Source organism: Longimonas halophila (genome assembly GCF_002554705.1).
Lineage (GTDB): Bacteria > Bacteroidota > Rhodothermia > Rhodothermales > Salinibacteraceae > Longimonas > Longimonas halophila.
Genome location: NZ_PDEP01000001.1, coordinates 115,023 through 172,693, shown reverse-complemented (window position 1 = coordinate 172,693; position 57,671 = coordinate 115,023). Strand labels below are relative to the sequence as shown.

Genomic DNA, 57,671 nt, shown 5'->3' with positions numbered 1-57,671 from the left:
GCTTTCGAGTGGGTTGAGTGAGGGTACGGTGGAAACGGCCCTGGGCGATGAGATCCTGATTACCACAGATGACGACGGCAACTTCCTCGTCAACGGCAATTCCATCACCACGGCTGACCTTGAAGCCGACAATGGCGTGCTGCATGTGATTGATGGGCTGCTGCTGGAAAACCGCACGCTCTTGCAGCATCTCGGACTGACAAGCTCCACGCAGGCGCTCCTCGGTATTGCCAGTGAGGCGAGTTTGGGCGACGCGTTCTCGAATGCCGAGAACTGGACCGTGTTTGCTCCTATCAATGAGGCTCTTGTAGAGGTAGACCCCGCGAACTTCACCCAGGAGCAGTTGCAGCAGATTCTGCAGTACCACGTGATCGTTGACGAAAACGGTCCGATTGATGCTGCTACGCTGCAAACCTTGCTGGCCGACAACGGTGGCGAAGTTTCGGTACAGACGCTTCAAGGAGAAGATATCACCTTCACCGAAACCGACTCGGGCATCTCGATCAACGATGGGCAAGCCAACATCGTGCTTGAAGGCGGGGTTGATCGCTTTGCCGGTGGTCTCAACGAAGCGGGCGATGGCTTCGTCAACGTATTCCACCTGATCGATGGCCTGCTCATGCCGCCGAGCATGCAACCGACGGAGGCCACTCCGATTGCGGACGCCCGCGAACAAGGCGTAGGCACCGAAGTCACGATTGAAGGCACGGTTACGCGCGCATTCGGCGACTTTGCGCGCATCCAGGATGACAGTGGTGACCTGGGCGCCAGCGGCATGGTGATTCGCCAGACTGAAGGCGACTTCAACGCTGAAATCGCTGATGGAACGATCACCGAGGGCACTACTGTGCTCGTGACGGGCACGATCAGTGAATTCAATGGGCTGTTCCAGATTAATGAAGACGATCTGGCCTCGTACGAAATCACCGGCGAAGCATCGGTACCGGAGCCGATTACCATTACACTCACGGAGCTGGCCAACAACGGCTTAGATTACGAGAGTGTACTGGTTCGGATCAACGGACTGACGTTGAACACCGAAGATACGGAGTTCAGCAACGGTGCGTCGTACACGGCTGTAGACGGTGACGGAAATGAGGGTGTTTTCCGCGTTCAGCAAGAAGGGGAAACCCAGCTTATTGGAGAGCCGGTTCCTTCGGGTTCCTTCGATTACGAAGGCGTCATTGGCCAATTCCAGGGCGAACCGCAGATGATTCCGGTAGAGGTGTCGGATATCATTCAAGAGTAAGCGCCTGGTCTTAGCCACAACAGCTAAGCCGAAGTTCAATCTTTCGGCTTCACATCGAAACGGGCAGCCCCACGAAGGGGCTGCCCGTTTTTGTTTGTGCAACAACACTTCCACTGTTTTTCTTCCCGCTCGTCGTGAGGCTCTGCTCAGGAAGGTGGCTTTTTTGTGCGTCATGCAGGTTCCCTGGATACACAGCGCAACTCTCCCAAAAGCCGCACCTCCTTGTACGTCTCTTCTCACTGCGACCGGAGTAGGGACACGGCGCGCCGTGTCCCTACGTAACGGCGGGGAGCGACTTTTTGAACGCATCAGATCGAGTCGATGGTGGTCTGCTTTTGATGAAGACAACACGTCACCGCTGGGTTCGAAGAGATTCCCGCAACGGATGACCTGTCGGCCCCGTCGTACAACAGGCATGACCTACGGCCCTCGCTACGCTCCTCAGAATGACGAAAATCCGGGCGTGTGAAGGGCCATGTGAGTTTTGTCATGTGCCATGGGGCGGAGCCCCTAAAAAAGTGCGTCGCACGGCAGAGCCATGCGACGAGCGTAAAGCAGATAACCCTTAGCCCGGGATCAGGAGCGAAGCGCATATCCCGGCGATCTTTGACGACCGCTAAACAGATACGCGCTGCGTGTCCCTACTCACACCGCAAAGAAGGCCAACCCCGTGTATGCCGCCGCAGCCAGGAGTCCGGCCATGAGGGCGAGCGGGAACTGACTGTAGACGTGGTCCATCAGGTCGGTGCCGGTGGCGAGAGAGGAGAGGATCGTGGTATCCGAAATGGGGGAGCACTGATCGCCGAACACGCTGCCGCCCACTACCGCACCAAAGCAGAGCGTGATAAAGAACGGTTCCGGCGAAACCGCCCACGCCAGCGGCATAGCCACCGGGAAGACCACCGCGTATGTGCCCCACGAGGTGCCGGTTGAGAACGCAATGAGCAGGCAGAGGCCCATCAGCAGAGCGGGCAAGGTGACGGGCAGCAGCACGTCGCCCAGCGCCGCAACGACGTAATCGGCCGTCCCTACCGCATCGGCGACTTCTTTAAGCGTGACCGCCAGCGCCAGAATGATGGCGCCGATGGTGACGCCGCGGCAGCCATCCACGAAGCCGTCGATGGCGTCTTGCAGGTCCATGCCTTTGGCGAGGGCAATGCCCATCCCCGCCAGCACGGCCAGCACGAACGCCTCGGCAATGAGCAGCGTAGGATCGTCGGTGCGACCCAGGTAGAAGTACGTCACCATGTATGGAATGATGGCCACACCCAGCAAGAGCCCAATGGGGCCAAAGAAGTCCACCAGGCCCGGCTGGTAGCGCTCGGGCACCTTCATGTTGGTGAGGTCGTCGGCGGCAAGCGGGTTGGCGTCATCGCGGTCGAGCTTGCCGGTAGAACGGGCCCGGTCCATGGCCGCGCGCATCTGCTTGCCGGGCACAAACGGAAGCTTCTCCCATGCAAACAGCAGCGTGATGCCGACCGCGAAGATCGCGTAGAAGTTGTACGGCAGCGCCGAAAAGAAAAAAGCAATACCCTCTTGCGAGGTCTCAAAAAGCGGAATGGTACCGGCTACAAGTCCGCCCACGTAGATGGGCCACACGTTAAACGGAATGAGCGTTGCCGCGGGCGAGGCGGTCGAATCCACCATGTACGACAACTCCTCATGCGACACGTTGTGCTCGTCGGAAATGGGGCGGACGGTGGCGCCGGTGAGCACGGTGCTTACGGTACCGCCCTGGTGGAAGACGAGGCCCATGATCCATGCGAAGAACTTCGCCGAACGCGGGCCGCGCACGATGAATCCGCTGGCCCAACGTGCGAACCGCAGCGCCCCGCCGGTGCGCGTCCACAGCCCAATGAGTCCGCCCAGTGCCCACAGGTAGACCAGCAGAATGAGCGCGAAGTCCTCCGTGCCAATCGCCGGGATGAGAAACGCTTGCACCACGTTCAACTCGCCAGCAACCACGCCCCCTACGGCAATCCCCAGAAACAGGGCGCTGACGACCTCACGTGTGTAGAACGCCATCACGATGGCCACAAGCGGCGGCAAAAGCGACCAGAGACCGTAGTGACCGTCCGTTTCCGGAATGTGACCGCTCACTCCAACGGCCCCTCCGACAAGCAGTACCGCAATCCCGACAAAAAGCCATCGCACACGAGAAGACGCCGGGTCGTCGGTAGCGTCGTTGGGCGAAGCAAACAGAAGCATAGCATCAAATCGTAAAAACAGGGAGCACGATTGCCCCATAGTAACAGATGCAGAGCGGCATGTCCAACCCCGAGCGGTGTTTTCCATACAGATAGGGCAAAAGTGTAACGCGCCTGCTATAGCGTGCTGAAAGCGGACAGAGATAACAGGGCCGTTGAATGAATCGTGAACGAGGTTGAGCAGGGGACGTGATGGGATACTGGACATTGAAAACGCCGGATGCGCTCCGGCGCGTGCGTTTACTCCCCCTAACACTTCCCGACAGTTATGCTTCGCTCAAAACTTATACTTTGGACCGTCCTGGCGGGCCTCTTTTTAGGTCTGGCGGCCTGCGACGATGACAACCCGGTCAGTGATGATCCGGACCCCGATCCGGATCCCGATCCTACGCAAACGATCGGTGATATCGTGGGCGATGACGACAACTTCTCTACGCTGCTTGCGGCGCTTGAGGAGGCCGGACTCGCCAGCGCACTTGCGGATGAAGAAGACACCTTCACGGTGTTCGCCCCGAACAACGATGCGTTTGGGCCCATCAACACCGAGGTACTGCTTGGGCAGTCGGATGCGCTGGAAGCCGTGCTCGGCTATCACGTAATCCCGGACCAGGCGCTGACAGCGTCTGACCTTCAGGAGGGCGAGAACACCGTCGAAACCCTCTCAGGCGACGAGCTCACCGTTGAGGTGAACGACGATGGCGTCTTCATCGAAGGCTCCGAGGTGATTCAGACCGATGTGGAAGCGGCCAACGGGGTCATCCACGTACTTGACCGCGCGCTGCTGGGCAATCAGAATCTGGCGAACACCGCCTGGTTCGTAAGCGAAACCGAGGAGCTGTACAACGCCGTTGTGGGCGCTGAACTGGGCGATGCGTTTGCGAATGAAGAAGGCTGGACGGTCTTCGGACCGAACAACGCCACCTTCGAAAACGCCGACCTGAGCGGATTCTCCAGCGAAGAAATCCAGCAGATTCTCCAGTATCATGTCTACGCAGCAAGTGCGGTAGACTCGGGTGGGCTGCTCGGACTGCTTGAGGAGAACGACGGGACGGTTGCAATTGAGACGCTGCAAGGCGAAGACCTCACCATCACCCAAGACGGCGATCAGATCGTCTTCAACGGCGGCCAGGCCACGCTCGACATGGCGAACCTGGACTATGTGGCCAGCAACGGCATTCTGCACGTGATTGACGGCCTGCTGCTTCCGCCAAGCATTGCCGAAGCCAATGCCGACGCCATCTCGTACGACCTCGCCGCGCAGTCGAACAGTGGCGCGATTCCCGATGGCGTAAACGGCACCGCCACGTTCTGGCGCTATGGCGATACGCAGACGATCGTTACGCTGGAGCTGACCGACGGCGCTACCGGAGCCAGCGTCTCGCATCCGGCCCACATTCATAACGGAAGTGCCGAAGAAGGCGGCAGCATCGAGTACTACCTCACGCCGCTCGACGGATCGGGCGGCGGCGGAACGAGCGCGCGTGTTATCGACGTGCCGTTCGAAGAGCTCACCGACTTCAACGGCTACATCAACATTCACGAAAGTGTAGCCAACCTGGGCACCGTCGTGTCGCAAGGTAACATTGGCGCGAATGCATCGGGCACTGTGCAAGAAGGGCTCGAATTCATCGAGTCGCCGCGTTCCACCGACTACGACCTGGCAGCCAATGCCAATGACGGCGACGTAGCTCCCAACGGCGTACCCGCTACCGCTACGTTCCTTGAGCTAACCAGCGACCTCACGCTCGTTACGCTCGATATGAACATCGACGGTGCAACTGGTGCCAGCGTATCGCATCCGGCCCACATTCATAATGGGAATGCGGCGGAAGGCGGTGGCATCGAGTATTATCTCGGTCCCATTGACGGAAGCGACGCCGACTCACGCAGCAGCAAGATCGTGTCTGAACCGTACGACACGCTCACCGGCTTCGACGGCTACATCAATATCCACGAAAGCGTAGCCAACCTGGGCACGGTCGTGTCACAGGGCAACATCGGCGCCAACGCAGGCGATGACGGCTCCTCAACAGCTGATGTCACGGTCACAATCGACAACAACGGCGCTTCGTCGTGGAGCGTGACCAACGTAGACGGTGCCAGCGGCGTGGCCGGATCGGAAGAAAACCCGGACCTCACCCTCACCGTGGGCACGCGCTATCGCTTCGTGAACAACGGCGGCGGTGCGCATCCGCTGGGCTTCCAGAACGCCAGCGCCGAGTACCTGCTCAACCAGGATGGTGATGGCAGCCTCGAAGGCAACACCGCCATCAATTACGAAGAAGATGGCGACGGCATTACGTTCACCTACACGCAAGAGCTGGCCGACGCAGTTGCCACGTATCGTTGCACGGTACACGGCTCCATGGAGGGCGCGGTGCAGACCAGTAACTAACGGCTGCATCCGCCTGTGAAACAGGCTCTTGCAACTAAAAAAGCCTCCGGCACGCCATCATGGCCTGTCGGAGGCTTTTGTGTTGGGGGAAAGCACAGGCCGGCTGTCTCCACCCGCATCCTACACAGGCCTCCAAGGATCGTCCTTGCAGCGCTATCTGTGTTGCTGGAGGCACAGGCTCATGCATCCACCTAAAAATAATACCGGAGCCCGAGGCCGCCCCCAAAATCGCCGTCCGTATCAGGGGCCAGGTTCAAGCGAGGCGTTAGCTGGCCAAAGAACTCAATGTACTCGTTGGCCATCCAGTTGATGCCGATGCGTCCGCTAATGCCCAGCGCGGCCTCATCATCCTCCACACCAATGAACGCTCCCGGACCAAAAAACCACTCCAATCCCGACACATTGTTAGCACGGATCGGCTGGCTGAACTGCGCATGAGCATTCAAGAAAAAGAACTCGTTCAGGTCCCACGCGCCCAGAAAGTCGTACGAGGGGCCCCCTGCATTGTAGAACTTCAGCGTAACGCCGCTGGGCGAGCCGATCTGTCCGCCCAGTCCTACATTGCCCGAGGCACGCTGCGCATCAGCCGAACCGGCAGACAGGCTCACGGTGAGAAGAAGGGCAACGCTCAGCGTGTACAAGAGGCGACGTAGAGAGCAGCATGTCGAATACATAAGCACGAGTTTGATTGGGGAACGATACAGACGTTGGATCTCCTCTACATACAGATCGTCCTGCCAGACGTTGCGCGCGGCGGTCGTGAAATGGGTGTGCTTGGTGCGCTTTCGTAGCGTGTTGGTGCAGCAAAAGGGGCCGATTGTAAGGAACGCATCATTCCTGCAGCGGCAGAGGAACCGCCCAAAACACCGGGCGTGCCAAACTCGGATTGTCGCGTCTCGCTCATCGTTCTCGTCCTCTATATGGCTATCGCTGCTACCTCCTCGTCTCCCGACATCAGTACGCTCGGCGGGCTTCGTGCGTCTGGATACGTACACCGCACCGTGAAAGAAGAGATGCGGGCGAACCTAATGAAGAAGCTCCAGACCGGCGACCCGCTCTTTCCCGGTGTGCTCGGCTACGACCGCACCGTACTTCCACAGTTGGAGAACGCGATTTTGAGCCAGCACGACATCATTCTGCTGGGGCTACGTGGGCAAGCGAAGAGCCGCATCGTGCGGATGCTGCCACGCTTCTTGAACGAGTGGATTCCGATCCTTAAAGACACACCGCTCAACGAGCACCCCTACAACCCGCTCACGAAGCAAGGGCGCGAACTGGTCGATGAGTACGGCGACGAAGCGCCCGTGGAGTGGCTGCCTCGCTCCGCCCGCTACGGCGAAAAGCTGGCTACCCCCGACACAACAATTGCCGACCTGATTGGCGACATCGACCCAATTAAGGCAGCCAACCTGCGCCTCACCTATGCCGATGAAGAGATCATCCACTTCGGCATCATTCCGCGCACGAACCGCGGCATCTTTGCAATCAACGAGCTGCCCGACTTGCAGCCGCGCATCCAGGTGGGGCTGCTCAACATTATGGAGGAGCAGGACATTCAGATTCGCGGGTTCAACGTGCGCTTTCCGCTCGATGTGATGCTCGTGTTCTCGGCCAATCCCGAAGACTACACCAGCCGGGGCAACCTGATTACACCGCTAAAAGACCGCATCGACAGCCAGATCATCACTCACTACCCGAAGACAACGGAAGTGGGCATGGCGATCACCGAGCAAGAAGCCTGGCAAGACCGCGCCGACGACGAGGGGACCCTCGTTGACGTACAGATTCCGTACATCTTCCGCGAGGTCATCGAACAGGTGGCGTTCGAGGCACGCGATAGCGAGTACATCGACCAGAAGTCGGGCGTATCGGTGCGCGTGACACGGGCAGCGCTGGAGTTGCTGATTTCGGCAGCCGAACGGCGCGCGCTCGTCAATGGCGAAGACGAAACCGTGGTGCGCGTGAGCGACCTGCTGCATCTGGCACCGGCCATTACCGGCAAAGTCGAGCTGGTCTACGAGGGCGAGCAAGAAGGCGCCGAGAACGTAGCCTACACGCTCATCGGGCGGGCGCTGCGCACCGTGTTCACGCAATACTTTCCCGATCCTGGCAAGAAAGACGGCGGCCGCGAAGCCTATGCCGATGTGCTGGCGTGGTTTACACAAGGCAACACCGTGAACCTGAACCAGGACCTCTCCGACGACACCTACCGCACGCGCCTTAGCGAAGTCGAGGGCCTGGCCGAACTTGTGATCTCCGAATCCACCCCCGACACCGACGCCCAGCGCTTTGTAATGATGGAGATGGTGCTGGAGGCCCTGCACCAGAACTCACTCCTGGGCAAAGAAATGCGCGACGATGGGCAGTCCTACAGCGACATCATGGGATCGATGCTCTCCTCGTTTGGCAACGGCTTTGACGAGGACGACTTCGACGACGATGATTTTGACATGGATGACTTTCAGTAGGCCCCTGTTGGGCAGCAGTATCAGAACGCACGGGCGGCACAGTGCCAGATGGGCCACGCTGTAACGACACGGTCGGTGTGGATACCCAACTCGTGCCGGTTGGCCCGGTTGATCGATGGCTCGTGTATGTATTCCGTTCGCTTCTATGACGACACTCGTCATCATTCCGGCATTTAACGAGGCCGAAGCCATCGGTCAGGTTGTGGGCGATTTGCCTTCTGATCGGGTGGACGAGGTGGTTGTCGTGAACAATGCCTCGACCGATGCAACCGAGCGCAACGCCCGCGCGGCTGGTGCTACCGTGGTGCGCGAGCCCGAGCCCGGCTACGGGGCGGCGTGCCTGCGCGGACTGGCGTATGCCGCCTCCGCCTCCCCCGACATTATCGTCTTTCTGGATGGCGACTACAGCGACCACCCCGACGAACTCCCCCGCCTGGTCGATCCCATTCGCCGTGGTGAGGCCGACTTCGTGGTCGGGTCTCGCATTCAAGGAGATGCCGAGCCGGGGGCGCTGCTCCCCCAGGCGCGCATCGGAAATCGGCTGGCCTGCACGCTCATGCGGTGGATCTGGGGCGCAGAGTACACCGACCTGGGGCCGTTCCGCGCCATTCGGTACGAGGCACTGCAGCGCCTCGATATGCAAGACCGCACGTTTGGCTGGACGATCGAGATGCAGATTAAGGCGATAGAGGCCGGGCTGCGTATTCAAGAGGCACCCGTGTCGTACCGCAAACGCGTAGGCGTATCCAAGATTACGGGCACCGTGTCGGGCACCGTTCGGGCCAGCGCCAAAATCTTAGGGACAATTGCCCGCTATGCTGTGCTGGGGACGCCCGTGCGCAGAAGCGCTTCCAGTATTCAAGCTGAATACGCCGAACCAGGCTGAACTTTCGGGCGCGTTTCTCCGTTTTGCATGTGGTCTTTGTTGCTTCACATTCCCCTGCTTCCATGAATTACGACATCTGGTTCAACGGATCATTCGTCCCGTACGAGGATGCGCAAATCCACGTGCTCTCGCATGTGGTTCACTACGGCTCCTCGGTGTTTGAAGGCATCCGCTGCTACGAAACTGAGAAGGGCTCCGCCATCTTCCGCCTTCCTGAGCATATGGAGCGGCTGGAGAACTCGGCTAAGATCCACCGTATGCAGATTCCGTACGACCTGGATGCGCTGAATGAAGCCGTCATCGATACGGTTGAGCGCAGCGGGCTGCCAGAGTGCTACATCCGCCCGGTCGTGTTTCGCGGCATGGGCCCGATGGGGGTGAACCCGCTCGAAAACGAGGTGGACACCGTTGTGGCCGTGTGGGAATGGGGCAAGTACCTGGGCGACGAAGCGCTGGAGCAGGGCGTGGATGTGGAAGTCGCCAGTTGGAATCGTATGGCGCCGAACACGCTCCCCGCGATGGCCAAAGCCGGAGGTAACTACCTGAACGCCTCGCTCGTCAAGATGGATGCAGTGAAGAACGGCATGACGGAAGGCATCATGCTCAGCACAAATGGCTACCTGGCTGAGGGAAGCGGCGAGAACCTCTTCATCGTAAAAGATGGCAAGCTCTACACCGCACCGGTAGGGCTCTCGATTCTGCCTGGTATCACGCGCGACGCGATCATTCAGCTGGCGCGCGAGCGCGGCTACTCGGTTGAGGAGAAGACCATCCCGCGTGAAGCGCTCTACGTTGCCGATGAGCTCTTCTTTACAGGCACGGCAGCAGAAATCACGCCTATCCGCAGCGTAGACCACTATACCGTGGGCAGCGGAACGCGCGGCCCCATCACGAAGGAGCTGCAAGACGCGTTCTTCGATATCGTAGAAGGCGGCAACGACCCGCACGACTGGCTCACGTTTGTCGATGTGCCTGAATCTGAAGAAGAGGCAGTCACTGCGTAGTGCAGGTGATGCGTCATTGAGCCGCACACGTGTCACACAACATATTGCGCCCGTCCTGGCTGCCTGCAGCGGGGACGGGCTTTTTTCTTGGGGATGCAACAGGAACTGCTCGTAGCGAAGATTCCTGTGCATCCCCTGTCTTGTGCCAATTGTCTGTGCCAAACGACGAGGCATGCCACGCCACTTCTTCATAGGCTTCTGTGTCGAAAAGCGCAGGGGTTGTGTACCCCGTAGCACATGCACTGTAACGGAAGCGGAAGTATGCTGCTTAGAACCTGTTTTGATTTCTTACTTTGGGCTGCGAGCGGCTTCAATGGGCTGCAAATTGCTCCCGATCTCGGCCCGTAGCCCCGGCTACGAACCTCCATCGGGGTCCAATTTTCGCCGCATTGCTGCTCGCTCTCGCCTGCAAACCAAAACCCAAACAGGTTCTTATAGCACGCTGCGCACGATGATGTTACGATTGCCGCGTTACGACGACGGGGCTATGTGCGTCCAACAAACCAACTCCCACGGCCCGGCATTGGCGGCGCGCCCTTCTCGGCGCGACCGATGCGGCCCACACGACGCTGTTTGCACCCTGGCCCCTTGCTCATGACACATCCCGATACGAACCCCTTAGAGCGCACGGATGCTACACAAGTCTCTGCAGGGCGCCGCCTGTACCTGGCATTTGAGTTTCTGATGCTCTTTGCGGGGCTTCCGCTCCTGCTGTACACGCAACGCGATGCGCTGGGTGGACGCGTGGTACCCTTGCTGGTTCTTTTAGCCATCGGATGCGTGGCTGTGCTCTGGTTCGACCCCAAGTTCGACCGGAAGCGCATGTGGAACGCCAACTCTGTAGCGTCGCAGCTACGTCCCATGCTGGCGATATTTGGGCTCGGCGTGGTTGGCATGATTGGCATCTTTGCGTGGCGCCATCCCGATCTGCTGTGGTCGTTTCCGCGCGAGCACACCCGCACGTGGGTCGTGATTATGGTTACGTATCCGCTTCTCTCTGTGTATCCACAAGAACTGATCTTCCGTGCATTTCTGTTTCACCGGTACGATCCCCTCTTTGGAGGCGTACGAGCGAAAATAGCGGCCAGCGGCACAGCCTTTGGAATGGCCCACATCATTTTTGCGAACTGGGCCGCCCCCCTCTGCACCGGGCTCATCGGCTTCTGGTTTGCCCGCACTTACGCCCGCTCTGAGTCGACGCTGGCCGTTGTGGTAGAGCACGTTCTGTGGGGCATGCTCGCGTTTACGGTGGGACTGGGCTGGTACTTCTACAGCCCGGCTATTTAGCGAACGTGGGGAGCCAGCTATGGCTGCTGGGCGGAGGTGTCGGCGGGAGCGTCGGGTGGGAGGTTGAGCGTGGTTGTGTCGGGCAAGACGCGGATGTTGCGAGCCTGGATCGCTGCATCGGCCACATGCAGATCAAACGCGATGGGCGTACCGGTATCGAGCGTATCGAGCGAGCCAGGGCGGTCTACGGGCACCGTCATGAGCATCGCATCCATCACATCGGGAATGGGCTCGTGATGCACAATCATGTCGCGCCCGCCGGTGGCTGGCGACTGAAAGGCTCCGCGCACCTCTTCATAGACGGTCGCATTGTCGGGCGGGGGCGGGCCCTCGGAGGATGAGGACGAGCAGCCATGCAGCGCAAATCCCACGCATCCCACAAAAAGCAGGATGCAGAGCTGATACGTAGGCGCAAAAGCGGAAGAGGATACAGGCATCAGGGCGTAGGTGGGTCAACGAGGGGAATAAAGCGGCACATTTCGGGGGAGAACACGGCCTCGCGCAGTTCGGGGCTCAGGAAGGTACCGAGCGAGAGGCCCCGCAGAATAAGCAGCAGGCCCACCAGCGCAATGCCGTATGGGGCCAACTTCAAGAGGCGGGCGCGCCAGGAGGCGGGCGCGCGGCGGCCCATCCACTGCACGGCCAGGAGCGCGGGAAAGGTAGCGAGTCCGAACGCGCCCATGAACATCATGCTGTTGATGAGCGAGCCGGCAGCCAGCGCAGTAGCAATGGCCGCATACGAAAAACCGCACGGCAAGAGTCCGTTGAGCACGCCCAGTGCAAACTGATTGCCCGGGCCGGGCTGCTTCATGAGCGACTGCAAGGGGCCGCGTAGCGTGCTGAGCAGGCGGGCAGGAGCCGCCTCGAATCGCTTTACCCACCGACGCACCGGACGAATGAGCACCGCGCTGAGCATGAAAAGGCCCAGGATAAGCGAAAGCATGCCCTGATAGCCTTGCAGCGCCACGGCCCATCCGAGCGAGCCGATAAGCCCGCCGAGCGTCATGTACGCGAGGGTGCGTCCGGTGTGGTAGATAAGGCGGCCCACCCAAAAGCGCCAGGGAGCATTCGGACCTGGCACAGCCAGCACGAGCGGTCCGCACATACCTACGCAGTGCAGGCTGCCCGTGGCGCCAAAGACAAGACCGGTGAGCATCCATTCGAGCACGGGGCCAGGGCGGCTAACTACTGGGAAAGCTATTGCGGAGGCGTAGGGCGCACATGGGCCGTTACAGTGTGCATGAGATCACCAAAGTGCAGCGTAACGCGCACCGAATCGCCAATAACGAGCGCGGGCTGCACGTCGTACACCATGACGTGTGGACCGCCGGGACGGAGCGTGGTTGTAGTGTCGGTAGGAACGGCCAGACCGTTGTTGAGAGGCCGCATACCGGTGGTGCCATCGCTATGCAGCACAGTGGTATGAAGCTCTGTTCGGCTGGATACAGGGGTTTCTACACGCATGAGGGTGTCGGCGGTGGCGCGGCGGTTGTGCAGCTCCAGGTAGAGCGCTGTAACCCCGCCTTCAGGAGCGGGGCGCACCCAGGCATTGGTGATGCGCAGCGTGTCGAGGGCAGCGCGTTCGACGTTGCGACCGTCATCGCTGGTGGATGATTCGCTTTCGCATCCCCCCAGCGCAGCGATGCCAAAGAGAAGCACAGCGGAAAAAGCGAATACACGCATAACGAGGGAGGGCAGATCAGGAACAGAGAACGGCGTGGTTAGGAGGCCGGGCGAATCGTGGCCAGATCCTCGGCCAGGATGTCAACAGGGGTCATGCTGCCGCCATAGTGAAAGAGCACGCGTTGCTGCGGATCGATAAGCGAGATCTGGTCGGTGTGGTCAATGAGGTAGTCGTCGTCTTCGTACGAGCCACGCGAGAGCTCTACCCGTACGTCAAGGCGCTCCATGAGTTGGCTAATGGTGTCGGGGTCGCCTGTGAGGAACTGCCAATTGGTATCGCCCAGGCCGTAGGCCTCGCGGTAGGCACGCAGGCGGTCGGGCGTATCGCGGCGCGGGTCGAACGTGATGGTGACGAACGCCACGTCATCAGGCGCATCTACCCGGTCGCGGAGCTGCCGCATGTTGGCGGTGACCATGGGGCAGATGTCGGGGCACTGCGTGTAGATGTAGCCCACAACGATCGCCTGCCCGGCAAAGTCGTCGGGGAAGGTGACTGTAGTGCTGTCCTGGTTGACCAGCTCGAACGAGGCATCAGAGAGGTCGTCGATGCGGTCAGCCTCGTCGCCAGTACAGCCCGTAAGGGCGAGCAGGCCCATAAGCGGGACTGCAAGTAGGATCGCCAAGAACGAAGGAAAAAAGCGAGCGGTCATGGCGGGGAAAGCCTCGTGGGGGAGCACGTCATTGTCATGACATGCACGACTATGCCGGGCGGTCGTTTCTGCGGACATGCGCAAATTGCATGGATTGAGACCTGGGTTTTTATGCTCCCAAACCGCGTTGTGCCATAGATGAACCTGCCGCTATCGTCATGGGGAGCGCAGTGGAGCATCTCAGGTCAGGCGGACGGAGCCCCTGCTTCGGGGACGCGTGATGCGGTGCTCCGGTGCGGGGCGCGATTTCAAGCGTAAACAGGGGGCGTTGCTATCCTTTCCTCGACAGCGATTGGGGGCAGGATGACCTGCGAATGAGGCCTTCAGCGATCACTAACCTGCTATCCGCTACCGGGTCCTGGGCTTTGCTTTTGGGAATCGACGCGTACGCTACGTCCGAGCCATAGCGAGCGTGCACAGGTAAATGCGCTCGGCTCCTGCGTCGAGAAGGGCGTGCGCCGCAGCGGCAGCAGTGGAGCCCGTGGTGAGCACGTCATCAACCACGACCCAGGTGCAGTCGGCAACGGCTTCCGGATCGGCGGCTTGAAACGCCTGGGCCACGTTGGCCCATCGGTCGCGGCGCGGCAATCCGGTCTGCGACGCGGTGGGACGCACACGAGCCAGCACGTCCGCTCGCGAGGGGATGCCGGTGGCTTCTGCCAGCCCGGTGGTCAGCGCCTCGCTCTGGTTATAGCCGCGCTCCAGCCACCGCGTGCGGTGGAGTGGCACTGGCACAAACCCGTCTGGCTGCCAGACCTCTGGCACAACGTCGGCCATCCAGCGGCCCAGCGTATGACCGATATGCGGCTGGTTCTGGTACTTGAGCGCATGCTGCACCGACTGCAGCGCCCCCTGCGCATCAAACACCCACAGACTGCGGGCGTCGGCCAGGGCCTCGGCCTCCGCAAGACGCGACAGCCGATCTGCTACGCTCTTCGGCGTGGCGCGCTCAATGCGGGCTACGCAGTCGGGGCACAGCGGCACCGCAGGCGAGGCCGTGCGTACGCCACAGTCCATACAGCACGGCGGATACAACACGCGTAAAAGACCATCCCCGATATGGCGCATCCAGGCTGTCATGGCGCGAATTGATTGTTGGAGAAGTCGCTATGCTGCGCATCCAATTACGCAATTATTCGTCGGTTGCATGTGCAGCCGCCTCTTCTGTATGGTATACTACATGCCTACCAAAGTCCACCCCTGGGCTTCGTTATCCTTTTTCGAAACGTCTGCCTTGTTCCTATGGCTGATCGTGACCGCCGCGGTATGCTGATCAAGAATACCGGCTCCTCGACCGAACAGGTTGCTATGGCATCACGCATGATTACGATTGGACCGGGCGAAGAAGAGTTTATCACCCCCGGAGAGGTGCGCGACCCGAAGCTGCGCGAGGCGCTTCAGGTGCGGGCGATTGCCATTGTGCGCCCCGCGACCAAAGAAGAAGACGAAGCGCTTGCCAACCGGTTAAGCGACTCCGCGTAGGCGGCTCGCAGCACGTCTTGTTCCATCTCAACATGTTGTCTGACCGCATGCGGATATGCACATCCTGGTCGTAGAACCCTGGTATGGCGGCTCGCACCGCCGCTTTATTGATGGGCTCTGCGCACACTCGTGCCACACCTATAGCCTGTGCACCCTGCCCGGACGCCACTGGCGCTGGCGCATGGATGCGGCCGCGGTGCCGCTAAGCGAGCAGGCCCGCCGTCAGATCACCCTGCACGGCCCGCCCGATGTCGTCTTTGCATCGGATATGCTCGACCTGCCTTCGTTTCTGGCACTGATGCGTCCGGTGCTGGCAGAGGTGCCCGTCGTGCTCTACTTCCATGAGAACCAGCTCACCTATCCGCGTCCCAAGGGAAGCAAAGCCCCGCGCACCTATGCGCTGCTGAACTACCGCTCGGCACTGGCAGCCGACGCCTGCTGGTTCAACTCGGCCTTCCACCAATCCGATTTTCTGGAGGCGCTCCCTGAGTTCCTCCAGCGCTTTCCGGATCCGCCGTCCCCAGCCACCACCCATGCCATTGCCGCGCGCAGTCAGGTGGTGCCCCTGGGCATGAATCTGCAGCAACTCGGCACGCCCCACGCCCGCCCCGCCAACAACCCGCCCGTGCTGCTGTGGAATCAGCGCTGGGCATTTGACAAAAACCCTGAGGGGCTGCTCAATCTGCTCACCGGACTCGATTCGTCCGGGGTCGACTTCCACCTCATTATCACAGGACGCGCAGCCGGGCGCACACCGGATGCCCTCGACACCATCCGCGCACGCTTTCAGGATCGGCTCCTGCACATGGGCTTTGTCGAAGATGCCGACGTGTATACCGAACTCCTGCATCGCGCCGATATCGTGGTGTCCACCGCCCATCACGAGTTCTTTGGGCTCGCGGTGATGGAAGCGGTGCGCTGCGGATGCCACCCGGTGCTGCCCAATCGACTAAGCTATCCCGAGCTCATCCCCGACCGGCTGCACGACCCGCTGCTGCACGCGCCCACACTCTACGATCGCCCCGACGACGCCCTCGCGCTGTGCACGGCCCTCCTCAACGGAAGCGCGCGTCCGCTGCCGTCCCGCACACTGCACGAGATTCCGGCCCCGTTCGACTGGAGCACCCGCGCCGACGCCTTCGATGACGCCTTTGCCGCCCTCGCCTAAACCGCCGCGCTCCATCCCTCCATCTTCCCACACCTCCCCCATCCCCCATGCGCTTCCTGCACACCGCCGACTGGCACCTGGGCCGCCTGCTCCACAAGCAACACCTGACAAAGGATCAGGCGCACGTGCTTGATCAATTTGTCGAGGCGGCCCACACCTACGCGCCCGACGCCGTCATCGTAGCGGGCGACATCTACGACCGCGCCGTGCCGCCGTCCGACGCCGTGGAGGTGCTCGACCGCACGCTCTCGCGCCTTGTGGTAGATGCAGGGCTGCCCGTGATCCTGATTGCGGGCAACCACGACAGCCCCGACCGCCTCGACTTCGGCTCCAGCATTCTCGAACGTCAGGGGCTCCACGTGCTCTGCAATCCGCGCACAGATCCCATTATGCTTGAGGATGCGCACGGCCCAATCTACGTTGCGGGGTTGCCCTACGCGCAACCGGCCCAGGCGCGCCAGGTGTTCGACACCGACGATCCCATTCGCTCGCACGAGGCCGTCTTATCCGCCCAGCTTGACCACGTGCGCGCCCAGATTCCAGCCGAGGCGCGCTCGATTGCCGTGGCGCACATCTTTGCGCAGCGCGGCACCGTGGGCGACTCCGAGCGCACGCTGGTGGGTGGTGCTGAAACTGTGCCGACCGACCTGTTCGACGGATTCGATTACGTTGCGCTCGGCCACCTACATCAGCGGCAAGAGGCCGGGGCCCCGCACATCCGCTATGCCGGGTCGCCCATGAAGTATTCCTTCAGCGAGCACAATCACACCAAGTCGTTCTACGTTGTTGATATGGATGCAGACGGCGCCTGCACGGTGGAGGCCGTGCCCTTTGAGCCGCCGCGCGACCTGCGATGCATCGAAGGCGCCTTCCACGACGTGCTCGACCGTGGCGCCACCGACCCCAATGCCGACGACTACCTGCAAGTCACACTCACCAATCGCGGGCCCGTAACCGACGCTATGGCACGGCTGCGCGAGGTCTATCCGAACTGCCTGCATGTTGCGCTTCCACACGTGGAGCTCGACGCCGATGACGACCTCGTACCGCCTGCCGATACCGACACGCCTGCCGACGTCTTCCGCACGTTCTACCGCTACGCCACCGGCACCGCCCTCGACGAGACTGACGAACCGCTGCTGGAAACGGCCCTCGAACGCGTCGAACAGAACCGGCGCAACGCGTAAGCTGCTCCTGATACCAAATCCGGTTGCAGCGTTACGGTGAGGACGTACGCAGTTGTGGCTCACACACATTATCTCGTCGCGGGGCTCCGCCTCGTGACGTGACCGTTCAGGGGCTCTGCCCCGTTCTTCATGCTGAAAGTAGATGTTTTTCGTTTACCGCTTCGCTTCTTCAGCATCGGAATCATAGACACACACCCGGCGCACCGAATTGCCACTCATCATCTCGTCCCACGCCTATGACGCTTGAGCACCTCCAGTTTACCCAGTTCGGCCCGTACGCCAAGGAGCAAACCATTGACTTTTCGGCGTTTGCCGGTCATCAGCTCTTTTTGATCCATGGGCCCACCGGTGCCGGAAAGTCATTTGTACTGGATGCGATCTGCTACGCCCTGTACGCCGAATCCTCGGGCGCTGAGCGCGATGCGACCGACCTGCGCAGCCAGTATGCCACGCCCAGCGAGCCCACCGCCGTAACGCTCGACTTTCGGCTGGGCGAGACGCACTACCGCGTGCGGCGGCGCCCGAAGATGGAACTGGCCAAGAAGCGCGGCGATGGCACCACCACGCGCGGCCCCGATGCCTGGCTGTGGGATCGCACCGATGCCGTGGCCCACGCCGACGCAGGTGCTGAGGGCACGCTTCTGGCCGACGGCAAGCGCGACGTGACAGATCGTATCGAGGATTTGCTGGGCCTGAAGGCCGCGCAGTTTCGTCAGGTGGCGCTGCTGCCGCAGGGGCAGTTCCGTGCGTTCCTTTCGGCGAGCTCCAGCGACCGCGAGGACATCCTCAAGATTCTGTTTGATACGCAGCGGTTTGCCGACCTGGAGGCCGAACTCAAAGCCATGCACAGCGAGGCGCAGGAGGAGGCCCGGGCGCTGCTCAACCAGCGCAAGGCGCTCTTGAGTCAGCACGACACCGACACCGCCGACGAACTACGCGCCCTGCGCGATGAGCGTATCACCGCATTAGAAGCGGCCAAGGAGGAGCGCGAGACGGCAACGACCAAACTCAAGGAGGCTACCCAGACGTTGCAAACGGCCCGCGACCACCAGCAGCGGCTGAATGCGGTGGAGGAGGCGAAGCAGACCGTCAAGACCCTGAAACCGGAGCAAGAGGCCCAGGCCGAGCGCACGGCTCGTGCGGAGGCTGCCGAGCGGGCCCAGCGCATCACGCCCGCTGAGGAACGGATGCAGGAGCGCGACGCTGAGCGCACAGACGCCCAGGAGGCGCTTCAGGAGGCCAAGACAACGTACGACGCCGCAAAAGACGCTCTCAACGACGCCCAGTCCGCGCTGGCCACCGAGCAGGAACGCAGCGACGAGCGTGCGGCGCTGAGCGACAAAATAAGCGCCCTCGGCACGGCCCGTTCGGATGTTAAGAAGCTCGCCAAGGCAAAACAGACCGTCGCATCCGCCCAGGACGAACTCAAGGCCGCCCAGCGGGAACGCGACGCACTACAGGATACGGTCAACCAGCTGGAATCCAATGCCGAGGAAGCCCAGTCGGTTATCGACACGCATAAGGACACGGCGCAGACCGTGGCCGAGCACAAGGCGACGGTGGATACGTGGGCCAATCGGCTGAAGCAGGCCAAGCGGCTGCAGGACCTACAGGAGCAGCGCCAGGAGGCCAAATCGGAGCTTGCAGAGGCGCAGGCCGACGCCAAGGAGCGCGAATCGGCACGCGATGCCCGGAAGCAGCTCGTGCGCATGCTGGAGCAGTCGCGCGACGAGAGCTACGCCAGTGTGCTGGCATCGCGGCTCGAAGACGGTGATCCGTGTCCGGTGTGCGGCGCCACCACGCATCCCGCCCCCGCAAACGAAGTCCACGATGTGCCCGATGCCAAGGCCCTTGAATCGGCCCGGGAGGAACTCGACCAGGCTGAATCGGACCTACAGACGGCTCATCAGAAGCAGACCCAGGCCCAGCGAGCAGTCGACAAGCACACGAGCGCTATCGAAACGCTTCAGGATACGGACGCGGCCCTCACCGAGCACACCGTGTCTGAGATGGAGGCCAAGCATAAGGAGGCAAAAGAGGCCCTCGCATCCGCCCGGACGGCCCAGTCGATGGTCGAAAACGCAACAAACGATCTGGAGGCCACGAACGAGGAGCTCGAAACCACACGCGACGCGCTACAGGCGAAGCAGGACGCGGTGCGCGAAGCGAAGAGCACGTACGAGCAGGCCACGGCCCGCGTGGATGACCTGACCGAGCGCGTGCCCGATGGTGTAGACTCGGTTGAAGCGCTGGAAGCCAAGCAGGCGGCGCTGGAGGACGAGCTTGCGACCTTGACCACGGCGCTTGAGGAGGCTACCCAGGCCAAAGAGACGGCGAGCAACGCCTATGCCGCAGCAGAGAAGGATCTCGAAAACAAGCGTGAACAGTCTGAGACTGCCCAGCAGAAGTATGCCGACGCCCAAGAGCAATTTCGGACGGCGCTGCATGAGCACGGGTTCGAGGATCGTTCGGCGTACGAAGCCGCACGCATGGAGCCTGATGCGCTGGCGGAACTGCGCGAACGGATTCAGGAGGTTAATCAGCAGTGGTCGAATGCGCAGTCAAATCTGGAGGAAGCGAAGGCGCGTGCCGAGGGCATTACGGCTCCTGATGTAGAGGGCGCTGAAGCAACGGTGGAAGCACTGAACGAGCGCATCAGTGCACTGGATCAGGAGATTGGAGCACTTCAAAATGCGAAAGAGGCGCTTGATGATGCGATAGATCAGCTGAAGGCCATTCAGGAGGATGCTCAGGCGGCAGAAGAGAAGGCGGAGCACATCGGGCATCTGAGTCAGGTGGCGCGCGGCAAGCAGGGCAACGAGCGCAATATCAGTCTGCAGCGCTACGTGCTGGCCGCGCGCCTGAAAGATGTGTTGCAGGTTGCGAACAAGCACCTGCGGCGGATGTCGCAGGGGCAGTACCACCTGCGGCGCGCCACCACGCTCGACGATGCCCGCAGCAGCGGCGGTCTCGACTTGCGGGTGTACGACGCGCACACCAACGAGGAGCGTCCCGTGAGCACGCTATCGGGCGGAGAGGGATTCAACGCGTCGTTGGCGCTGGCGCTGGGCCTGAGCGATGTGGTGCAGCGCCGCACCGGCGGGCGCCGCCTAAATACGCTCTTTATTGACGAAGGCTTCGGCACACTCGACCAGGACACACTCGAACGTGCGCTGAACGTGCTGTACGACGTGCAGGAGCAGCAGCAGGGGCGTCTGCTGGGCATCATCTCACACGTGACGGAGCTCAAGCGCCGTCTGCCTGCCCGCCTTACCGTGCATACGGCTCAGGACGGCAGCACGCTTAGCGTAACGACGTGATGTAGATGCGGGACGGTGAAGTATTTTGCTGCGTATTCAGCCGCTCTCCAGATGCAGGAGCATCTTCTTCGTAAACGTCCGACACGGCCAACGGGGGGTATCTATTTTATCTATTTAACGGCATGTGCAGGTTTCCTTCCTCCTTTGTTGATCGCCGCCTTGTGGCAGAATGCGCGGTCCTGATATCCCCCATTCCCTCACGCTGTTCGGGCCTTTCCCCCTTCGCGAAGGGGGAAAGGTCGCGCAGCGACAAAGGGGGATGCCCAACCCAAAAGGACCATCGAAAAACTCGCACACTGCGTTATTTAGCCCTCGTCGCATGGCTCCGCCGTGCGACGTAAGCTGTTCAGGGGCTCTGCCCCGCTAACTTGGTCTAAGCACCGCCCGGGATACCCGCTTCGCTACTGCATTGCGCCTCTCAAAGACACAGACCACGTAGTAGCCAACACCGCAAGGCTACGCAAGCGCACTTTCGTTGCCGGAGTCGCGGACGAAGAGGCTGCTGGTGCGGCTTTGAGAGACAAGCGCACGCATGCGCTCGAACCGGGGTGGGTCCATCAGTCCGAAGACGTTCACGTCGCCGCGTGGCGCGTTAGAGAGATAGGCTTGGAAGTCGCCCACGTGCACCACGATTTCGGCATCGGGCATGCGTGCCAGGTCCGTAATCATGTGTAGGAAGGTGTGGGCAGCCTGCGCATCCTCTTCGGTATCGACCACGGTAAGCAGCCGCATCTCGGCATCCCAATTGCGTTTGAGTTTGTACGCCATCAGGATGAGCAGGTCGAGGTTGCCAACATCCATCGACACGCGCCAGTGCGGACTGCGGTCGTTAATCCACACGTTAATGGTTTCACGCTGCCCAAGTCCCACCCGTTCGTGCGGTGCGTAGATGAGGCTCCCCATCTGCTGCTCGCTTGCGGTGGCTACAATCTGCTGAAAGTCGGCCTCGCGCTCGTTGGTCGGGGGAAGCGCCAGGAAGAGCACATTCGGCTTAAAGAACGCGCCTTGCATCGTCTGGATGCTGGCGGTGAGGCTGTTGGCAAAGTCGTGTGCAGTCACCACAGCCGAAGATGCAAACACGCCCTGTTTCCGGAAGGCCGCCGTAAGATCGCGCACCTGGTCGGGCAGATCCGACGACGAGGACGTGCTCTGCAGACCGAGCACGTTGACCGCGCCTTTGGGAGCCGCCAGGTCTTGCAGAAAGAGAAAGGACCCGCGCAGCGTATCGGCATCGGTGATGGGCACCAGAATATTGGGCTTCCAGGCGCGCTCCTGACGTGGGTCGAGGTCTTTGACATGCTTGGCCGCCCACTCCGCCAGCGATACGAAGAGTCCACTGCGTACGTCGGCCATGGAGTGGTCGAGAGTGCGGCGCACCAGAATCCCGTAGAACACAAGCACAATGGCAAGGGCGGCCAGTCCAAACGTAGGGTTCACGATAAACATGGCGAGGATGCACCCTGCGGCCCCCGCAAACGAAACGAATCGCGGAATACGAAGGAGCGGACGGAAGCTGACAAGGCCCAGCGTCTGCTCTACAAACACCACGACGTTGATCATGGTGTAGGTAATCAGGAAGAACATGGTGATAAGTGGCGCGATGGCGTTCAGGTCGCGCACCATGAGTGCGGTGAGCACGATACCGCCCGTAATGAGCATGGCGTTACGCGGCTCGCCCGAGTCGGTGCGCCGGGCCATCCAGTCGCTTTGCGGCAGGATGTCGTGGCTGCCCAGCGCCTGCAAGATCCGTGGGGCTCCTACGGCCGAGGCGAGGGCTGAGGAGAACGTGGCCCCCAGGAGTCCGGCCACTACGGGCGGCCCCCAGAAGGCCTTGTCGATCATGACGGTGTAGTTGGTGAGCAGCTCCTCGGTAGAGGCTGAGCGCAGCAGCCAAATAGCCAGCAACACATAGATCACCGCGCTGAGTCCAATGGCTGACATGGTACCCAGCGGAATGCTGGTGCGCGGGTCTTCGAGTTCGCCCGACATGTTGGCCCCGGCCATGATGCCCGTGGCTGCCGGAAAGAACACCGCAAACACGACCCAGAGCGACACCCCGGGGAAGCCATCTTCGGGCGCGCCCGGAAACTCGCCCCAGAGCGGCACCTCGGTAAGCGGAATGGTCATCGACCCGGTGGCGGCCGCCACCGCCACCGACACAAGCGACCCCACAATGATCGCGAGGATCGCGTACTGCACCCGAAAGGCCAGGCTGGCACTGATGTAGGCGATGCCAAAGATCAGCGCAAATGCCGCCAGGTCCACAAGCAATGCCGCATGATCCGGAAAGACCCAGAGCCAGCCCTCGCGGAAGCCGAAGATGTACATCGTAACGGCAAGGGCCTGCGCCAGGTACAGCGGGATGCCCACGCTGCCGCCGACCTCCAGGCCCAGCGACTGCGAGATAATGGAGTACGCGCCCCCAGCTCCAATACGAATGTTGGTCGTAATTGACGACATCGAGAGCCCGGTGGCGGTTACGATGCCAAACGCCAGCAGGATGATGAGGAGTCCACCCAGCAACCCGGCGTTGCCCACCACCCAGCCGGTGCGCAGGTACATGATCACGCCCAAGATGGTGAGCAAGGTGGGCGTAAACACCCCGCCAAAGGTGCCATACTTGGCCGAATCGGGCAGAATGGAGGACTCTGCCGAAGGCTCTACGTCGGCATCTACGACACCTGTATCTGCAGGGGGCGCACCGTTGGGGGAAGGATTGGGAGCGGCAGCGTCAGGTGGCGCAGCATTGGAATCAGCCATGCGAGCCAGGAACGGCGTATGAAGAACGAGGAGCCTGAACGTGGTGCGACGCACGAGCGATACGGGCATCAGTTTCACGCCCATGACGAAACGCGGTGCCTATGCAAAACGCCCTTATCTTTCATGCATGCCTGTCGTTCATCGTTCTGCTATTGGCTGTACGTGTTGAAGCGAGCTACTTCTCGGGCATTTTGCCCTCACGCGCAGGCACGTATGAACGGCCTACAAATCCGCCCAAGAACCACTCCTGCATGGTAAGCTGCCGCTCAGCGCCGTCTTGGCGGGCAGTTTCGAGGCGGCGTGCTGTCGTCTGGAAGTAGTTAACGACCGTAACGAGGAGGGCGCCCCCAACTGTGTTTCCAAGCACCACGGGAAACACAAATCCCGTAAGGCCGGCCCAGAACACCGCGTATCCGTTAAACACCAGATACATCAGTTCGGTGAAGGAGACCACGACGTGGAACAGGTTGCCAAATGGGATGCACAGAAATGCCATATACGTCAGCGCAAAGCGGGCGATGACGTCGCGCGCGGTAAAGTTGAGCCACACCACGCCCGCTACGATAAACCCGGCAGTCAGCGCCTTAAAGAAGAGATCTGCAAACGGCGTTTCAAGGCCTTTCTGGCTGATTTCAAGCGCGGCATCGGCGGCTTCGGGCGAGAGGACCCCGGTGGTCGCCAGAAGCAGCGCGCCCAGCGCGCCGCCCACAAAGTTACCCGTCAGTACGGTACCCCACACTCGAAAGAGCGCGGGCAGGCTGGCCAGCCGCTCCAGCACCAGCGCCACCGGCGGCAAAGTATCTTCGGTGTACAGGTTGTAGCCCCCCAGAATGATGTATACAAACCCCACCGGATACAAGAGCGGACTGATCAGCGGATTGCCGCCCGACGCTGCCGTCAGCGAGGCATACAGCAGAAACGTGATCGTGATGCAGAACCCGGCGGCGAGTCCGCTAAAGAGCAGCTCGCGCCCCGGCGTGCCGATCTCCTCATCGGCCGCCACAATGATGCGCTGAAAGATCTCGTCGGTCCCAAACCGGTCGCGTACCGCGGCGCCCACCGCAGGAGCCCCGTGCGCGGAGCGCTCGGTATCTGCTACCTCCTTCACGACTACACTGGGCTCGGGGTCGGGCACATGCGGAACAGCATGGGTCTCGGACAGCCCGTCGTCAGGCAAACTGGTATCCGACAGACTTGAAGAGGTCGTGCGAGCGTCGTTTGAAGAAGAGGTACTCATGAACTCAACAGCGGCGATAGTGCCAAGGCAAACAGGAGGAAGTCGCACCCCTGTCATATCTCTGCGTTCCCACGTGCCCAATGGCCTTTCGTCAATTCTGGGTAGCCCGCATCGGTTGTAGCGACACGGTAACACCACCCCGCGTATCTTCCACCAGTCCACAGGGTGGCAAACTGGATACAGGAAAGCGGAGTCACCCTGAACACGCTACCCTACACGTCCAGCCGTGTCTTCTTCAGGCGATGACGTCAGTCCCAATCGCTCTTTGATCCGCTTGAAGCCTTCGGTGGCTTTCACCGGCAATGTGTCGGGGACATAGCGGCGCACCATCAGCACCGAGCAGTCGGCCTGGTCGGCCACCACGTCGGGAATGGAGCCAAAGAGTACCTGCCGGAACGTCCACTCGCGCGAGGCTCCGATGATGGTGAGGTCGAACGGCTGCTTCGCCATGTAGGCTTCGATGCCCCCCGTTACGCTGTCGGCATGCTCTACCTGATACGTAACCGGTCCGTCATCCCCAATTTCGTTTTGTACGGTGCGGCGAATTGCGGCACGCTCGGTTTCCTGATCTACGCCTTCGCGCACGACGCGGAGCACATGGAGCGTAGCGCCGGTCGCACGAGCAGTCCGCACCCCCAGTTCAAGACCAAGGCGTGCATGCAGCCCCCCGCCCCACGGCAGCAATATATCGTCTACCGTGTCGAGTCCTCGGTCTTTGAGAAACGCAACATCGGATTTCAGCTCTTTAATGATGCGCTGCGATGGATTGTTGTAGATGTTGCTCACATTGAATCCGCCCTGCCACCCCATGAGCAGCAGATCGGACTCCGACTTCATCGTCTCGTCGATCAGTCCGCCGAATACATCGTGGGCTACATCAATGGACGACTCGATCTGCGTACGCATCAGCGGAGAGGACACCGCGTCCCCGCGCTCTTCATTGGGGTGGTCTTCTTCGCGCGCCTCGATGCTCTTATCAGACTTCTGAGCGAGGGATGCAATCGTCTTCGCTATAGAGGGACGCTGGGCGAACTGCGCGCGCGCCTCGGTAAGTGGGGTTTGCAGCGGCACGCGTACCAGGTGGATGCCGGTGACGTGTCCGCCCTCGTCTGTGCCGGTTGCCAAGTAACGTCCCAGTTGCAACAGATCCCGCTCGGTGTTGGGGTTGGCCAGTGCCACTGCAATTCGGCGCGGCTCTTCGGCATTGATAGCCCGCTCGCCCGGCAGTACGGCTTCGGCGAGACCACTGCCATTGAGCACCGGCGCAGGAGCCTGCATAAACACACTCCAGCCGTGGGTCTGCCACTCGGCCTGGAACTCGGGAAGTGCATGATCGATCTCCACGCGGCTGCGCCCCCACACGGCATACCACGCCAGGCTGACTACGATGAGCACCACCACGGCAATCTGGGCAAACGGACCGGAGTAGATGATAATACCAACGCACGCAATAGCGGCAAATACCTGTGCAAACGGGAAGAGCGGCGTACGATACGACGGCTCGTACCATTCGGGCTTAGCCACCCGCAGCGTGATGCATCCAATGTTCAGGGCCGCATAGCTGTACAGCTGGAGCACACTGGCGATTTTGGCCAGATCCTCCAGGCTCTCCAGCAGCAAAAACGCAAGGGCCAGCACACCGGTCAAGATGATAGCCCGATACGGCGTCATGAACGTGTTGTGGATGGCGCTTAGCCAGTTCGGTACCATGCGGTCGCGAGCCATGGCCAGATTGATGCGCGACGACGCCAGAATGCTGGCATTGGCCGACGACACCGTAGCCAGGAGCCCCGCAAAGATGATGATCCCTGCGCCCACCGGACCCAGCATCAGGCGTGCGGCCTGCGTGAGTGGATCGCGCACCTCGCCGATGGTTTCTTGCGTAAAGATGCCGCCGATGATCAGCAGGATGACCACGTAGAGCACCGTCACCAGCGCGACCGAGCCAATGAGCGCCCGCGGCAGGTTCTTCGACGGGTTCTTGATCTCTTCGGCCACCGCGGCAATCTTGACAAATCCCAAGAACGATACAAACACCAGCGCCGTCGTAGAGGCCACCGGTGCCGTTCCGAACGGGAAGAAGGGCTCAAAATTGTTCGGATCAATATAGAATAACCCAATCACGCAGAACCCGCCCAGAATGGCCATGAGCATAAGCACCACAATCACTTGCGTCTGACCGGATTCTTTAGCCCCGTATGCGTTCAGGGCCGTGAGCAGAATACCCCCTATAAAAGCGCCCCAGAACGGCGTGATAGGGGCAAACTGAGACAGATACTCCCCCAACCCAAACAGGTAGAACGCAATGGCAAAGGTAAGGCTGAGCCAGATGCCGACCCCCGAAATTGCTCCCATCGCCGGTCCCAGCGAGCGCGACACAAAGAAGTAGTCGCCGCCCGAGGTAGGCATGCCGGTCGCAAGCTCCGCCGCACTGGCCGCGGTAATCATACACACCAGTCCAGCAGCCAGATACGAGAAGATAGCCGCCGGTCCGGTAAGCTCCAGCGCGACTCCAGCAAGCAGGAAAATACCGGCCCCGATCATCGTACCCGCGCCAATGGTCAGTGCATCCCAGAACCCGAGTTCACGTCGCAGGTCATCTTGGGCCAAAAGAACTACCTCATCTGTTGTGAAGGAATTTGATGGCACTGGGCGGTTGTTAGCTGCCAATAGTGCCCCTGTAGCATAGGCACTGCACTCGACACTGTCCACTGCTCACTTCGGTGTTATGCATTCGTTACGGACATTTAGATCGATTCTTACAATAACGGATTAAAAGGCAGTGTCTGACTTGCCCTTCGCCTTCACCAATCTACGGCCTCGTCACACAGGCAGCACAGAATAGCTACTTTCGAATATCTACAGGGTATCAGCAATTTCCCTCGGCCTGCATGCGCCAAAAGTCGTCCCCATCTCCACCACAGCATGATAACAGGAGGTCTCTTGCCTTTCTACACTTAAAGCGTTCCTCCTGCTGATTTCGTGTCTGGTGATACGCTATGTCTGCCTTTTCTTCGCCTGCTCCTTCAGCTTCTTCAGTACCACGTGTTAGCATTGGGCTGCCCGTATACAACGGAGCCGAGTACCTGGAGGCCGCCATTCAATCGGTGCTCAATCAAACATTTACAGATTTCGAGTTCATCATCTGCGACAACGCTTCGACCGATGCCACCGAAGCTATCTGCAAGTCTGCTGCCGATCGTGATGCACGGGTCCGATACATTCGGCATCCCGAAAATTTAGGAGCGGCTCGCAACTACAACAGCACCCTGGCCGCTGCGCGAGCCCCCTACTTTCGGTGGACGTGCCACGACGACCTCTTACAACCTACGTGCCTGGAGGCGTGCGTGGACATGCTGGACGCCCATCCAGCAGCGTCGGTCGTCTACACCGGCACGCAGGTCATCAATGAAGATAGCATGCCCCGCGAATCCCCAAACTGGATTCACGATGTGCACCTGGTTGACCCCGACCCCGCCACGCGTTTTGCAGGCTTCTTGGATGCCTACTGCTGGGGCGGCGACAGCGGCCCACTCTTCGGACTGATGCGCACCAACCTGCTGCGCGCCACTATGCAACATGGCAATTTTCCGTCGGCTGACCTCATCCTCATTGGCGAATTGGCGCTATGGGGCCCCATCTACCAGATCCCCGAGCCGCTGTTTGTAAGTCGCCTTCACGACGCCAACTCCACCCGCTCAAACGACATGCAGATTGCAGCGATCTGGAAGTGGTTTGATCCCCGTCAACAGCAGACGCTTCACTGGCTCGAATGGCGGTGGCTCTATGAGTTGTATCGCGCCATCTGGCGGGCCCCGCTCACACGTGTCCAGCGCTGCCGGTGTCTGGCTGTGTTTATGCGCCGTTATGTAGCCCCCCACGCCCGGCACTGCCTTAAAGAAGTCTTCTACATGGCCCTGGCTCGCACAGGAATGCAGCGTGCCTCCCCGCCCCCCCGCGTGATGGGACTCCGCACGCGCTACTCGCTGTTTTAGACACGGTTGGATGCGTCATCGCCTCGTTTTCTCTCACTATCACTTCATGCTATCATGACGGTTCTTGTTACTGGAAGCCAAGGCTACATCGGGTATCCACTCGTACAACGCCTGCACAAACGCGGATACACTGTAATCGGACTCGACACGGGCTACTATGCCAGCGGAACGCTTTTCGAATCGGACTGGCCCACCGGCGTACGCCAGCACTGGAAAGACATCCGCTCCATCACGCCCGATGACCTGGTTGGCGTCGATGCCGTGTGCCACCTGGCGGAGCTCTCGAACGACCCGCTTGGGCAGCACAACGAGGCCAACACCTACGCCATCAATCACGGCGGCACCGTGCGTCTGGCGCGCCTGGCGAAGGCCGCGGGCGTAGAGCGCTTTGTGTACACCTCGTCGTGTAGCGTGTACGGCCTGCCGAATGGCGAACTGTTCAAAACGGAAGACTCGCCGGTGCATCCCCTCACGGCCTATGCGCGCTGCAAAGTGTTGGTCGAGAACGACGTGGGGGCGCTGGCCGACGACACATTTTCGCCGACGTTCTTGCGCAATGCGACCGCGTACGGCCCCTCGCCCCGCCAGCGCTTCGACATCGTGCTCAACAACCTGAGCGGCGTGGCTTACACCACCGGCGTCATTGACATGCAGAGCGACGGCACCCCGTGGCGTCCGCTCGTGCACGTAGACGACATTTGCCAGGCTATTGCCTGCACGCTGGAGGCCCCCCACGATGCAATCCACAACGAGGTGTTCAACGTCGGCGCCTCAACTGAAAACTACCAGGTGCGAGACATTGTCGATATCGTGGCGCAGACCCTGCCGCAGTGCCGCGTGTCTACCGGCTGCAGCGATGGCGATGACCGCAGCTACCGCGTGTCGTTCGACAAAATTGCGACCCAGCTCCCCGGGTTTGAGCCGCAGTTTACCCTCGCTGATGGAGCCCGTCAGTTGGTTGGACTCTACCAGACAATCGACCTAACCCCCGACGTCTTCCGCTTTCGCGCCTTTACACGGCTGAAGCAGCTCCAGTATCTGCTCAGCACCGGCCAGCTCGACGAGCAGTTCTTCTGGCGCCAGCCCGTTGAACGGTCGATTCCGTCGTCACTCAGTGTATAGATAGCGAGAAACGGCCCATGCGCTTTACCGAAACCGCCCTGACCGGTGCGTACCTCATTGACCCCGAACCACACGGGGACGACCGCGGCTTCTTTGCCCGCATGCTCTGCGTAGACGAACTCGCCGCACACGGACTGGGCATGGACATCGTGCAGGTGAACATTAGCTACAGTGCCGAGGCAGGCACGCTGCGCGGACTGCACTACCAGGCCCCGCCGCATGCCGAAGCCAAGATGATACGCTGCACCCGCGGTGCCATCTTCGATGTAATGGTCGATCTCCGTCCCGATTCACCTACGTACCGGCAGTGGGTGGGCACAGAATGTAGCGCCGAAAACCGTCGCCTGGCGTACGTACCTGAAGGCTGTGCACATGGCTTCCTTACCCTTACCAGCGATACCGAAGTACTGTATCCCGTAACCGCCCGCTACACGCCCAGGGCTGAGCGCGGGCTGCGATACGACGATCCGGCTCTCGCGATCGACTGGCCCGCACCCATTCGCGTTGTTTCCGACAAAGATCGCGCCTGGCCGCTCTGTCCTCTCACCACCCCTACGAACAGACTATGATTCTCGTTGACACCGCGCTCGAACAACGCGCTGACGCCAACAATCCGATTCGCGTAGCCCTTGTAGGGGCTGGATACCAGGGCCGTGGCGTGGCCCTTCAGATCCTGACGGCTATGACAGGCATGCGCCTCGTTGCCGTCTCGAACCGCACGCTTGCGCGGGCCCGTCAGGCCTACACCCAGGCCGACATTCACGACGTAAAGCAGGTGGGCACGGTATCGGAGCTCGAACAGGCCATTGCTACCGACCGCTTCGCGATTACCGACGATGCAGATCTGCTCTGCCGCGCTGCGTGCATCGATGCCATTATCGAGGCCACCGGCACCTTCGAGTTTGGCGCGCAGGTGGCCCTGTCGGCCCTTGAGCACGGCAAGCACCTGATCCTATCGAATGCTGAGTTGGATGCCACGCTCGGCCCCATCCTCAAGGTGTATGCCGACCGCGCTGGGGTCGTCTTCACCGACATTGACGGCGACCAGCCCGGTAGCATGATGAACCTGCATCGCTTCGTGGCGACCATCGGCTACCGGCCCGTGCTCGTGGGCAACGTAAAGGGCCTGCTCGACCACTACCGCACGCCCAAAACCCAGCAAGCCTGGGCCGATCAGCACGGGCAAACGCCGCACATGGTCACCTCATTCGCCGACGGCACCAAAATATCGATGGAGAACACCGTAGCGGCTAATGCAACGGGCTTCCCCGTCGGACAGCGCGGCATGTACGGTCCCCGCTGCGCGCATGTCACCGAGGCCGTCGATCTGTATCCCAAAGACGAACTGCTGGATACGGGACTCAACGACTACGTGATTGGCGCAGAGCCCGGTCCGGGCGTATTTGTAATTGCATACAACGACCATCCCATCAAACAGCGCTACACGTCGGTGCTGAAGATGGGCGACGGCCCGTTCTACGTGTTCTACACGCCGTACCACTTGCCGCACCTGGAGGTGCCGCTCACCGTGGCCCGTGCCGTCTGCTTTGGAGATGCGACCGTAGCACCGCTCGGCCCGCCCGTATGCCACGTCCTCACCCTGGCCAAGCGCGACCTGCACAGCGGCGAAACGCTCGACGGACTCGGCGGCTTCTGCACCTACGGCTGGATCGACAACGCAGACGTAACCTACCGCGACAGTCTGCTGCCGTTTGGGCTCTCGAAGGGCGCAGTGCTTACCCGCGATGTGCCGCAAGATCAAGCGCTTACGTTCGATGATGTGGTGCTGCCCAAAGGCCGACTCGTTGACCGGCTGTGGGCCGAACAGACTGAACACTTTGGCCTGGAAGCATCCCACCCGATGCTTGCCTGAGTGAATGCGTGCTACGCGCCCGCAAACTGCTGCACCACCTGGCGCGCTCGCTCCATGTGCGCAGGAGTCGCCCAGGTCGTCCACAGGTCGGGCACCGGCATCGTCACCGTGCGCAAGCGGCCCGACGCCGGATCCTCAAACCGCAGTCCGTAGTGATGCAGCGCAATACCGGGGCGGCGCACCTTGACCGAGGCCCCGTAGCGTCCGTCGTGCACCACCGGATGCCCGCGCTGGGCACACTGCAACCGAATCTGATGCGAGCGCCCGGTGTCCAACTGAACGTGTACAAGCGTGCGGTCGTCGTCGGTGAGGAGCGCCTGATACTGCAGCTGCGCCGCCTTAGCCTCGGGATGGTCGGGCGACACGATCTGCGGTCCGGTGGCGGTCTTGGCAATCGCATCTTGCATCGTGCCCACGCCCTGCATCGTGCCCTCAACGAGCGCCAGGTAGTGCTTGTCGATGGTGCGGTTTTGCACCTGTTCGGTGAGTTGGCGGGCCGCATCGGAATGCTTGGCTACAATAAGCAAGCCCGAGGTGGGCCGGTCCAGGCGGTGCACCAGTCCCACAAACGGGTCCGGCTCCGACGCCCGCCGCCACTGGTGCTTCAGCACGTCGAACACGTTGGGCTTGCCGGTGGCGTCGGGCTGCGAGAGCAATTCCGCCGGCTTTTCGACGACCGCCCACCCATCGGTTTCAGCAGCAGCGCGCAAGGGCGGCGAAAACGAGTCAGCATCAGACATGGGCGGTACGGGGCATCAGTAGAAAACAACCGTGCGATTGGACGAGCCACACCCTCGTTTGTTTGCCCGTTGTTTGCACACGCCCTACATGCATGCTGCGCCAAACCCTGACAGCAGAATGTGCCAGTTCGCAATACGTTGCCCTGCTCGTTTCCGTTATTCTTGTGGATGCTTATGTTTGTCTTCTCCCGTTCAATATCCACGCCTTCCATGGTTCGGCTCTGGGTGCGTGCTCTGTCTCTCGGTGTATTGACCCTGCTGCTCCTAACTGTAAGCAGCCGGTCTGCACCCGCACAGTCGCCCTTTGAGGCGTGTCTGGACGCCACCAGCGGCAACGCCACCGTCATCATTCCCGCCAGCGCCCAAATCTCCATCAATGGCCGCAACCTCGCCCCCGGCGACGAAATTGCAGCAGTTGATGCCAACGGGCGGTGCGTGGGGCACCTTACGTGGTCGGGCACCGGCAGCGAGGCGCTTACGGTGTGGGAGGCCGGGCTCTTCCGCGACAGCCACGCGGGCCTCCACCCCGGCGACCCGATTGCGCTGTGCGTGTGGACGCAGGACGACAAGCGCCTGTTCACCCCCGAAAACAGCACCCTCAGCATTCAGCTCGACACCTCGGCCCCGCACCTGCGCGACACGCTCCGCTACCAGCGCAACGGCATGTATGTGGTAGAGGCGCTCGTCGTTGAACCCGGGTCGTAGGAGCAGCTTGGTCCTCAGTAGGATTCGCTGGGCCGCCCCCGTTCCGGGTGCTGCTCAGTGTCATGTGTTAAACACAGGCAGCGCGGCCTCAGCAAGATCGGCAAGCCGCGGTGCGTCGCGGTCGGAGGCCGACAGGACGGGCGTGTCGACGGGCCAGTCGATGCCAAGCGCAGGGTCGTTCCACCGGATGGTGTGCTCGCAGTCGGGGGCGTACTCGTCAGTACACTTGTAGGCCACGAGCGCATCGGTGGCCCCCACCACGGCAAATCCATGCGCAAAACCGGGCGGAATGTAGAGCTGGCGCCCGGCCTCGGCATCCAACTGAACTGCGACATGCTCCCCGAAGGTGGGACTGCCCTGCCGAATGTCGACAGCGATGTCGTAGATGCGTCCCGCCCACACGTCGATCAGCTTCCCCTGCCCGTGCGGATGCTGGTAGTGCAGCCCGCGCACCACGCCGGGCCGCGAGCGCGACACGTTGTCTTGTACGAACGGCCCGGCGATGTCCGCCTCTTGGTACCGCGAGGCGCGCCACACCTCCCGAAAAAAGCCACGTTCATCGGGGTAGCGGGTCGTCTCGATGCATCGAACAGCAGGAATGGCAGTCGGAGTTACGGTCATAAAGCGCTAAGCACAGCATCAGAAGGAGCACGGCGGATGCCCTAACTTGCCGCCCCAACGTCCAGGTTCCGCAGTGCCGTCGGTTCCTCCTCCAAATGCTGCGGCCTTGTCATCCAAAAGCGCATCTGCAATGCGTATCGAATCCCCTATCGATCAGCATAAAGACCCACTCATTCGCGGGCGCTCGCCCCTATGATTAGGTCGAAGTGATGTCAGGGTTGCATGCCCCGACGCTCCCCATTTTTTGAGTTACCTGTCACCCACATGCCCCCTTCCGATACAACGCAGCCCACGCAAAGCGACCTGCGCATTCTCGCCCCCAGCTTTCGCCGTTATGCCGGGCTCATTGCTCTTACATCGGCCTGTGCACTCTTGGCCTCGATCTTTGAGGGGCTTAGCATCGGTTTGCTTATTCCGTTTCTGCAAACGCTCGACGATCCCGGATCCGCTGGTATAGGCATTGCCTGGATCGACAATATGCTGCTGGGCTCAACGCAGAGCGTGGTACGACAGCTCTACATTATTTGCGGATTGATTCTGCTGGCCACCTTGCTCCGCAGCGTGCTCGGCTACGCAGCAGCCGTGCTGGCTACCATTAGCCGCGTGCGTATCGTCGAGGATTTGCGCATGCGCATCATTGACCAGCTGCAGTCGGTTTCGCTCTCGTTCTACAGCGGCAAGCGTGGCGGCGACCTGCTGAACAGTCTTATGAACGAGATTACGCGCTCGGCCAGCACTCTGGGGGCCCTGTTTACACTTGTCAACGAAACGACGATGCTGCTCGTGTACCTGAGCCTCATGGTCTGGATTTCGTGGGAGCTCTCGCTGATGGTGCTGGTGTTCTTTGGCGTGCTGTCATACGCGCTCACGTTCCTCATCCGACGCGTGCGTACCCACGGCGAAAACATCACCGAAACCAGTGCCGACTTCACCAGCACGCTAACCGAGTTCATTCAGGGAATTAAAACGGTTGTCGCATTCAACCGGCAACAGGACGAACGCGACCGCCTGGAGCACGCCACCCGCGACTTTGCAGATGCGGTTATTGCTACGAACAAGCGGCAATCACTCATCAAGCCGCTTACACAAGGCCTGGTAACCACAGGGCTGATTGTGCTCATTGTGGTATCGGTGCAGTTTCTGGTGCTCGAAGGCGCCCTCGACCTGGCCTTCTTGCTCGCGTTCCTGTTTGCGCTGCTTCGCATGATGCCAACCATGCTCAACCTGAACAACATTCGGGGCGACTGGGCCCAGAATCGCGCCGGGCTTGCCAACGTGGCAGAACTGCTCCGCGACGAAGATAAACCCTATCTGTCCAACGGCTCACGCAAAGCGCCACCTCTTCAGAAGGAGATCCGCCTGGAGCATGTGGATTTCCAGTACACCACCGGCCCGAAGGTGCTGCACGATGTATCCATTACCATCAAGCAAGGTGCCACCACCGCATTTGTAGGGGGCAGCGGCGCAGGAAAGTCGACTCTGGCCGATCTCGTTCCGCGCTTCCACGACCCGACAGACGGACGCGTGCTCTACGACGGCACGGACCTCCGCGAATTCGATGTACACTCGCTGCGAGATCGCATTGCCATTGTCAGCCAATCAACGTTCATCTTCAATGATAGCGCGCGGGCTAACATCGCCTACGGACGCCCCGACGCCAGTATGGACGAAATCGTTAAGGCAGCCGAGCAGGCCAACGCACTGGGCTTTATCGAAGAGATGACGCACGGCTTCGACACGTCGCTTGGGGACCAAGGCATCCGTTTATCGGGCGGACAGCGGCAGCGGCTTGCGATTGCACGAGCCCTGCTTAAAGACCCCGAAATCTTGATTCTGGACGAGGCTACCAGCTCACTTGACAGCATCTCGGAACAGGCGGTGCAAGAGTCGCTGATGCGTCTCATGGAGGGTCGCACCGTCATTGCGATTGCGCACCGCCTCTCCACCATCGAGCATGCCGACTGGGTCGTTGTGCTGGAGAACGGACGCGTGGTCGAGCAAGGGCCGTACTACGAGTTGATTGCCCAGGAGGGCGCACTCTGGTCCTACCATAAGCTGCAGCGTTCTCCCGTCAACGCGTCTTAGAACCTGTTGTGATTTTTTACTTTGGGCACCCCAAGAGTACTTCTTCCCTACGGTCAGGGCGCTGCGAGCGGCTTCAATGGGCTGCAAATTGCCCCCGATCTCGGCCCGTAGCCCCGGCTACGAACCTCCATCGTGGTTCAATTTTCGCCGCATTGCTGCTCGCTCTCGCCTGCAAACCAAAACCCAAACAGGTTCTTAACCCCGACGTCTTGCCCCCCACATTCCGACCGATATTTTGCCATGTCGCACTCTAATACCGCCTCTGCCCCCATTTTTATCGTTGGCGCCAGCCGCTCAGGCACGACCATGTTCCGCCTGATGCTTAACGCGCATCCGTCCATCGCCATCCCTGACGAGCTGTCGTACTTCTCGCTCTTGGGGACGCTTCCGACTCCCTGGAATGCACCGCTGGGTACCGATCAGTATGTGGACCTCGTTGACCGCTTTTTGGATCAGAATGAGCCCGTGCTTACCGGGGTGGATCGCACTGCGCTACGCCGCGCCATTCTTATGCATCCTGCGCACACCATCCGAACGCCCTACGCCGTGGCGCTTGACCACTGGGCGGCTGCACAAGGCAAACCGATCTGGGGAGAGAAGACGCCGTACAACTTTTTCTTTGTGCCTGAGCTGCACGACATGTTTCCCGAGGCGCGGTTTATCCACCTGGTGCGCGATCCACGTGCAGCGGTACATTCCATGAATGGATTTAAACGCTGTGTCCCTAACACCGTCATCAATGCCACGAACTGGCGTGCATTCATGCAACAAGGCGCGACGGTGCTGGAGGCAACGGTTCCTGCCCATCAGCGGATTACGATTCGGTTTGAGGACCTGACTTCCAACCCTGACTTCGTGCTGCAGCATCTTTGCGCCTTCCTCGATGTGCCGTTCCATTCGTCTATGCTCTCGTTCCACGAGAACTCGCATCAGTACATGCACCCGGTGTTTGAAACGCTGGGCGGCGCGCAGACCGTGACGCGTCCGGTGAATACAGCCACGAAAGCACGCTGGACCGAGGAGATGGCCCCGGCCGATATTGCAACTGTGGAGCACATCTGCGGCCCCTGGCTTCCCATCTTTAGCTACGAGCGCCAGACCGCCCCGCTGTCGTGGACCGAGCGCCTGCGCCGTCTGCCCGATATGGCGTACTGCGTCCTAAAGCGCTGGCAGCACCGCCGCGCGCGCGTCCACCTAATGCACTACAACGTGCCCTGGGCTCGCCAGCAAGCCCCTGAGGCGTGATCCCCCGGCGCCTCACTGCGCCGTCTCTCCGTTTTCTGTTGCACTTTTTCTGATGTACCAGCCCATGGGCAACGTGCTCGCTATATCGTACCGCTTCCCCCCGCAGACGTATCCGCTGGCAATTCGGGTGGACTATTTTCTGAAGCACCTGGCACAGACGCACCGCGTGCGTGCCGTAACGGCTGCTCCACAGGCGGCCCTTCGTGGCGTGGAGGTCCACCACGTGCCTGAGCGCAACGCAGCCCGCTTTACGCGGTGGATGCGTCGTCTGCGCCTCCAGAAGATCAGCGACCTGCTGCTCTGGCCCGACTCGTTTGTGCTGTGGATCCTTCCTGCACTGTACACGGCGTATCGCCTGGTGCAAGAGGAGCGTCCTGATGCCATTGTCGCATTTGCGATGCCGTACTCGGGCGCCATCGTGGCGGCTCTGCTTAAACAGTTGACGGGCCTGCCGCTCATCATCAACCTGAACGACTCTCCCACCTGTCCCGATGTTAACGCCATGTATCCGTCGCGGCTACACGCGTGGGCCAATGCGGCGATGGAAGACTGGCTCGTGCAAACCGCTGATGCGGTGGTGTACGTATCAAAGCGCAACATGGAGCGAGTGCGCCGGCGCCTGCCAAAGGCTCACCAAAACAAACTCTGCCTGATTCGGCGCGGCGTGCGCCTGCGTGATGCACCCAAGCCCGCAGCGCGCTCCTCCGATGCGCCGGTTCAAATCGTATACACCGGCGGCCTGTCTGGTTGGCATATGCATCGCGACGCCGACGACGCCTCTGCATCCACCTGGAAAACCTGGGGACGCGCGGCCCTGCACTGGTGGAACCACTGGGGCACATACACTACGGCTCCGCTTGACCCTCGTACCCACACGCCGGTCTATGTGGGCCAGGCCGTGCAGCGCCTCGTAGCCGCTCATCCGGAATGGGCCGGACGCGTGCAGGTGCAGGTATACGGCAACACGTTTCCCGACGACGTGGTGCGCCGCGTCTTGCATAAGTACGACCTGGACTCCATCGTGCAGGTGCACGACCCGCAGCCTCACAGCGATGTGCTTCGTCTCATGCACGAGGCCGACGTGCTCTTCCTCACACTACCCGACCGCCCCGATGGCAGCCCCGGCGGACGCATCTCTGCAAAGACGTACGAATACCTGACGACCCAGCGCCCCATTTTGGCAGCGGTGCCCCCTGGCGAAAACCACGACTATCTGGTCAATAAACCGGGCGTATTCTTGAGCCGCCCCAGCGATGTCGAACAGATGGCTGCGCATCTGGAGCCGCTTGTAGACGCTGCACTTGCCGGAACGCCCTCGACATTCGACCGCTCGCACCTGCGCACGCTGCTGCAAAGCTCCCGCCGGGCCGAGGCGTTTTCTGCCGTGCTGGAACAGGTAGTGCCGAAGCTTGCCGTCTCTACGGCTTCCGCGCTGCCTTCCTCACCTCGCGAGGCCTGCACTGCGCCCGTCGCAGCCTAATTTTGCCATTTTGTTTTTTGGTTGCTGTTATGGACACGCCCCCCACGTCCCCTATTTTTGTGGTCGGCGCCAACCGCTCTGGCACTACACTCGCGCGTCTCATGCTGAATGCGCACCCCCGTATCGCCATTCCTGAAGAGCTGAATTACTTCAAGATACGTCCGTACTGGCACTCCTGGGACGAACCCGTGTGGGATGCTGAGGACTACGCCCAGTTCGTAGACCGCGTGCTGGACCGCTACCTGCCGCTATTGCCCGGCCTGGACGCTGCGGCGGTGCGTCCGCGTTTGCTTGCGGCTCCAAATCCTACGTATCGGACTCCCTATGCCGAGCTATTGGGCGCGTGGGCGGCTGCCGAGGGCAAAGCCCGCTGGGGCGAGAAAACACCTGGTAACTTGTTCTATGTAGACTTGCTCATCGGGATGTTTCCGGATGCGCAGTTCATCTACGTGCAGCGCGATCCGCGAGCCGGCGTGGCGTCGATGCAGGGCGTGTCGTTCTTTCCAAACGACGTAGTCTTGAACGCACTCAACCGCCGAAAAAGCTGGACCGTCGGGCATCGGCTGCTTACGCAAGTGGTTCCTGCGAAGCAGCGCATCACCATTCGCTACGAAGACCTGGTCTACACGCCAGAGCAGGTGGCCCGCACATTATGCACGTTCCTGGGCGAGGCCTATGACCCGGACATGCTCCGCTTTCACACCGACGCGGAGCGGTACATGAAGACGGAAGCCGCGTCATCATTCAACGCTGCCGCAACGCGTCCCATTTCCACAGCGCCCGCCGAGCGCTGGAAAACCGACCTTTCGCCCATCGAAATCGGCTGGATTGAGTCAATCTGTGCCGAGGAGATAGATCGCTTTAGCTATCATCCCACAGCGCCCCCACGCCCGCTCTCGGCCCGCCTGATCCAATACGCCAAGACGGCATACTGGCACATGGACGTATGGCGGCACCGCGGGTACCGCCCGTACGTCGTGCGGCACGAACCGGGCACCTCGCTACGCGAGATGATGCAACGGTGGCGGCAGCGGCTCTCGCTCTCTGCAGCGAACTCCTGATTGCTTCACCACACCCCACACATCCACCTACGCCAAAAGTGACGCCGGGCTCGTCCAAAAGCGATACGCTGCACACGGCCTGCTTGCTATCTTCCCCTTCGTCCGTCTGATGCGGCAACGCGGCTCCCTGGCGGCTCCCCCCAACCCTGGCTCATCCGGTTTCTGCTGCTCATGACTCCCTCTGCTCGCCCTGCGCCGGTGTCGGCGCTTTCGCTTCCTGCTGCCACGGACATGCCCCTGGTGGCCTTCTACGGACATCATAAGTGCGCTACGGGGTGGATTACCCGCATCTTTCGCGAGATGAGCTTTCACTTGGGGCGGCGCCATGCCATCGTGCACCTACCGCGCCACATAGCCCCCCACGCCTCGCTGGCCGATAAGATGCGCGCCGAGGACATTGATGTGCTCATCTACACGAACGCCGACATTCGAGAGGCCCGTACGCTGTCTCACTCACGCGGCTTTCACGTGGTGCGCGACCCACGCGATGTGCTGGTGTCGGCGTACTTTTCGCACAAGCACTCGCATCCCTCCACCAAGTGGCCCGAACTGGAGCCGCATCGCAAGCTCCTGCAAACGCTCTCGCTTGAAGAGGGCCTGGCTGCAGAGATGGTGTTTAGCCACGACGTGTTTGCTGCTATGGATGCGTGGGACTATAACCAACCGAACGTCTTGGAGCTTCACATGGAAGACCTGACGGCAAGCCCAGATGCCGGATTTACGCGCATTGCCCAGTTTTTGGGGTGGCTGGACCCCGAAGCCACCTACTCGACCGGCTACCGGGCCCTGATTCGCATGAACCGGCTTCATTACAAAGGGCACGCACGGGTGCCCGGCCCGTGGCCCCTCTTGCCCATCCCACGCCGCCGCCTCCCCACTTTGCCCTCCGATACATTACAGCGCATCTTAGAAGCCCACCGCTTCGACCGCCTGGCGGGCGGGCGCACGAAAGGAGAGGAGAACGTGCACAGTCACTACCGCAAGGGCACACCCGGCGACTGGCGCAATCACTTTACCCCGGCGCTGGCTACCCGCTTCAAAAATGAGTGGGGGGAGTTGCTTGTGAAGCTGGGCTACACGTCGGATCTTAGCTGGGAGGTGTAGCCCATGCGTATTGCACACTACGTCTCCGATCTATGGGCCCCGGGCGGCATCGCCACGTATGTCGACCGCCTGACTACCGCTCAGGAGCACACCGGGCACGATGTGATCTGGCTCTGCCACGCTCCGCCCGACGACCGCACGCTTCCCGACCGCATGCAGGTTGTAACGCCCGAGACGCTGTACGCAGCAGCGCGCCAGCTCCGCATCGACGTGCTGCATGCGCATCGCACCTTGCCCGAACCGCTGCCGGACGACCTAACGCTGCTGCGCACCATGCACGGCCACCAGGGCGGCTGCCCCTCGGGCACGCGCTATCTGCGCCGCTCCGGCACGCCGTGCGATCGTACCTATCACCCGATCGGCTGTATGCGCATGCATGTGCAAGAGCGATGCGGCAGCTGCCGTCCGCGCAAAATGTGGCGGCACTTCAAGCGGCTCCGCCGCGAGCGCGAACAGACCGAGACGGTGCTTACCGCTGCAGTTAGCATGTACGTGCAGCAGATGATGGCTCGTGCGGGGTGCAACGTCAGCAACATTGTGGTGTGTCCTTCGCCTGCCCCCGATGTGGTGCCGTACACCACTCCTCCTGAAAACACACCCAGCATCCTATACGCTGGACGCATTGCTCCTGAAAAAGGATTGCACTGGCTGGTGGATGCTCTGGCCCAGCTTGATACGGAGGTTACACTGCATGTGGCCGGCACCGGGACCGATGACCACATGGAGTCTGCACACGCCCAGGTAGCCGCCCAGGGACTGGAAGACCGCGTCGTGTTCCACGGCTGGTGCGACGAACCTGCCCTCACCAGCCTCTTGAGCATGGCCTGGCTGGTGGTGGTGCCCTCGGTATGGAACGAACCCGCCGGTCTCGTCCCGCTCGATGCCGCCGCCCACGGACGCTTCGTTGTTGCCAGCGATGCGGGCGGGCTGCCCGAGTACGTGGCTCCCAACGCCTCGGCTCTCGTGCCCCCGAACGACACTGCAGCCCTTGCCTCCACACTGGAAAAGGTGCTCAGCGACTACAAACTGCTTGCTGATGCAGGCAAACGCGCCCAACACCACGCAGAGGTCACGTTTTCAGCCCCCCACACCGCCCGGGCCTACGAGCAGCTATACGACCAGGCCTCAGCGCGGCGTCCGGCCCCGGTGGCCGCCTCGCCCCTGTAGCCTGCGCCCCCTCTTTCTGTCACTCTGACTTGCACACCCATGGCTCACGTACATCTGCTTTCCAGCGCCGATCGCGAGCATCCCGGCCGCCCGTATCCCTTCGACGAGCTCAACCGGATGCGCGAGGCTGCTGCCCACGACCGGTTTGGCATCCACACTGTCGTGGATACGCCCGATGCCGCTGACCTTATTCTGTTTGTGGAAAACTGCCACACGGTACAGCACTACCACGAGGTGCGCTCGCACCCGGTGTATCAGCATCACACCGACCGCTGCCTGCTGCACAGCCGCCACGACCAGCCCTTGCCGTTGCTACCCGGCGTGTATGCCTCGCTGCGCCAGGCCGAGTACCACCCCGAGCGCACCCGCACGGGCGGCTACCTGAAGGCCTTTGCCCACGACCATGTGCAGTACGACCCCGCTTCTGCATCTGGACGCTACCTGTATTCGTTCATTGGGAAAACCAGCACACATCCGGTCCGCTCAGCGATTATGGCGTTGGGGGATGACGACGCATTTCTCTTCGACACCGATCCGTTCTGGCCGTACGGCACCCTGCCCGCTGCAAAACGAGAGGCGCTGCAGACGCAGTACCGCACCGTCGCCCAGGAGAGCACGTTTGTGCTGTGCCCGCGTGGCATTGGCACGAGCAGCATGCGCCTCTTTGAAACGCTGCGCATGGGCCGCGTACCCGTCATCATCGCCGACGACTGGGTGCCGCCGGTCGGCCCCGACTGGGAGGCGTGCAGCATCCGCATACCCGAGGCCCATGTGCCGCACTTGCCCGACCTGCTGCGCGAACGCCGTGCCGAGGCCCCCGCAATGGCCGCTGCCGCTCGCCAGACGTGGTGCGACTGGTTCGCCCGCGACGTGACGTTTCACCGCACGGTGGAGTGGTGCCTGCAGGTGCAACCGGCCTCGCGCGGATGGTCGTGGGACACGCTCCCGCATCTGCTCTCCCCAACCCATCTGAAATCGGTGTGGCGGTATGCCGGACCTCGGCGGTCGGTTGCGTGAATGGCGCACGGGGCATGCGCCATTAGTAGGGGGAGTCAACCATTCGACATCCCGATATTGCGGATGCACGGTTCACACTCTCCATCACTTGCCCTGGCCTCCCATGCGTATCGACCTGCTTTTTCCGGCATACCCACCGGCCCTTGACGGCATCGGCGACTATACGGCGCATCTGGCCAACACCCTGTCGGGCCGCCACGATGTGCGCGTGTGGACCGGACAAACACCCGCGTCTGGCCCTTCTGAAGTGGACGTCCACACCATCTCTGGACTCCCTGCAGCACCTGCGTTGACCACCTGGGCCGATCAGATCTGCAACGACCCACCCGACTGGCTCGTGGTGCAGTACAATCCGTTTGCCTACGGCACGCGCGGCTATGCGCCCGCCCTTGTATCCGCCCTGAGCGATGTACGCGCCCGCTGTCCCCAATTGCGCATTGCCGTTACCGTGCATGAGCCGTTCATGCCGCCCGACTCTATTCGCCTGTTTGTGATGTCGCTCTGGCAGCGCCACCAGTTCAAAAAGCTGGGACGCCTGGCCGACCACCTCATTTTTGCGATTGAACCGTGGGTGGAGCGCTTTGCCTCGTGGTTTCCGGATACGACGTGCACGCACATCCCTGTGGGCTCGAACATGCCCCACATCGCGCTTACCAAAGCCGATGCACGCGCCCGCACCGGACTTCCGTCTGATGCCTGCGTGCTTGGCCTCTTTGGGCGCGGCCACCCCTCGCGGCTCTTCGACCACATTCGCCGCGGCATACAGCAGCTCGAGGCCGGGGGCCACCGCCCCTTGCTTCTGTACATTGGGCCCGGCGTAGACCGTATCCGCACAGCCTTCCCCGATGTGCGCCTCCACTGCACCGGCGCGCTCCCCGCCGCTGGCGTATCGCACCACCTTAGCGCTATGGATGTCTATCTGGCTCCCTATCACAAGGGCGTATCTACGCGGCGCGGCGCATTCCTGGCAGGGCTTCAGCACGCACTACCCGTGCTTACCACCAGCGGCCCCCAGACCGATCCGCTCTTACACGACGCTGCCGGATCTGCTTTTGCCATGACACCCCGCGACAACCCCGACGCCTTTGGGCATGCCCTCACTGAGATCGTGAGTACGCCTGCGCTTCAGCATCGACTGGGGCGCGGGGCCCAAAGCTTCTACCTCGACCACTTTCAGTGGCCGGTCATTGCGTCGCAGTACGAGCGGGCGCTTGCCGTGGCTCCCATGGTTCCGCCCCCGCACCGCTACGCGGCCCCGTTCACGCGCACCCGCTCCCTCACATGATTCGCACCCTCGCCGACATTGCTCGCGACCCCAAACGGTCGCCTCTTTTAGCAGGTGGCATCATCCTCATTGCCTTTGGGATGTACGGCATGCTCTTTCTGAGCGCGCACCCGTCTGCACTCCGGCTGCTTAGCCTGTCGTACATGGGCGTAAGCGTCGTCGTAGGGGCCTGGCTCTATATCTCCAGTCCTGCCCTTTACCTGGGCTTTATCTGGTGGCTTTGGTTTTTGTCGCCGTTCGTGCGGCGCATCATCGACTACCACCTGGGCTTTTTCACACCGCCAAGTGGCGCCTTCTCGCTGCTGGCCCCCTACGCCGCTACGCTTGTTATCCTAATCGACCTTCCCCGCTATGGGCGCATGCTTACGCGCCGGTTGGGCGTGCCGCTGCTCATCTGCTTTATGGCCGTTCTATACGGCTACCTCGTGGGGATGACCAAAGTCGAACCCTTCCGCGCCACCACGGTGCTGCTCGATTGGATCTGCCCGCTGCTCATGGCACTTTTCATTCTGGCCCGTTGGCGGCAGTATCCCCGCTTGCGCTCCGTATTCCGTACCGCCTTCACATGGGGGGTGCTCATTATTGGCAGCTACGGCGTCTACCAGTTCTTCGCGGCACCGCCGTGGGACGTTCTATGGATGGAGGGCTCTCGCATGCTTTCGGCTGGCAAGCCCGAACCGCTCGGTATTCGCGTCTTCAGTATGCTGGATTCACCGGGCCCCTTCGCAATGATTATGATGGCAGGACTCATCCTGCTCTTTGACAGCAAAGGACCTGTCGGACGCGTTGCCGCCATTCCTGGCTACTTGGCGTTCCTTCTATCGCTGGTACGCGGCGCCTGGGGCGGATGGGTTCTCGCGCTCTCTTACAGCCTGCTTCGCCTGCAAAACGCAAGCCGTGGACGCGTTTTTGCCATGCTCGCGCTGGTGGCCTGCCTCACCATTCCTCTCGCGCTTTCTGGAGACATCGGGGATCGCACAGGGGCGCGCATGGAAACCTTTAGCAACCTGGAAGAGGACGGCAGCTTGCAAGAGCGCCAGCACATGTATGGCTACATGCTTACCCAGTTGCTCTTTAATCCGATCGGGCAGGGCATGGGAGCCCGCACCTTCGACAGCGACTTTGTAACCATCATCTATCAGCTCGGCTGGGTGGGCGGATTTGCGTATCTGGGGGCGCTCATCACCATACTCATCACTGTGCTGCGCGACACCCCGCCGTCAGACCGCTTTGCGATTCTCGTATCTGGTATTGCGCTGGCGTACTTCGCGCTCATGCTTATGGGCCCGCAGGTAGTTGGCGCAAAAGGATGCCTGTTTTGGAGCTGCATAGCGTTTGCTGTTACATCGCGTCAATATCACAGCGAGCACGATTCAGACGAGGAGGAGCATAACACCTCCCTCGAACCCGCTCCATCTTCTGCTTCTCAAACGTCTGCTTCCCGATGAACATCGCACTCTACCATACAACATTGCCCGAGCCGCATCGCAAGGTGGGCGGCGTGGAGGCGGTCGTGCATCGCCTGGCCACAGCGCTTACCGTGCACGCAGGGCTTAACGTGACGGTGCTTAGCCTCACTCCCGCACCGAGCGACGCGCCCTATCGGCACCGCCAGCTGTTCCCCAACCACCGCTGGCTCGCCGACCGCTCATGGGCGCGCTGGTTTGTGCTGCCTGCACTGCTAAATAGCATCTCGCTGTCGGAGTATGACGTGGTGCATCTGCATGGCGATGACTGGTTCTGGATGCGCCGCGGCACCCCCTCGGTGCGCACGATGCACGGCTCAGCATTGGACGAAGCCCGCACCGCCACCTCGCTCAAGCGCCGCCTGGCGCAGTGGGCCGTCTACCCGCTGGAGCATGTGGCGGCGCGGCGCGCGAACCAGGTGTGGGCGATTAGTCCGCCGTGCGCGGCCCGCTACCATGCCGACCGCTGCATGCCGAACGGCGTCTCGCTCGACCGCTTTCGTCCCGGCCCCAAGGCCGAGCGCCCCACGCTGCTCTTTGTGGGCACGTGGACCGGACGCAAGCGCGGGAGCTGGCTCTTTGAGCAGTTCTGCGACCATGTGCTTCCTGCAGTGCCCGATGCCGAACTCGTCATGGTGTCGGATACCGTGTCGGACGCCTGCCGGGCGCATCCGAATGTGCGTGTGCTCAACCGCCCCGACGACGACACGCTCGCCGCCTGGTACCGGCGCGCCTGGGTGTTTGCGTATCCAAGCGTGTATGAGGGATTCGGCTTGCCCTACATCGAGGCGATGGCCAGCGGCACGCCCGTGGTGGCGTCGCCCAATCCAGGGGCCGACTATGTGCTCGATGGCGGCACGTACGGCGCACTGGTTGGCGACAGCGCGTTTGCCTCCACGCTCACGGCACTGCTTCGCGACGCTGAGCGATGCCAGCACATGGCCGACCAAGGCCTGATTCGGGCATCGGAGTTTTCGTGGGCTGCGATTGCCAACCACCATGCCACAGCCTATGCATCCCTCATAGATAAACCGTTGCAGGTCTCTTGACGGAAGCTCTTTGGCGTCGCCTAACCTATTGTTTAACTGCTGTTTTTTATGTCTACCGATCGCATTAATCTGATTTATGTGGCCAGCATTGGACGCAGCGGCACCACGCTATTTGAGTCGATGCTGGGCGCGCATCCGCACCTGGCTACGTGTGGCGAGGTGCATCTGTGGCCGCACGAAATTATGATGGGCGGCGTGCGCCCGTGCGGCTCGGGCCACTACGTGCAGACATGCCCGTTCTGGCAGGAGATGGAGGCGCGCGTGGATCCGCTGCACCAGCCGGGGCCGCAACTGCATCACTTTCGCGAGCATCACGACGGCGGGCGCACCGTGCGCTGGCAACGCTGGAACGACTTTGCGCCGGGTCCGCTCGCGCCCCGCGTGCAGGCACAAATCGACCAGTACGGTGCCAACAACGAGGCGCTCTTCCGGTACTTTCGCGATCTGGTGACGGAGCGCACAGGCACGCGCCCAGAGTGGATCGTGGACGCCTCGAAAGACCCGTACCGGCTGCTCTGGCTGCTACGGTCGGGGCGGTTCAACATCAAAGTGGTGCACATGGTGAAGCATCCGTGCGGGTTTGCATACTCGGTCACGAAGCCGTGGGTGCAGTCGCCGCGCTGGCCAAGCGCCGTGCCGCGCCTCTACTACACCGCGCGGCAGTCTACAGCGTGGGTTATTCAGAACCACCTGTTTGGACGGATTGCGGAGCATCACCTAACGGCCGATGACTACATGCTCATGCAGTACGAAACCCTGGCCTCCACGCCGCACGACACGTTCGAGCAGGCCTGCCAGATGATTGGCCTGCCCTACGTGCCCGAGGCGGTGACCGACTTCCGCGACGGCAGCCAGTTTACCATTGCGGGCAACCCCATGCGCTACGAAGACCGTGGCATTGAGCTGGATGAGCGCTGGAAACGTGACCTGCCGCCCTCCAGCCGCTCGCTGGCGCGCACCATCACCACCGTAAATCGCCGTTCGTTTGGATACGCCTGACCGTGCTCCTATGACTACAGCTACACGCCGTCATTCTGCTTCGCGCGCCCCGCTTGCCGCTCCCCCTGCACCGCTGCGCGTGTGCACCGTGGGCATGGACTGGTTTCCGGAGGCGCCTGGCAACGGCCTCGACCGCATGGTGCATGGTCTCACCACGCATTTTGCGGAGGCGAACGTGTCCGCACGCACCTGGGTTACGGGTGCACCAAACCATGCTAAGCGTCCCACCGACGTGCGCGCCTTTGCACGCGGAAGCGATTCGCTCCCCGCCCGGCTCTGGGCAGCACGCACACGTATTGGCGCCGATGTGCAGCGCGGCGATTACGACGTGCTGGCGTGCCACTTTGCACTGTACGGCTGGCCGCTGCCGACCACCGACCTTCCCTTTGTAATGCACTTCCACGGGCCTTGGGCCCTGGAGTCCGACACCGAGGGCGACCGCTCGTTGCGCGTTCGTCTGAAGCATGCCCTGGAGCACCACGTGTACCAACGCGCGGACCGTTTCATCGTGCTTTCCGAAGCATTTCGTACCGTGCTGGTGCGCCGCTACGGTGTCGATTCCGATCGGGTTCACGTCGTTCCTGGCGGCGTGGACACCGATCGTTTCTATGCGGGTTCGCCGCGCGCGGCACGCGCCGCGCTGGGGTGGCCCACCGATCGGCCCATTGTGCTTACGGTACGCCGCCTGGCGCATCGGATGGGCCTCTTTACACTGCTCAACGCCGCCGACCGCCTGCGCCGCACCCATCCCGATGTGCTGGTGTGCATTGCCGGTACCGGTCCCCTGGCAGAGTCGCTTCAGCACGCCATCGACGAGCGCGGGCTGCACGACCACGTGCGCCTGCTCGGCTTTGTGCCCGACGCCGACCTGCCGCTGGCCTATCAGGCCGCGACGCTGAGCGTGGTGCCCACCACCGCGTGGGAAGGCTTCGGCCTGACGACCGTTGAGTCGCTGGCTTGTGGCACGCCCGTATTCGTAACGCCCGTGGGCGGACTGCCCGAGGTGGTGCGCGACCTATCGCCTCGCCTCGTGTTGCCAGATACGTCGGCGGAGGCGCTGCACGAGGCTCTCAGCCAGACCTTGCACGGACGCCTCGCGGTGCCAGATGCTGCCCCCTGTGCAGCCTACGCGCACAACCGCTTTGCCTGGCCGCAGATTGCTGCTGCTACGCGCAGCGTCTACGACATCGCATGCGCAACTTGACTGCCTACGCCCTTCCTTTGGTGACCGAGATGGCTCCCCGCATCCTTTTTGTTGACCACAGTGGTGCCCTCGGCGGGGCCGAGTTGTTTCTGCTGGATCTGGCTCGCCCGTATGCGGACACGAGCACTGTTGTGACGTTCGAATCGGGCCGTTTCACCGAGCAGTTGGAGGCGCACGGTCTGCCCCACCGCATACTCGAATCGGGCGCGGCGCTGCAACGCGTGCGCAAGAGCGGCACCTGGATGCAAGGGCTGCAGGCTCTCCCAGCACTGGCCCGGACCGCGCACGACGTAGCCCAGCAGGCTCGCTCGCACGATGTGATCTTCGCTAACTCCCAGAAGGCACTGCTGCCCGCCGCCTGGGCTGCCCAACGGACCGGCACGCCGCTCATCTGGATGGTGCACGACCTGCTCACGCCCGAGCACTTCGGCTGGATGCAGCGCCAACTTGTTACCCGTGTGGCCAATGCCAGCGCCACCCTCGTAGCCGTAAACTCCCGCGCCACCGCCCGCGCCTTTGCCGATGGCGGCGGTACCGGGCCGATCATTGAGATTCCCAACGGACTCGACGCTGCGCCTTTCGACCGTGCTTGCCAGAAGGATACGACAGTTCTTCGTGCCGCCCTCGACTTGCCTCACGACGCGCCCGTGCTGGGCGTGTTTAGCCGCCTGGCCGAGTGGAAGGGGCAACACGTACTGCTGGAGGCCCTGCACAACCTGCCCACGGCCCACGCGCTCATCGTAGGCGAAGCCGCCTTCCCCGGCGACGAATCGTACGCCGCGCGGCTTCGCACACAGGCCGCGCATCCCGCCCTACGCGGACGCGTGCACTTTGCCGGGCACCGCGCTGACATCCCCGAACTCATGGCCGCCTGCACGATTGTGGTGCACACCTCCACCGCCGCCGAGCCGTTCGGGCGCGTGGTAGCCGAGGGCCTGCTGGCCAAGCGCCCCGTGGTGGCCACCAAAGCAGGCGGGGTGCCCGAAATTATTCGTCCCCAGCACAGCGGACTCCTCGTTCCCCCCGGCGACGCAGCCGCGCTGGCTACAGCCTGTCAGTCGCTGCTCGACGACCCGGACTGGGCGGCGACCCTCGCCCGCACCGGCGCGGCCGACGTGCGCACGCGCTACGGTTTGAAGCGCATGCATGCGCAGTTTGAAGAGGCGCTGCGCCGTGTGTCTCCACATGCCTATGTCAACGCGTAGTCTGCTCTCAGCTTAACCAAATCAAATCTGCATTCCCCATGCTTACCACGTTGAAAGAGCGCGCTCTACAGGCCAAGTTCGAAATTCGCACCCGCTGCGCCGCCACACCCTGGCTGGCACCAATCCATCAGGCTACGGTGTGGTGGACGCAATGGAAGATGCGCGGCCACATTGACCCGCGCGAGTGCCAGGTCCTACCCGACACCGAACTCGTTATCGACGGATTTCAGGGGTCGGGCAATAGCTTTGCCACCGTAGCGTTTAAGTCGTGCCAGGAGCGCCCCGTGCGTCTGGCGCACCACCTGCACGCGCCTGCGCAGATCATCAAAGCCGTAGATCAAGGCGTACCCGTGCTGGTTACGCTCCGCGATCCGTCGAATGCGGTTGTGTCGCTCGTAAGTCGATGGCCGTATGTAGGACTGGGGCAGGGCCTGCGCGCTTACATCCGGTTTTACGAGACGCTTACGCCCTACCTGGGCGGTATGGTCGTCAGTCCGTTTCCCATGACGACGGGCCCCATCGATCAGGTGTTCGAGGTGATCAACGAGCGATTCGAGTGCTCATTTGAGGTATTCCGCCCGATAGACGAGAACGTGGCCCGTATCCGGTCGAAAACAACGCTCAACTCAGACGCCGAAGCGGCGCGACGCAAAAAGAAATCGGAGCTCCGTGCTGCCATTGCAGATCCGGCCTACCGCGCTCTGCGCGAGCGGGCCGAAGCGCTCCATGTCGATTGGGAGCAGTACGGCGTCATGCCGACAGCCTCGCTCTCATCGTCTTCCTGATTCTCTTCTCTGTTGGATACTGTACGCATCCTAAAACAAACGACTATCTCAATGATCAACGTAGGCACCCGCCACATCAAGAACTGGATCTTCGTCACGGGAAGCATCCGCAGCGGAACGACATTCCTCGCAGACATTCTCAGCACGCCGCTTTCCGTTGATTACATTCACGAGCCATTCAACGTGCGCTGTGGGATGCCTGGCATGGAGAAACGGTATCAGTACATCGCAGAGACACTGGAAACGGACACGATGCAAATGCTCGACCGGCAGTTTGAGCGGCTCAAGCAGTACGACTTTGCGCTTCAGACCTCCTACTACCCGAACGATCCGTCGCACCTGAAGCTCATTAAGAAAGTCGTAGGGAGTCGCGGACCGTTTTTCTTACGGCTGGCGAAAGCTAACTACCTGCATCGGCACTGTATTGTTAAAGACCCCACGGCTCCGCTCGTAGCGCGACATCTGCACACCGCGTACCAGTTCAAACCCGTTGTGATTATTCGGCACCCGGCGTCTCTGGTCGCCAGCTTTGAGCGTGTGTCGTGGTGGCCCGAAACGCAGAAATTGCTCAGTCAGGATGCCTTTGTCCGCGATTATCTGACAGAGCAGGACCTCGCAAATTACAACAGCTACGACCACTCCTCACTTACCGACGCCTGCTTCCACTGGCTGTTCACCTATCGAACGCTTCTGCAGTGGGCCAATGCGTTTGAATGGCCTGTCGTAACACACGAGGAGCTGTGCGCATCGCCGGTGGAGACATTTGGGGCACTGTACGACACGTTGGGCCTCCCCTGGTCGTCATACGTAGAGCGCAAGATACACCGCAAAACGCACGGCGGAAACTCGCCCGAGGCCAAGCAAGGACGCGTTCAGGACTTCAGCCGCGACAGCGCGCAGATCTTTGAGATGCGACGCGACTCGCTCTCCCCATCGCAGCGACAGACGATTTTTGACATTACCCAAGAGGTCGCTCTGCAGTGCTACTCACGCAAAAGCTTCAACCTGAACGCACCTCTGGAGACATCTCACGAATAGCCAATAGCCCCGCAAGAGGCACACATACCCATAACGGTAGCGGTTCAATGGTAAGTGATTGTCATATGGCCGACATCATCGGAGCCAGACAACCCCCTCTGTCTATCGACATCTCCCCCTTGGAAAAGGGGGAGAAACCCGAAGGGAGAGGGGGTTCGAATAAGACAAACCTACATTCTGCGATAGCCTTATCACTTAGCGTCTACCCACTACCCCCATAACATAGGGGGCTGCGCCAGGGCCTACGCGCCGATATATGGTTCGACGAGGCACGTACGCCCTCCTCGGATTGCATGATGACACGCTCACTCTCCATGACCATCGGACCCATCGATCAGGGGTTCGAGGCAATGAGCGATATATTAGGGGTTCATTTTTCCGTCTTTTCCCCGACGGGTAAAAATGTGGCACGTATTCGGTCGAAAACAACGCTCAATGCCAAGACCAAATCGGATCGGCACGCTCAGAAAGAAATTTTACAAACTGAAATTACAGCCCTCACTTACGAGGCCCCTCGCTGCCAGACCCAGCACACCTATAACGAATGGGACCAGCATAGGACATAAAGGTAATGCTTTCGCATCCTATATGCACAATATTGCACATTTTACAATCTGCCACTACATACATCTTGCCTCTATTTCTATCTACATATAGACACATCTACCCATACGCTACATGAAACGAACCAATGCCTCTCATTCACAAAACACATACAAAGCGCTTCCGGATACATGAGGCCCTGAATTACGCTCCCCCATTTACACCAATGGCGCAACGTGGTATGCCCCTTGAATAGATAGTGGGTGCCGTCGGGAAGATTGCTCGGCGGATGTCCACCTGCTTATATTTAACGGTTGCTATGACTGGAACCTCGTACATATCGCAGTTGCGCTCGGCCTTGCGGACGTTATGGAAGCGTCCGGCTGTTCACGCATTGGTATTATTGCTATGCCTGAGCACCCTTGCTCTGGCCGTGGCCTTTCAGCTCACGATTGTATCTTCGGATACCAATGATGAGCTTGTTTTCCCCATTGAAGTGATGGGCCCCGATGGCTATACGCGTTCGGTGTCGCTTCAGGTGTCGGATGCAGAGGCCGCCTCGCATGTGTACGTGCGGGCGCACTCCATTGGCTATCCGTACCACCACACCGACATACGCGGATACGACACAGACAAGGCGTCGATTCGGCTGAACGGAGGCGACTGGCTCAACATCAACAACAGCACGGTTGAGTGCGAGTCACCCGAATCCAGCATGCGCTGTATCGACGGTCCAATGCACACCGTGCGCTTCCGCATCCCGCTTGATGACCTGGGGGCGGTACAGGAGGGCCCGAACGTGGTGCAGTTTCGCATGAACTACCCTATCGGTGATAACGGACTCGGAGACCCGTCGATGGGCTACCGGATCCTGGCACTTGAGGTGCAGTCGGCAGGAGACGCAAACCTGTCAGCAGGGACACCCACGACATGGGACGATCCCGGCAGTTGGACGGCGCCCGAGGGCTTCGACAACGCGTCAGACATTGAAGCCGGGCGCGAACTCTGGACTCAGCGCGACCTGCTTGTGGAAGGCTGGAACGGCCCTACCATTCGCGCTTCGTGCAACGACTGCCACGTAGAAGGTGGCTACGACTTGCAGTACTTTGCGTACTCAAACTACGCCATTGAGCAGCGAAGCGAGTTTCACGGGCTGAGCGAGACCGAGGGCCGACAGATTGCCGCCTACATCCGCTCAATCGAACTCACTACTTCCGACGGCCAAACGATCGATCCGCCGGGCCGCCCGTGGCAGCCCCCGTATCAGCCCGGCCCCACCTCCATTGCCTCGCGCAGCGAATCGGATCACCGCACCAGCGGCCAATCGATGGACGCGATGGACCAGACCTACTGGGCTGCGGGAGCCGGTACCGAATGGGTGCTGGAGCGCGATTCAGAAATGCGTGACTACGTCTTCCCTAACGGCGTCATCCCCGATGCCTTCGCGATTGACGGCCAGCTGAACATGCGCGAAGCACCCGTCAGCGTCCAGATGCCCGACTGGAACGAGTGGCTTCCCGAGTTTCATCCACTCGACGTGTGGGGCGACGAGTTCGAGAGCAGCGATGCATGGGACTGGTACGTAAACGAGGTGCCAGGTCTTATCAACGAAGACCGCCCCTGGCGCGTCGAGGACTCCGCCGAGCGTGCTTCGCAACAGATATGGCGCAACCTAAAGAACGACTGGGCTCCCCCGAACAGCGCCCCTGCCCCCTACGACTATGAGATCGCACGGCAGGTGCCGGTGAAGTGGGGCTTGGTCAAGACGTTCGAGGTCTTCCAGCCCAATCATAACGAAGAACATGCGCAAGAGCTTTACGGCAGTGAGGCTGAGCCCCGGCAGTGGACGAGCTTCTCGCGCGTGGTGTTCGACATGGCTCCACATATTATTGGGGGCAAGGGCTCTGGAGGAGGCATCATGGATCGGTATCACGACACCGCCTGGTATCAGCATCAGATCACACTCAACCCCGGCTCGGCGCTGACCACCGGACTGAAGCCCGTCGACTGGAAATATCATTTCCAGCATCTTTCGGCAGTGAACGAGCCTGAGCCCCACTATTGGCGCTACCTGATCTCGTACATGAAAATGGTGCAGGTGGCTCATACTGTGCCCAACGACTATTCCGACACTGAACCACGCGGCTGGTACATGCGCCATCTAACCCCCGCGATTGCTGACAAGGCGCATTTCTGGGGCAGCCCACTGCGCGACATGCCTGACGATGAGTATCGACAGGCGCTCAATGTAATCATGAGCGCTTACGCAGACGGGCTCACAGCCACCGACATGAACGACTGGGCTCGGCGCACCGACGACCAGTACGGCCTTGAGCCCGAATCGCACGTACCCCAGTACATGAACCGCTACGACCGCACTACCTACGCCGACCACTTCTGGACAGCATTGCAGAACTTCGGCGAATACGGTGTGGCCTACGAGGTGCTGTACGACCTGGCGACCTGGGCGAACGACGCCTGGCCTGAAGGCGACTGGATGGCGCACATTGCGCCGTACCAAGACAACCCGCCAATCGACGACACCCCGTCGGCTCCAACCGAGCAGACCGTGTCGTTAGATGCGGGATGGAATATCATCTCCACGCGCATGATCGATAGCGCTCGTCCGATGGAGGAGGTGCTGGCCCCCATTCTCGACGAGGTTATCCTCGTGAAAGACGACCGCGGCCGCCCGTTTAGTCCGTCGTACAACCTGGATGTGCTCGACACCTGGATGCCTGACGAAGCGTATCAGGTATACGTGACGAGCGCAGTGGAGCTGCCAGTTGAGGGCACGGCCCGCCCGGCCAGCGACCCGGTAGAGGTTGTGCAAGGCTGGAACTTCATTCCGTATCTGCCCAGTGCCCCCCTCGGAGTTGAGGAGGCCACCGCCAGCCTGGGAAGCGATCTCATCTTCATGAAGGACATGTCGGGCGACATCTACCTGCCCGACCCCGATGATCCCATCAACACGATCGATGTACTGGAGCCTGGCAAGGGCTACATGGCCTACGTGGTTGACGATGGCACCCTGGAGTACCCATCGGCAGACGCAAGCGCCGCTCAGCAACTGCACGCTATGGCACGGTCTGAAACCTCGTCGGGCGAGTCGGGCGGATACGAGTCTTCCGCTGTACTGGTGGCTACCGGCACTGAGTGGCCCGCCGATACGCGTGTATGGGCCGAAACCGAGTACGGCGAGCGTGTAGGTCACGGGCGTGTTGCCGATGGCGCTCTCGTGGTGCCTGTGCGCGGCCCCAGCTCAGTGGCCGATGTGCCGAGCGCTCAACCTGGCGATGCGCTCACCATCTATACGCAGCGCCCCGGTGAAGACGCCCACGCTGTATCCGTTAACGACATACGCAACGTGCTCACTGACGGGACACACGAGACGCTTACCTTTGAGCCGCGTGCTGTGTACCGGGCACGCGTGGAGACTCCTGAGGCTGCAACGGGCTTTGCTGTAGCAGGCCCTGCCCCGAATCCCGTACGAAGCCAGAGCACGATCTCGGTCACGGTGCCCGAAGCCACACGCGTACGCATCGAGGTGTACAACACACTCGGTCAGCGCGTGGCTACCTGGCTCGACCGCCGCCTGCAGCGCGGGGCGCACGAGGTAGCCATCGACGCGGGCCAGCTTGCCAGCGGGACGTACTTCTACCGCGTGAACGCCGGGCGCCACACCGAATCGCGCCGCGTTACGGTGGTCCGATAGCTGCAAGCCTCACCCGTGCAGCACCGGTTACGTCCCTACAGCAGCGTTCCTCATCATGTGGCACGTCGTCCTATTGGCGGGCGGCGTGCCATTCGATGTGCGCCCCGGACCTGGTGGCCATGATGCACAGCCTGCACCATGTGGCGTGTAAAAGATGCGTTATCTGATCGTATTCGTGTCTACCGAAAGACCAAAGGTGTCACATCGGTGTCTTTTGCCCCCATAACGCGCAACCGAGTGCAACACTGGTGCGTGCGACTGTGTGATTTGCTGATCCATATACGCGACATGCGTCTTTTCGCTGACGTGCACAAATCCACCGGAGCAATACTGCCAACCCGTTTATCCACCATCCATGAGGTGACCTATGTACACAGCGACATCCTTTCGTATCATGGGTTCTGCCGGTTGGGGAGCGTTCCTGGTTTTGCTCTGTGCTGCCTTTGCCGGAGCACCGGTACACGCACAGTCGTCCCCGTTTACCAACTGCCCCGCAGAGCCGAACGCCGACAATGCCACCGTACGCCTGCTGGAAACTGTAAGCGTTGAGTTTCCTGATGGCACCACCCAGTTTAGCACAGGCGACGAAATTGCGTTCTTTACCAACGATGACGTTTGTGCGGGCCGTACGATCTGGGACGATAGCAATCCGGATAGCCGCGTACTGTCGATTTCTGGCCCCCCAGGTGCAGTTGGTTCAGAAGTAGACGGCTATGCCAACGACGAGCCTCTACAGCTTAGCGTGTGGCAGGCCAGCACCGACCGTCGCTTCGACGTAGCTCCGTCTGACATTGGCTATACGCCTTGCGATGGCAGCGACCCGCTCTGTCGCGACGATGGACGCTACGAGAGTGATGTCATTTTTACTGTGGAGGCTGTCGGAAGCGGGGTGCTCCCCGTTGAATTGAGCAGCTTTGCACTGCGCCTGCGTGGCAACCGCGCACAGGCCATCTGGCGCACGCTCAGCGAAACCAACAACAGCGGGTTTACGATCCAGCATCGGCGCGATACCACACACACCTGGCAGGCGCTGGGATTCGTGCCCGGACGCGGCACGACCACGACCCCGCACAGGTACAACTTCACGACCGACCCGCTGGCATACGGCGCGCATCACTTCCGGCTCCTGCAGCACGACCACGACGGCACCACCACCGAAATTGCAAACCAGGCTGTCGTTCATC

At 61.1% G+C, this 57,671-nt stretch carries 44 protein-coding genes and 1 pseudogene (2 of these 45 cut by a window edge); 33 read left to right on the top strand and 12 right to left on the bottom strand.

Going from position 1 to position 57,671, the window contains the following annotated elements:
* Positions 1–1,249, top strand: partial view of a fasciclin domain-containing protein gene (locus tag CRI93_RS00695; protein ID WP_176521590.1) — the 3' portion only. Its footprint begins 347 nt before the window's first position; 1,249 of the gene's 1,596 nt are visible here — the last part of the coding sequence; the start codon falls outside the window, past its left edge; it ends in the stop codon at positions 1,247–1,249.
* A 645-nt stretch (positions 1,250–1,894) separates the two neighbouring features.
* On the opposite strand, the gene CRI93_RS00690 is transcribed toward CRI93_RS00695, so the two are convergent.
* Positions 1,895–3,457, bottom strand: a complete 1,563-nt coding sequence (locus CRI93_RS00690; protein WP_245850234.1) for a Na+/H+ antiporter NhaC family protein — start codon at positions 3,455–3,457, stop codon at positions 1,895–1,897.
* A gap of 267 nt (positions 3,458–3,724) precedes the next feature.
* Here CRI93_RS00690 and CRI93_RS00685 point away from each other — a divergent pair, with 267 nt between their 5' ends.
* Positions 3,725–5,851, top strand: coding sequence for a fasciclin domain-containing protein (locus CRI93_RS00685; RefSeq protein WP_098060678.1), 2,127 nt, complete (start codon positions 3,725–3,727; stop codon positions 5,849–5,851).
* Positions 5,852–6,042: 191 nt separating this feature from the next.
* Here the strand turns inward: CRI93_RS00685 and CRI93_RS00680 are convergent, their stop codons facing one another.
* Positions 6,043–6,459: a hypothetical protein gene (locus tag CRI93_RS00680; RefSeq protein ID WP_245850233.1), complete on the bottom strand. Its 417-nt coding sequence runs from the start codon at positions 6,457–6,459 to the stop codon at positions 6,043–6,045.
* A 312-nt stretch (positions 6,460–6,771) separates the two neighbouring features.
* On the opposite strand from CRI93_RS00680, the gene CRI93_RS00675 reads away from it, so the two are divergent.
* The 4 genes from CRI93_RS00675 (at position 6,772) to CRI93_RS00660 (ending at position 11,496) form a co-directional block, all read left to right on the top strand.
* Positions 6,772–8,319 carry a magnesium chelatase ATPase subunit I gene (locus CRI93_RS00675; protein ID WP_098060676.1) on the top strand — a complete coding sequence of 516 codons (1,548 nt, stop codon included), beginning with the start codon at positions 6,772–6,774 and terminating at the stop codon, positions 8,317–8,319.
* Between the two features lie 145 nt (positions 8,320–8,464).
* Positions 8,465–9,205 (top strand): glycosyltransferase family 2 protein, encoded by a 741-nt coding sequence (locus CRI93_RS00670; RefSeq protein ID WP_098060675.1) that lies wholly within the window; start codon positions 8,465–8,467, stop codon positions 9,203–9,205.
* A gap of 62 nt (positions 9,206–9,267) precedes the next feature.
* Positions 9,268–10,209, top strand: coding sequence for a branched-chain amino acid transaminase (locus CRI93_RS00665; RefSeq protein WP_098060674.1), 942 nt, complete (start codon positions 9,268–9,270; stop codon positions 10,207–10,209).
* A gap of 594 nt (positions 10,210–10,803) precedes the next feature.
* The gene (locus tag CRI93_RS00660) at positions 10,804–11,496 is read left to right on the top strand and encodes a CPBP family intramembrane glutamic endopeptidase (protein WP_176521589.1); all 693 of its coding nucleotides are present in this window, start codon (positions 10,804–10,806) and stop codon (positions 11,494–11,496) included.
* A gap of 17 nt (positions 11,497–11,513) precedes the next feature.
* On the opposite strand, the gene CRI93_RS00655 is transcribed toward CRI93_RS00660, so the two are convergent.
* From CRI93_RS00655 to CRI93_RS00635, 5 genes are all read right to left on the bottom strand, one after another.
* Complete coding sequence (locus CRI93_RS00655) at positions 11,514–11,933, bottom strand: copper-binding protein (RefSeq protein ID WP_098060672.1); 420 nt, start codon at positions 11,931–11,933, stop codon at positions 11,514–11,516.
* Positions 11,933–12,664, bottom strand: a complete 732-nt coding sequence (locus tag CRI93_RS00650; RefSeq protein WP_141491494.1) for a sulfite exporter TauE/SafE family protein — start codon at positions 12,662–12,664, stop codon at positions 11,933–11,935. Before CRI93_RS00650 ends, CRI93_RS00655 begins: the two co-directional genes overlap by 1 nt.
* Positions 12,665–12,693: 29 nt before the next feature.
* Positions 12,694–13,179, bottom strand: a complete 486-nt coding sequence (locus CRI93_RS00645) for a copper chaperone PCu(A)C (protein WP_098060670.1) — start codon at positions 13,177–13,179, stop codon at positions 12,694–12,696.
* 38 nt (positions 13,180–13,217) lie between these two features.
* Positions 13,218–13,829, bottom strand: coding sequence for an SCO family protein (locus tag CRI93_RS00640; RefSeq protein ID WP_176521588.1), 612 nt, complete (start codon positions 13,827–13,829; stop codon positions 13,218–13,220).
* A 390-nt stretch (positions 13,830–14,219) separates the two neighbouring features.
* Positions 14,220–14,846, bottom strand: a complete 627-nt coding sequence (locus tag CRI93_RS00635; protein ID WP_176521587.1) for a ComF family protein — start codon at positions 14,844–14,846, stop codon at positions 14,220–14,222.
* Positions 14,847–15,071: 225 nt separating this feature from the next.
* Between CRI93_RS00635 and CRI93_RS00630 the strand changes: the two genes are divergently transcribed.
* The 4 genes from CRI93_RS00630 (at position 15,072) to CRI93_RS00615 (ending at position 20,986) form a co-directional block, all read left to right on the top strand.
* Positions 15,072–15,311 (top strand): hypothetical protein, encoded by a 240-nt coding sequence (locus CRI93_RS00630; RefSeq protein ID WP_098060667.1) that lies wholly within the window; start codon positions 15,072–15,074, stop codon positions 15,309–15,311.
* Positions 15,312–15,366: 55 nt separating this feature from the next.
* The gene (locus CRI93_RS00625; RefSeq protein ID WP_098060666.1) at positions 15,367–16,479 is read left to right on the top strand and encodes a tRNA-queuosine alpha-mannosyltransferase domain-containing protein; all 1,113 of its coding nucleotides are present in this window, start codon (positions 15,367–15,369) and stop codon (positions 16,477–16,479) included.
* A 47-nt stretch (positions 16,480–16,526) separates the two neighbouring features.
* Positions 16,527–17,666, top strand: a complete 1,140-nt coding sequence (locus CRI93_RS00620; RefSeq protein WP_098060665.1) for an exonuclease SbcCD subunit D — start codon at positions 16,527–16,529, stop codon at positions 17,664–17,666.
* Positions 17,667–17,902: 236 nt separating this feature from the next.
* Positions 17,903–20,986, top strand: coding sequence for an AAA family ATPase (locus CRI93_RS00615; RefSeq protein WP_098060664.1), 3,084 nt, complete (start codon positions 17,903–17,905; stop codon positions 20,984–20,986).
* A gap of 456 nt (positions 20,987–21,442) precedes the next feature.
* On the opposite strand, the gene CRI93_RS00610 is transcribed toward CRI93_RS00615, so the two are convergent.
* The 3 genes and pseudogenes from CRI93_RS00610 to CRI93_RS00600 form a co-directional block, all read right to left on the bottom strand.
* Entirely contained in the window at positions 21,443–23,746 is a 2,304-nt protein-coding gene (locus CRI93_RS00610; RefSeq protein ID WP_098061039.1) for an amino acid permease, read from the bottom strand.
* Positions 23,747–23,942: 196 nt separating this feature from the next.
* A pseudogene (locus tag CRI93_RS00605) lies at positions 23,943–24,881 on the bottom strand (formate/nitrite transporter family protein); the annotation flags it as partial.
* A gap of 309 nt (positions 24,882–25,190) precedes the next feature.
* Positions 25,191–27,593: an amino acid permease gene (locus CRI93_RS00600; protein ID WP_098060662.1), complete on the bottom strand. Its 2,403-nt coding sequence runs from the start codon at positions 27,591–27,593 to the stop codon at positions 25,191–25,193.
* Positions 27,594–27,982: 389 nt separating this feature from the next.
* Between CRI93_RS00600 and CRI93_RS00595 the strand changes: the two genes are divergently transcribed.
* From CRI93_RS00595 to CRI93_RS00580, 4 genes are read left to right on the top strand one after another with little or no spacing between them, the layout of a single operon-like run.
* A complete protein-coding gene (locus CRI93_RS00595) occupies positions 27,983–28,978 on the top strand; it encodes a glycosyltransferase family 2 protein (protein ID WP_098060661.1) in 996 nt (331 codons plus the stop codon).
* Positions 28,979–29,032: 54 nt separating this feature from the next.
* Positions 29,033–30,100: an NAD-dependent epimerase/dehydratase family protein gene (locus tag CRI93_RS00590; protein WP_098060660.1), complete on the top strand. Its 1,068-nt coding sequence runs from the start codon at positions 29,033–29,035 to the stop codon at positions 30,098–30,100.
* 17 nt (positions 30,101–30,117) lie between these two features.
* The gene (rfbC, locus tag CRI93_RS00585) at positions 30,118–30,669 is read left to right on the top strand and encodes a dTDP-4-dehydrorhamnose 3,5-epimerase (RefSeq protein WP_098060659.1); all 552 of its coding nucleotides are present in this window, start codon (positions 30,118–30,120) and stop codon (positions 30,667–30,669) included.
* Complete coding sequence (locus CRI93_RS00580) at positions 30,666–31,973, top strand: NAD(P)H-dependent oxidoreductase (RefSeq protein ID WP_098060658.1); 1,308 nt, start codon at positions 30,666–30,668, stop codon at positions 31,971–31,973. Before rfbC (CRI93_RS00585) ends, CRI93_RS00580 begins: the two co-directional genes overlap by 4 nt.
* Before the next feature lie 11 nt (positions 31,974–31,984).
* Here CRI93_RS00580 and CRI93_RS00575 read toward each other — a convergent pair whose 3' ends face one another.
* A complete protein-coding gene (locus CRI93_RS00575) occupies positions 31,985–32,713 on the bottom strand; it encodes an RluA family pseudouridine synthase (RefSeq protein WP_098060657.1) in 729 nt (242 codons plus the stop codon).
* Positions 32,714–32,923: 210 nt separating this feature from the next.
* On the opposite strand from CRI93_RS00575, the gene CRI93_RS00570 reads away from it, so the two are divergent.
* Complete coding sequence (locus CRI93_RS00570) at positions 32,924–33,418, top strand: hypothetical protein (RefSeq protein ID WP_098060656.1); 495 nt, start codon at positions 32,924–32,926, stop codon at positions 33,416–33,418.
* Positions 33,419–33,478: 60 nt separating this feature from the next.
* On the opposite strand, the gene rfbC (CRI93_RS00565) is transcribed toward CRI93_RS00570, so the two are convergent.
* Complete coding sequence (gene rfbC / locus CRI93_RS00565) at positions 33,479–34,039, bottom strand: dTDP-4-dehydrorhamnose 3,5-epimerase (protein WP_098060655.1); 561 nt, start codon at positions 34,037–34,039, stop codon at positions 33,479–33,481.
* A 264-nt stretch (positions 34,040–34,303) separates the two neighbouring features.
* Here rfbC (CRI93_RS00565) and hepA point away from each other — a divergent pair, with 264 nt between their 5' ends.
* From hepA to CRI93_RS00475, 18 genes are all read left to right on the top strand, one after another.
* The gene (hepA, locus tag CRI93_RS00560; protein ID WP_176521586.1) at positions 34,304–36,124 is read left to right on the top strand and encodes a heterocyst formation ABC transporter subunit HepA; all 1,821 of its coding nucleotides are present in this window, start codon (positions 34,304–34,306) and stop codon (positions 36,122–36,124) included.
* A gap of 240 nt (positions 36,125–36,364) precedes the next feature.
* Positions 36,365–37,369 (top strand): sulfotransferase family protein, encoded by a 1,005-nt coding sequence (locus CRI93_RS00555; RefSeq protein WP_098060653.1) that lies wholly within the window; start codon positions 36,365–36,367, stop codon positions 37,367–37,369.
* Between the two features lie 64 nt (positions 37,370–37,433).
* Positions 37,434–38,849 (top strand): glycosyltransferase, encoded by a 1,416-nt coding sequence (locus CRI93_RS00550; RefSeq protein WP_176521585.1) that lies wholly within the window; start codon positions 37,434–37,436, stop codon positions 38,847–38,849.
* A 29-nt stretch (positions 38,850–38,878) separates the two neighbouring features.
* On the top strand, positions 38,879–39,910 hold the full coding sequence (locus tag CRI93_RS00545; protein WP_098060651.1) for a sulfotransferase family protein: 1,032 nt from the start codon (positions 38,879–38,881) through the stop codon (positions 39,908–39,910).
* Positions 39,911–40,081: 171 nt separating this feature from the next.
* Positions 40,082–41,014: a sulfotransferase domain-containing protein gene (locus CRI93_RS00540; RefSeq protein ID WP_098060650.1), complete on the top strand. Its 933-nt coding sequence runs from the start codon at positions 40,082–40,084 to the stop codon at positions 41,012–41,014.
* Positions 41,015–41,017: 3 nt separating this feature from the next.
* Positions 41,018–42,181 (top strand): glycosyltransferase family 4 protein, encoded by a 1,164-nt coding sequence (locus tag CRI93_RS00535; RefSeq protein WP_098060649.1) that lies wholly within the window; start codon positions 41,018–41,020, stop codon positions 42,179–42,181.
* A gap of 39 nt (positions 42,182–42,220) precedes the next feature.
* On the top strand, positions 42,221–43,198 hold the full coding sequence (locus CRI93_RS00530; protein WP_098060648.1) for an exostosin domain-containing protein: 978 nt from the start codon (positions 42,221–42,223) through the stop codon (positions 43,196–43,198).
* 103 nt (positions 43,199–43,301) lie between these two features.
* Positions 43,302–44,483 carry a glycosyltransferase family 4 protein gene (locus CRI93_RS00525; protein ID WP_098060647.1) on the top strand — a complete coding sequence of 394 codons (1,182 nt, stop codon included), beginning with the start codon at positions 43,302–43,304 and terminating at the stop codon, positions 44,481–44,483.
* The gene (locus tag CRI93_RS00520; RefSeq protein ID WP_098060646.1) at positions 44,480–45,931 is read left to right on the top strand and encodes a hypothetical protein; all 1,452 of its coding nucleotides are present in this window, start codon (positions 44,480–44,482) and stop codon (positions 45,929–45,931) included. The genes CRI93_RS00525 and CRI93_RS00520 overlap by 4 nt, the downstream gene beginning before the upstream one ends.
* Positions 45,928–46,998: a glycosyltransferase family 4 protein gene (locus CRI93_RS00515; RefSeq protein WP_098060645.1), complete on the top strand. Its 1,071-nt coding sequence runs from the start codon at positions 45,928–45,930 to the stop codon at positions 46,996–46,998. The genes CRI93_RS00520 and CRI93_RS00515 overlap by 4 nt, the downstream gene beginning before the upstream one ends.
* Before the next feature lie 48 nt (positions 46,999–47,046).
* Positions 47,047–47,997 (top strand): sulfotransferase, encoded by a 951-nt coding sequence (locus tag CRI93_RS00510; RefSeq protein ID WP_098060644.1) that lies wholly within the window; start codon positions 47,047–47,049, stop codon positions 47,995–47,997.
* Positions 47,998–48,007: 10 nt separating this feature from the next.
* Positions 48,008–49,201 carry a glycosyltransferase family 4 protein gene (locus CRI93_RS00505; RefSeq protein ID WP_245850231.1) on the top strand — a complete coding sequence of 398 codons (1,194 nt, stop codon included), beginning with the start codon at positions 48,008–48,010 and terminating at the stop codon, positions 49,199–49,201.
* Positions 49,189–50,406: a glycosyltransferase family 4 protein gene (locus tag CRI93_RS00500; RefSeq protein ID WP_098060643.1), complete on the top strand. Its 1,218-nt coding sequence runs from the start codon at positions 49,189–49,191 to the stop codon at positions 50,404–50,406. The genes CRI93_RS00505 and CRI93_RS00500 overlap by 13 nt, the downstream gene beginning before the upstream one ends.
* A gap of 38 nt (positions 50,407–50,444) precedes the next feature.
* Positions 50,445–51,191 carry a hypothetical protein gene (locus CRI93_RS00495; RefSeq protein ID WP_098060642.1) on the top strand — a complete coding sequence of 249 codons (747 nt, stop codon included), beginning with the start codon at positions 50,445–50,447 and terminating at the stop codon, positions 51,189–51,191.
* Between the two features lie 12 nt (positions 51,192–51,203).
* Entirely contained in the window at positions 51,204–52,229 is a 1,026-nt protein-coding gene (locus CRI93_RS00490) for a sulfotransferase (protein WP_141491493.1), read from the top strand.
* A gap of 314 nt (positions 52,230–52,543) precedes the next feature.
* On the top strand, positions 52,544–52,795 hold the full coding sequence (locus CRI93_RS00485; protein WP_098060640.1) for a hypothetical protein: 252 nt from the start codon (positions 52,544–52,546) through the stop codon (positions 52,793–52,795).
* A gap of 410 nt (positions 52,796–53,205) precedes the next feature.
* Complete coding sequence (locus CRI93_RS00480; protein ID WP_176521584.1) at positions 53,206–56,487, top strand: T9SS type A sorting domain-containing protein; 3,282 nt, start codon at positions 53,206–53,208, stop codon at positions 56,485–56,487.
* A gap of 394 nt (positions 56,488–56,881) precedes the next feature.
* Positions 56,882–57,671 carry the 5' portion of a T9SS type A sorting domain-containing protein gene (locus CRI93_RS00475; protein ID WP_176521583.1) on the top strand. Its footprint extends 275 nt past the window's final position, so 790 of the gene's 1,065 nt are visible here — the first part of the coding sequence; its start codon is at positions 56,882–56,884; the stop codon falls past the right edge of the window.

Excerpts from the sequence above, each read along its gene's own strand:
- CRI93_RS00625 (WP_098060666.1), top strand. The coding sequence starts at position 15,367 with ATGCACATCCTGGTCGTAGAACCCTGGTATGGCGGCTCGCACCGCCGC.
- CRI93_RS00690 (WP_245850234.1), bottom strand. The coding sequence starts at position 3,457 with ATGCTTCTGTTTGCTTCGCCCAACGACGCTACCGACGACCCGGCGTCT.
- CRI93_RS00620 (WP_098060665.1), top strand. The coding sequence starts at position 16,527 with ATGCGCTTCCTGCACACCGCCGACTGGCACCTGGGCCGCCTGCTCCAC.
- CRI93_RS00545 (WP_098060651.1), top strand. The coding sequence starts at position 38,879 with ATGGACACGCCCCCCACGTCCCCTATTTTTGTGGTCGGCGCCAACCGC.
- CRI93_RS00525 (WP_098060647.1), top strand. The coding sequence starts at position 43,302 with ATGCGTATCGACCTGCTTTTTCCGGCATACCCACCGGCCCTTGACGGC.
- CRI93_RS00660 (WP_176521589.1), top strand. The coding sequence starts at position 10,804 with ATGACACATCCCGATACGAACCCCTTAGAGCGCACGGATGCTACACAA.
- CRI93_RS00575 (WP_098060657.1), bottom strand. The coding sequence starts at position 32,713 with ATGTCTGATGCTGACTCGTTTTCGCCGCCCTTGCGCGCTGCTGCTGAA.
- CRI93_RS00595 (WP_098060661.1), top strand. The coding sequence starts at position 27,983 with ATGTCTGCCTTTTCTTCGCCTGCTCCTTCAGCTTCTTCAGTACCACGT.
- CRI93_RS00615 (WP_098060664.1), top strand. The coding sequence starts at position 17,903 with ATGACGCTTGAGCACCTCCAGTTTACCCAGTTCGGCCCGTACGCCAAG.
- CRI93_RS00640 (WP_176521588.1), bottom strand. The coding sequence starts at position 13,829 with ATGACCGCTCGCTTTTTTCCTTCGTTCTTGGCGATCCTACTTGCAGTC.
- CRI93_RS00555 (WP_098060653.1), top strand. The coding sequence starts at position 36,365 with ATGTCGCACTCTAATACCGCCTCTGCCCCCATTTTTATCGTTGGCGCC.
- CRI93_RS00535 (WP_098060649.1), top strand. The coding sequence starts at position 41,018 with ATGCGTATTGCACACTACGTCTCCGATCTATGGGCCCCGGGCGGCATC.
- hepA (WP_176521586.1), top strand. The coding sequence starts at position 34,304 with ATGCCCCCTTCCGATACAACGCAGCCCACGCAAAGCGACCTGCGCATT.
- CRI93_RS00645 (WP_098060670.1), bottom strand. The coding sequence starts at position 13,179 with ATGCGTGTATTCGCTTTTTCCGCTGTGCTTCTCTTTGGCATCGCTGCG.
- CRI93_RS00530 (WP_098060648.1), top strand. The coding sequence starts at position 42,221 with ATGGCTCACGTACATCTGCTTTCCAGCGCCGATCGCGAGCATCCCGGC.
- CRI93_RS00540 (WP_098060650.1), top strand. The coding sequence starts at position 40,082 with ATGACTCCCTCTGCTCGCCCTGCGCCGGTGTCGGCGCTTTCGCTTCCT.
- CRI93_RS00655 (WP_098060672.1), bottom strand. The coding sequence starts at position 11,933 with ATGCCTGTATCCTCTTCCGCTTTTGCGCCTACGTATCAGCTCTGCATC.
- CRI93_RS00665 (WP_098060674.1), top strand. The coding sequence starts at position 9,268 with ATGAATTACGACATCTGGTTCAACGGATCATTCGTCCCGTACGAGGAT.
- CRI93_RS00670 (WP_098060675.1), top strand. The coding sequence starts at position 8,465 with ATGACGACACTCGTCATCATTCCGGCATTTAACGAGGCCGAAGCCATC.
- CRI93_RS00580 (WP_098060658.1), top strand. The coding sequence starts at position 30,666 with ATGATTCTCGTTGACACCGCGCTCGAACAACGCGCTGACGCCAACAAT.
- CRI93_RS00550 (WP_176521585.1), top strand. The coding sequence starts at position 37,434 with ATGGGCAACGTGCTCGCTATATCGTACCGCTTCCCCCCGCAGACGTAT.
- CRI93_RS00485 (WP_098060640.1), top strand. The coding sequence starts at position 52,544 with ATGACCATCGGACCCATCGATCAGGGGTTCGAGGCAATGAGCGATATA.
- rfbC (WP_098060655.1), bottom strand. The coding sequence starts at position 34,039 with ATGACCGTAACTCCGACTGCCATTCCTGCTGTTCGATGCATCGAGACG.
- CRI93_RS00570 (WP_098060656.1), top strand. The coding sequence starts at position 32,924 with ATGGTTCGGCTCTGGGTGCGTGCTCTGTCTCTCGGTGTATTGACCCTG.
- CRI93_RS00500 (WP_098060643.1), top strand. The coding sequence starts at position 49,189 with ATGCGCAACTTGACTGCCTACGCCCTTCCTTTGGTGACCGAGATGGCT.
- CRI93_RS00610 (WP_098061039.1), bottom strand. The coding sequence starts at position 23,746 with ATGGCTGATTCCAATGCTGCGCCACCTGACGCTGCCGCTCCCAATCCT.
- rfbC (WP_098060659.1), top strand. The coding sequence starts at position 30,118 with ATGCGCTTTACCGAAACCGCCCTGACCGGTGCGTACCTCATTGACCCC.
- CRI93_RS00590 (WP_098060660.1), top strand. The coding sequence starts at position 29,033 with ATGACGGTTCTTGTTACTGGAAGCCAAGGCTACATCGGGTATCCACTC.
- CRI93_RS00635 (WP_176521587.1), bottom strand. The coding sequence starts at position 14,846 with ATGGACTGTGGCGTACGCACGGCCTCGCCTGCGGTGCCGCTGTGCCCC.
- CRI93_RS00675 (WP_098060676.1), top strand. The coding sequence starts at position 6,772 with ATGGCTATCGCTGCTACCTCCTCGTCTCCCGACATCAGTACGCTCGGC.
- CRI93_RS00520 (WP_098060646.1), top strand. The coding sequence starts at position 44,480 with ATGATTCGCACCCTCGCCGACATTGCTCGCGACCCCAAACGGTCGCCT.
- CRI93_RS00685 (WP_098060678.1), top strand. The coding sequence starts at position 3,725 with ATGCTTCGCTCAAAACTTATACTTTGGACCGTCCTGGCGGGCCTCTTT.
- CRI93_RS00630 (WP_098060667.1), top strand. The coding sequence starts at position 15,072 with ATGGCTGATCGTGACCGCCGCGGTATGCTGATCAAGAATACCGGCTCC.
- CRI93_RS00510 (WP_098060644.1), top strand. The coding sequence starts at position 47,047 with ATGTCTACCGATCGCATTAATCTGATTTATGTGGCCAGCATTGGACGC.
- CRI93_RS00515 (WP_098060645.1), top strand. The coding sequence starts at position 45,928 with ATGAACATCGCACTCTACCATACAACATTGCCCGAGCCGCATCGCAAG.
- CRI93_RS00505 (WP_245850231.1), top strand. The coding sequence starts at position 48,008 with ATGACTACAGCTACACGCCGTCATTCTGCTTCGCGCGCCCCGCTTGCC.
- CRI93_RS00495 (WP_098060642.1), top strand. The coding sequence starts at position 50,445 with ATGCTTACCACGTTGAAAGAGCGCGCTCTACAGGCCAAGTTCGAAATT.